The sequence below is a fragment of the Propioniciclava sp. LT294 genome (assembly GCF_059516005.1).
The window spans coordinates 225,433-280,141 of the sequence record NZ_JCAKNG010000003.1 but is presented as its reverse complement, the minus strand read 5'-3'; the positions used below and the strand labels follow the sequence as shown (position 1 = coordinate 280,141).

Annotated in this window: 57 protein-coding genes and 1 pseudogene (2 of these 58 running past the window's edge); 27 read left to right on the top strand and 31 right to left on the bottom strand. The window is 71.3% G+C overall.

Annotated elements, in window-relative coordinates:
- A protein-coding gene (locus tag AC5YDA_RS06185) for an ankyrin repeat domain-containing protein (protein WP_496190180.1) crosses the window boundary here: on the bottom strand, positions 1-130 show its 5' portion. It extends 251 nt beyond the left edge of the window; only the first 130 of its 381 coding nucleotides appear in the window; the start codon lies at positions 128-130; its stop codon lies off the left edge, out of view.
- A 30-nt stretch (positions 131-160) separates the two neighbouring features.
- Here AC5YDA_RS06185 and AC5YDA_RS06180 point away from each other — a divergent pair, with 30 nt between their 5' ends.
- Positions 161-1,168: a Gfo/Idh/MocA family protein gene (locus tag AC5YDA_RS06180; protein WP_496190179.1), complete on the top strand. Its 1,008-nt coding sequence runs from the start codon at positions 161-163 to the stop codon at positions 1,166-1,168.
- An 11-nt stretch (positions 1,169-1,179) separates the two neighbouring features.
- Here AC5YDA_RS06180 and AC5YDA_RS06175 read toward each other — a convergent pair whose 3' ends face one another.
- The 8 genes from AC5YDA_RS06175 to AC5YDA_RS06140 all read right to left on the bottom strand — a co-directional run bounded on the left by AC5YDA_RS06175 (position 1,180) and on the right by AC5YDA_RS06140 (position 10,574).
- The gene (locus tag AC5YDA_RS06175) at positions 1,180-2,205 is read right to left on the bottom strand and encodes a ketopantoate reductase family protein (protein WP_496190178.1); all 1,026 of its coding nucleotides are present in this window, start codon (positions 2,203-2,205) and stop codon (positions 1,180-1,182) included.
- Positions 2,206-2,242: 37 nt separating this feature from the next.
- Positions 2,243-3,463 (bottom strand): galactokinase family protein, encoded by a 1,221-nt coding sequence (locus tag AC5YDA_RS06170; protein WP_496190177.1) that lies wholly within the window; start codon positions 3,461-3,463, stop codon positions 2,243-2,245.
- 5 nt (positions 3,464-3,468) lie between these two features.
- Entirely contained in the window at positions 3,469-4,287 is an 819-nt protein-coding gene (locus AC5YDA_RS06165; protein WP_496190176.1) for a nucleotidyltransferase family protein, read from the bottom strand.
- A complete protein-coding gene (locus AC5YDA_RS06160) occupies positions 4,287-5,702 on the bottom strand; it encodes a phosphoglucomutase/phosphomannomutase family protein (RefSeq protein WP_496190175.1) in 1,416 nt (471 codons plus the stop codon). The genes AC5YDA_RS06165 and AC5YDA_RS06160 overlap by 1 nt, the downstream gene beginning before the upstream one ends.
- Positions 5,703-5,740: 38 nt before the next feature.
- Positions 5,741-6,640 carry a carbohydrate ABC transporter permease gene (locus AC5YDA_RS06155; protein ID WP_496190174.1) on the bottom strand — a complete coding sequence of 300 codons (900 nt, stop codon included), beginning with the start codon at positions 6,638-6,640 and terminating at the stop codon, positions 5,741-5,743.
- The gene (locus AC5YDA_RS06150; protein ID WP_496190173.1) at positions 6,640-7,548 is read right to left on the bottom strand and encodes a carbohydrate ABC transporter permease; all 909 of its coding nucleotides are present in this window, start codon (positions 7,546-7,548) and stop codon (positions 6,640-6,642) included. Before AC5YDA_RS06150 ends, AC5YDA_RS06155 begins: the two co-directional genes overlap by 1 nt.
- A gap of 76 nt (positions 7,549-7,624) precedes the next feature.
- The gene (locus AC5YDA_RS06145) at positions 7,625-8,908 is read right to left on the bottom strand and encodes an extracellular solute-binding protein (RefSeq protein ID WP_496190172.1); all 1,284 of its coding nucleotides are present in this window, start codon (positions 8,906-8,908) and stop codon (positions 7,625-7,627) included.
- A gap of 394 nt (positions 8,909-9,302) precedes the next feature.
- Positions 9,303-10,574: an ROK family transcriptional regulator gene (locus AC5YDA_RS06140; RefSeq protein WP_496190171.1), complete on the bottom strand. Its 1,272-nt coding sequence runs from the start codon at positions 10,572-10,574 to the stop codon at positions 9,303-9,305.
- A 196-nt stretch (positions 10,575-10,770) separates the two neighbouring features.
- Here AC5YDA_RS06140 and AC5YDA_RS06135 point away from each other — a divergent pair, with 196 nt between their 5' ends.
- Positions 10,771-11,514: a DUF3152 domain-containing protein gene (locus AC5YDA_RS06135; RefSeq protein ID WP_496190170.1), complete on the top strand. Its 744-nt coding sequence runs from the start codon at positions 10,771-10,773 to the stop codon at positions 11,512-11,514.
- A gap of 180 nt (positions 11,515-11,694) precedes the next feature.
- The gene (yaaA, locus tag AC5YDA_RS06130; protein ID WP_496190169.1) at positions 11,695-12,507 is read left to right on the top strand and encodes a peroxide stress protein YaaA; all 813 of its coding nucleotides are present in this window, start codon (positions 11,695-11,697) and stop codon (positions 12,505-12,507) included.
- A gap of 2 nt (positions 12,508-12,509) precedes the next feature.
- Here the strand turns inward: yaaA and AC5YDA_RS06125 are convergent, their stop codons facing one another.
- Entirely contained in the window at positions 12,510-13,067 is a 558-nt protein-coding gene (locus AC5YDA_RS06125; RefSeq protein ID WP_496190168.1) for a histidine phosphatase family protein, read from the bottom strand.
- A 45-nt stretch (positions 13,068-13,112) separates the two neighbouring features.
- Here AC5YDA_RS06125 and AC5YDA_RS06120 point away from each other — a divergent pair, with 45 nt between their 5' ends.
- A complete protein-coding gene (locus AC5YDA_RS06120; protein ID WP_496190167.1) occupies positions 13,113-13,643 on the top strand; it encodes a bifunctional adenosylcobinamide kinase/adenosylcobinamide-phosphate guanylyltransferase in 531 nt (176 codons plus the stop codon).
- Positions 13,644-13,908: 265 nt separating this feature from the next.
- On the opposite strand, the gene AC5YDA_RS06115 is transcribed toward AC5YDA_RS06120, so the two are convergent.
- Both AC5YDA_RS06115 and cobT read right to left on the bottom strand, forming a co-directional pair.
- On the bottom strand, positions 13,909-14,697 hold the full coding sequence (locus AC5YDA_RS06115; RefSeq protein WP_496190166.1) for an adenosylcobinamide-GDP ribazoletransferase: 789 nt from the start codon (positions 14,695-14,697) through the stop codon (positions 13,909-13,911).
- Positions 14,697-15,713, bottom strand: coding sequence for a nicotinate-nucleotide--dimethylbenzimidazole phosphoribosyltransferase (cobT, locus tag AC5YDA_RS06110; RefSeq protein ID WP_496190165.1), 1,017 nt, complete (start codon positions 15,711-15,713; stop codon positions 14,697-14,699). The genes AC5YDA_RS06115 and cobT overlap by 1 nt, the downstream gene beginning before the upstream one ends.
- 42 nt (positions 15,714-15,755) lie before the next feature.
- Between cobT and AC5YDA_RS06105 the strand changes: the two genes are divergently transcribed.
- Positions 15,756-16,388, top strand: coding sequence for an IMPACT family protein (locus AC5YDA_RS06105; RefSeq protein WP_496190164.1), 633 nt, complete (start codon positions 15,756-15,758; stop codon positions 16,386-16,388).
- Between the two features lie 42 nt (positions 16,389-16,430).
- Here AC5YDA_RS06105 and AC5YDA_RS06100 read toward each other — a convergent pair whose 3' ends face one another.
- The 4 genes from AC5YDA_RS06100 to AC5YDA_RS06085 form a co-directional block, all read right to left on the bottom strand.
- A complete protein-coding gene (locus AC5YDA_RS06100; RefSeq protein ID WP_496190163.1) occupies positions 16,431-16,808 on the bottom strand; it encodes a VOC family protein in 378 nt (125 codons plus the stop codon).
- A 340-nt stretch (positions 16,809-17,148) separates the two neighbouring features.
- Positions 17,149-18,867, bottom strand: a complete 1,719-nt coding sequence (locus tag AC5YDA_RS06095; RefSeq protein WP_496190162.1) for a glycoside hydrolase family 13 protein — start codon at positions 18,865-18,867, stop codon at positions 17,149-17,151.
- 76 nt (positions 18,868-18,943) lie between these two features.
- The gene (locus tag AC5YDA_RS06090) at positions 18,944-20,701 is read right to left on the bottom strand and encodes a sugar-binding domain-containing protein (RefSeq protein WP_496190161.1); all 1,758 of its coding nucleotides are present in this window, start codon (positions 20,699-20,701) and stop codon (positions 18,944-18,946) included.
- 25 nt (positions 20,702-20,726) lie between these two features.
- Positions 20,727-21,653, bottom strand: a complete 927-nt coding sequence (locus AC5YDA_RS06085) for a DMT family transporter (RefSeq protein ID WP_496190160.1) — start codon at positions 21,651-21,653, stop codon at positions 20,727-20,729.
- Positions 21,654-21,699: 46 nt separating this feature from the next.
- Between AC5YDA_RS06085 and AC5YDA_RS06080 the strand changes: the two genes are divergently transcribed.
- The 5 genes from AC5YDA_RS06080 to AC5YDA_RS06060 all read left to right on the top strand — a co-directional run bounded on the left by AC5YDA_RS06080 (position 21,700) and on the right by AC5YDA_RS06060 (position 25,220).
- The gene (locus AC5YDA_RS06080) at positions 21,700-22,041 is read left to right on the top strand and encodes a DUF2218 domain-containing protein (RefSeq protein ID WP_496190159.1); all 342 of its coding nucleotides are present in this window, start codon (positions 21,700-21,702) and stop codon (positions 22,039-22,041) included.
- 90 nt (positions 22,042-22,131) lie between these two features.
- Positions 22,132-22,458 (top strand): 4a-hydroxytetrahydrobiopterin dehydratase, encoded by a 327-nt coding sequence (locus tag AC5YDA_RS06075; RefSeq protein ID WP_496190158.1) that lies wholly within the window; start codon positions 22,132-22,134, stop codon positions 22,456-22,458.
- Positions 22,458-23,852, top strand: coding sequence for a class II fumarate hydratase (gene fumC / locus AC5YDA_RS06070; RefSeq protein ID WP_496190157.1), 1,395 nt, complete (start codon positions 22,458-22,460; stop codon positions 23,850-23,852). The genes AC5YDA_RS06075 and fumC overlap by 1 nt, the downstream gene beginning before the upstream one ends.
- An 81-nt stretch (positions 23,853-23,933) precedes the next feature.
- Positions 23,934-24,254, top strand: a complete 321-nt coding sequence (locus AC5YDA_RS06065) for an antitoxin (RefSeq protein WP_496190156.1) — start codon at positions 23,934-23,936, stop codon at positions 24,252-24,254.
- A gap of 105 nt (positions 24,255-24,359) precedes the next feature.
- Positions 24,360-25,220, top strand: a complete 861-nt coding sequence (locus tag AC5YDA_RS06060) for an exodeoxyribonuclease III (protein ID WP_496190155.1) — start codon at positions 24,360-24,362, stop codon at positions 25,218-25,220.
- Positions 25,221-25,328: 108 nt separating this feature from the next.
- Here AC5YDA_RS06060 and AC5YDA_RS06055 read toward each other — a convergent pair whose 3' ends face one another.
- Positions 25,329-25,640, bottom strand: coding sequence for a GNAT family N-acetyltransferase (locus tag AC5YDA_RS06055; protein ID WP_496190154.1), 312 nt, complete (start codon positions 25,638-25,640; stop codon positions 25,329-25,331).
- 239 nt (positions 25,641-25,879) lie between these two features.
- Here AC5YDA_RS06055 and AC5YDA_RS06050 point away from each other — a divergent pair, with 239 nt between their 5' ends.
- Positions 25,880-27,913, top strand: coding sequence for a glycoside-pentoside-hexuronide (GPH):cation symporter (locus tag AC5YDA_RS06050; protein WP_496190153.1), 2,034 nt, complete (start codon positions 25,880-25,882; stop codon positions 27,911-27,913).
- 10 nt (positions 27,914-27,923) lie between these two features.
- Here AC5YDA_RS06050 and AC5YDA_RS06045 read toward each other — a convergent pair whose 3' ends face one another.
- Together AC5YDA_RS06045 and AC5YDA_RS06040 are read right to left on the bottom strand one after the other, a co-directional pair.
- Positions 27,924-28,583, bottom strand: a complete 660-nt coding sequence (locus tag AC5YDA_RS06045) for a response regulator (RefSeq protein WP_496190152.1) — start codon at positions 28,581-28,583, stop codon at positions 27,924-27,926.
- Positions 28,580-29,746: a sensor histidine kinase gene (locus AC5YDA_RS06040; RefSeq protein WP_496190151.1), complete on the bottom strand. Its 1,167-nt coding sequence runs from the start codon at positions 29,744-29,746 to the stop codon at positions 28,580-28,582. The genes AC5YDA_RS06045 and AC5YDA_RS06040 overlap by 4 nt, the downstream gene beginning before the upstream one ends.
- A 143-nt stretch (positions 29,747-29,889) precedes the next feature.
- Here AC5YDA_RS06040 and AC5YDA_RS06035 point away from each other — a divergent pair, with 143 nt between their 5' ends.
- Together AC5YDA_RS06035 and AC5YDA_RS06030 are read left to right on the top strand one after the other, a co-directional pair.
- Complete coding sequence (locus AC5YDA_RS06035) at positions 29,890-30,288, top strand: SHOCT domain-containing protein (protein WP_496190150.1); 399 nt, start codon at positions 29,890-29,892, stop codon at positions 30,286-30,288.
- A 3-nt stretch (positions 30,289-30,291) separates the two neighbouring features.
- On the top strand, positions 30,292-30,519 hold the full coding sequence (locus AC5YDA_RS06030) for an SHOCT domain-containing protein (protein ID WP_496190149.1): 228 nt from the start codon (positions 30,292-30,294) through the stop codon (positions 30,517-30,519).
- A 153-nt stretch (positions 30,520-30,672) separates the two neighbouring features.
- On the opposite strand, the gene mgrA is transcribed toward AC5YDA_RS06030, so the two are convergent.
- Both mgrA and AC5YDA_RS06020 read right to left on the bottom strand, forming a co-directional pair.
- Positions 30,673-31,707 carry an L-glyceraldehyde 3-phosphate reductase gene (gene mgrA / locus AC5YDA_RS06025; protein WP_496190148.1) on the bottom strand — a complete coding sequence of 345 codons (1,035 nt, stop codon included), beginning with the start codon at positions 31,705-31,707 and terminating at the stop codon, positions 30,673-30,675.
- Positions 31,708-31,760: 53 nt separating this feature from the next.
- The gene (locus AC5YDA_RS06020; protein WP_496190147.1) at positions 31,761-32,186 is read right to left on the bottom strand and encodes a ChaB family protein; all 426 of its coding nucleotides are present in this window, start codon (positions 32,184-32,186) and stop codon (positions 31,761-31,763) included.
- A 58-nt stretch (positions 32,187-32,244) separates the two neighbouring features.
- Between AC5YDA_RS06020 and AC5YDA_RS06015 the strand changes: the two genes are divergently transcribed.
- Positions 32,245-33,237: an NAD(P)H-dependent flavin oxidoreductase gene (locus AC5YDA_RS06015; RefSeq protein WP_496190146.1), complete on the top strand. Its 993-nt coding sequence runs from the start codon at positions 32,245-32,247 to the stop codon at positions 33,235-33,237.
- Positions 33,234-34,376 carry a trans-sulfuration enzyme family protein gene (locus tag AC5YDA_RS06010; RefSeq protein ID WP_496190145.1) on the top strand — a complete coding sequence of 381 codons (1,143 nt, stop codon included), beginning with the start codon at positions 33,234-33,236 and terminating at the stop codon, positions 34,374-34,376. The genes AC5YDA_RS06015 and AC5YDA_RS06010 overlap by 4 nt, the downstream gene beginning before the upstream one ends.
- A 10-nt stretch (positions 34,377-34,386) precedes the next feature.
- Here the strand turns inward: AC5YDA_RS06010 and AC5YDA_RS06005 are convergent, their stop codons facing one another.
- Positions 34,387-35,673: a thymidine phosphorylase gene (locus AC5YDA_RS06005; protein WP_496190144.1), complete on the bottom strand. Its 1,287-nt coding sequence runs from the start codon at positions 35,671-35,673 to the stop codon at positions 34,387-34,389.
- Between the two features lie 57 nt (positions 35,674-35,730).
- On the opposite strand from AC5YDA_RS06005, the gene AC5YDA_RS06000 reads away from it, so the two are divergent.
- The gene (locus AC5YDA_RS06000; protein WP_496190143.1) at positions 35,731-36,717 is read left to right on the top strand and encodes a pirin family protein; all 987 of its coding nucleotides are present in this window, start codon (positions 35,731-35,733) and stop codon (positions 36,715-36,717) included.
- A 340-nt stretch (positions 36,718-37,057) separates the two neighbouring features.
- Here AC5YDA_RS06000 and AC5YDA_RS05995 read toward each other — a convergent pair whose 3' ends face one another.
- Positions 37,058-38,554, bottom strand: coding sequence for an ATP-dependent DNA ligase (locus AC5YDA_RS05995; protein ID WP_496192904.1), 1,497 nt, complete (start codon positions 38,552-38,554; stop codon positions 37,058-37,060).
- A gap of 2 nt (positions 38,555-38,556) precedes the next feature.
- Positions 38,557-38,763: a hypothetical protein gene (locus AC5YDA_RS05990; RefSeq protein ID WP_496192903.1), complete on the bottom strand. Its 207-nt coding sequence runs from the start codon at positions 38,761-38,763 to the stop codon at positions 38,557-38,559.
- Positions 38,764-38,909: 146 nt separating this feature from the next.
- Here AC5YDA_RS05990 and AC5YDA_RS05985 point away from each other — a divergent pair, with 146 nt between their 5' ends.
- Entirely contained in the window at positions 38,910-40,271 is a 1,362-nt protein-coding gene (locus AC5YDA_RS05985) for a peptidoglycan DD-metalloendopeptidase family protein (RefSeq protein ID WP_496192902.1), read from the top strand.
- Positions 40,272-40,290: 19 nt separating this feature from the next.
- Here the strand turns inward: AC5YDA_RS05985 and AC5YDA_RS05980 are convergent, their stop codons facing one another.
- Positions 40,291-42,516 carry a RecQ family ATP-dependent DNA helicase gene (locus tag AC5YDA_RS05980; RefSeq protein WP_496192901.1) on the bottom strand — a complete coding sequence of 742 codons (2,226 nt, stop codon included), beginning with the start codon at positions 42,514-42,516 and terminating at the stop codon, positions 40,291-40,293.
- A gap of 122 nt (positions 42,517-42,638) precedes the next feature.
- Here AC5YDA_RS05980 and AC5YDA_RS05975 point away from each other — a divergent pair, with 122 nt between their 5' ends.
- Both AC5YDA_RS05975 and AC5YDA_RS05970 read left to right on the top strand, forming a co-directional pair.
- The gene (locus AC5YDA_RS05975; protein ID WP_496192900.1) at positions 42,639-43,205 is read left to right on the top strand and encodes an NADPH-dependent FMN reductase; all 567 of its coding nucleotides are present in this window, start codon (positions 42,639-42,641) and stop codon (positions 43,203-43,205) included.
- 38 nt (positions 43,206-43,243) lie between these two features.
- On the top strand, positions 43,244-43,918 hold the full coding sequence (locus AC5YDA_RS05970) for a hypothetical protein (protein ID WP_496192899.1): 675 nt from the start codon (positions 43,244-43,246) through the stop codon (positions 43,916-43,918).
- A gap of 23 nt (positions 43,919-43,941) precedes the next feature.
- Here AC5YDA_RS05970 and AC5YDA_RS05965 read toward each other — a convergent pair whose 3' ends face one another.
- Positions 43,942-44,724 (bottom strand): tyrosine-protein phosphatase, encoded by a 783-nt coding sequence (locus tag AC5YDA_RS05965; RefSeq protein WP_496192898.1) that lies wholly within the window; start codon positions 44,722-44,724, stop codon positions 43,942-43,944.
- Positions 44,725-44,879: 155 nt separating this feature from the next.
- Here AC5YDA_RS05965 and AC5YDA_RS05960 point away from each other — a divergent pair, with 155 nt between their 5' ends.
- The 4 genes from AC5YDA_RS05960 (at position 44,880) to AC5YDA_RS05945 (ending at position 47,120) form a co-directional block, all read left to right on the top strand.
- Positions 44,880-45,368, top strand: a complete 489-nt coding sequence (locus AC5YDA_RS05960) for a bifunctional nuclease family protein (RefSeq protein WP_496192897.1) — start codon at positions 44,880-44,882, stop codon at positions 45,366-45,368.
- Positions 45,369-45,445: 77 nt separating this feature from the next.
- Positions 45,446-45,910: a hypothetical protein gene (locus AC5YDA_RS05955; RefSeq protein ID WP_496192896.1), complete on the top strand. Its 465-nt coding sequence runs from the start codon at positions 45,446-45,448 to the stop codon at positions 45,908-45,910.
- Between the two features lie 308 nt (positions 45,911-46,218).
- Entirely contained in the window at positions 46,219-46,695 is a 477-nt protein-coding gene (locus AC5YDA_RS05950; RefSeq protein ID WP_496192895.1) for a DUF4395 domain-containing protein, read from the top strand.
- The gene (locus tag AC5YDA_RS05945) at positions 46,695-47,120 is read left to right on the top strand and encodes a thioredoxin family protein (RefSeq protein WP_496192894.1); all 426 of its coding nucleotides are present in this window, start codon (positions 46,695-46,697) and stop codon (positions 47,118-47,120) included. Before AC5YDA_RS05950 ends, AC5YDA_RS05945 begins: the two co-directional genes overlap by 1 nt.
- Positions 47,121-47,153: 33 nt before the next feature.
- Here AC5YDA_RS05945 and AC5YDA_RS05940 read toward each other — a convergent pair whose 3' ends face one another.
- The 5 genes and pseudogenes from AC5YDA_RS05940 to AC5YDA_RS05920 all read right to left on the bottom strand — a co-directional run bounded on the left by AC5YDA_RS05940 (position 47,154) and on the right by AC5YDA_RS05920 (position 50,297).
- Positions 47,154-47,765, bottom strand: a complete 612-nt coding sequence (locus AC5YDA_RS05940; RefSeq protein WP_496192893.1) for an arsenate reductase ArsC — start codon at positions 47,763-47,765, stop codon at positions 47,154-47,156.
- A gap of 16 nt (positions 47,766-47,781) precedes the next feature.
- Positions 47,782-48,195, bottom strand: coding sequence for an arsenate reductase ArsC (locus AC5YDA_RS05935; RefSeq protein WP_496192910.1), 414 nt, complete (start codon positions 48,193-48,195; stop codon positions 47,782-47,784).
- A 177-nt stretch (positions 48,196-48,372) separates the two neighbouring features.
- Positions 48,373-48,633 (bottom strand): annotated as a pseudogene (locus AC5YDA_RS05930) (arsenate-mycothiol transferase ArsC); the annotation flags it as partial.
- 111 nt (positions 48,634-48,744) lie between these two features.
- Positions 48,745-49,830 carry an ACR3 family arsenite efflux transporter gene (gene arsB, locus AC5YDA_RS05925; RefSeq protein ID WP_496192892.1) on the bottom strand — a complete coding sequence of 362 codons (1,086 nt, stop codon included), beginning with the start codon at positions 49,828-49,830 and terminating at the stop codon, positions 48,745-48,747.
- Between the two features lie 98 nt (positions 49,831-49,928).
- Positions 49,929-50,297 (bottom strand): ArsR/SmtB family transcription factor, encoded by a 369-nt coding sequence (locus AC5YDA_RS05920; protein ID WP_496192891.1) that lies wholly within the window; start codon positions 50,295-50,297, stop codon positions 49,929-49,931.
- An 84-nt stretch (positions 50,298-50,381) separates the two neighbouring features.
- Between AC5YDA_RS05920 and AC5YDA_RS05915 the strand changes: the two genes are divergently transcribed.
- The 4 genes from AC5YDA_RS05915 to AC5YDA_RS05900 form a co-directional block, all read left to right on the top strand.
- On the top strand, positions 50,382-51,431 hold the full coding sequence (locus AC5YDA_RS05915; protein WP_496192890.1) for a permease: 1,050 nt from the start codon (positions 50,382-50,384) through the stop codon (positions 51,429-51,431).
- An 11-nt stretch (positions 51,432-51,442) separates the two neighbouring features.
- Positions 51,443-51,685, top strand: coding sequence for a thioredoxin family protein (locus AC5YDA_RS05910; protein WP_496192889.1), 243 nt, complete (start codon positions 51,443-51,445; stop codon positions 51,683-51,685).
- Positions 51,686-51,688: 3 nt separating this feature from the next.
- A complete protein-coding gene (locus AC5YDA_RS05905; RefSeq protein WP_496192888.1) occupies positions 51,689-54,505 on the top strand; it encodes a cation-translocating P-type ATPase in 2,817 nt (938 codons plus the stop codon).
- Positions 54,506-54,607: 102 nt separating this feature from the next.
- Positions 54,608-54,709, top strand: the 5' end (the start) of a protein-coding gene (locus tag AC5YDA_RS05900) for a S8 family serine peptidase (RefSeq protein WP_496192887.1). 2,109 nt of this gene lie beyond the right edge of the window; 102 of the gene's 2,211 nt are visible here — the first part of the coding sequence; its start codon is at positions 54,608-54,610; its stop codon lies beyond the right edge, outside the window.

Here is a 54,709-nt window from a genome sequence, read left to right as displayed (position 1 = left end):
CGTCGGTGAGGTCGACCGGTGCGCCCGCGTCCACGTAGGCGGCGAGGCGGTCGGTGTCGCCCAGACGGGCCAGGTCGAACAACCAGTTGGCCAGTGCGTGCGGGTCGGATCCGTCGGGAACCTCGGTCATGGCGACACCCTAACCGTGGTTGGATCAGGCATGGCCACTCTTCCCTCGCCCCGCACGCCCGATCCGGCCGAGGCGCCGCCGCTGCGGTGGGGCGTCCTCGCTCCCGGGAACATCGCCAACCCCTTCGTCGAGGGGCTGGGACGCTTCACGCGCCAGCGTATCGTGGCGGTGGGTTCCCGTTCGACGTACCGGGCACGGGCCTTCGCCGACCGGTGGGGCATCGAACGGGCCCACGCTTCGTACGAGGAGTTGGTGTCCGACCCCCAGGTCGACGCCGTCTACGTGGCCTCACCCCACTCGCACCACCGGGAGCACGCCCTGCTCGCCATCGCCGCCGGCAAGCACGTACTCGTCGAGAAGTCGTTCACGCGGACGGCCGTCGAGGCGCGCGAGGTCGTGGACGCCGCGCGGGCGGCGGGTGTTGCCTGCCTGGAGGCCATGTGGACGCGGTTCCTGCCGCGGACGGACATCGTCCGTCAGGTGGTGGCGAACGGGATGCTCGGTGAGCTCGAGACGTTCATCGCCGACCACGGGCAGTGGTTCGCGTTCGACCCGGCTTCGCGGCTCTTCGCCCCCGAGCTGGCGGGCGGCGCCCTGCTCGACCTGGGCGTCTACCCGGTCTCGTACGCGTCCCTCGTGCTCGGGACGCCGACGCGGGTGACGGCGCGGGGCACCCTGACCTCGACGGGCGTGGATCGGCAGGTGTCGGCGGTGCTCGAGTACGGCTCGGGGGCCACGGCGCTGGTGACGACCACCCTGGCGGCCAAGACCCCGGCCACGGCGTCCCTGAGCGGGAGCGAGGCCCGTCTGGAGTTGGACGGCGACTTCTACACGCCGGGTGTGGTGCGCCTGATCACGCGGGACGGTGACGTCGTGGAGTCGGATCGCCCCAGCATCGAGGGGCACCTGGGGCTGTGCTTCGAGGCTGCCCACCTGGCCCAGCTGGTTGCGGACGGTGCGACCGAGTCACCTCTCCTGCCGCTCGACGAGACCGTCACGATCATGACGACGCTCGACGAGATCCGAGCTCAGGTGTAGCCGCACGAGGGTCACCCCACGCGGGCGAGCAGCGCCTCGGGGTTCCTGCGGAAGGCCTCCACGTCCTCGGTGCCGTCGGTGAGGCCCTCGAGCACGGAGGTGAGCACCGCGTTGACCGGGGTCGGCACACCGACGGAGGCGCCGTGACGGACGACCGCACCGTGCAGGTACCCGACCTCGGAGTGGCCGCGCCCGCTGTGGAGGTCGATGTGCAGCGAGGGCATCTTGTGCCCGCGCGACCCGCCGAGCGCGCGGGTGAAGATCGGCCGGGTGAGCCATTGGGGGAGAGTCTCGACGGCCCAGGCGAGGGCGCGGACGGGGGTTCCCGGCAGGTCGACCGGGGCGTGGCCGAGCGCGCGCATCACGGCGACGCACTCACGCAGGGACGCGGTCTCGACGTTGAGCAGTCGGCGGTCGGAGAAGACATCGCAGACCGGCAGGTCGAGGATCGCCGACGTGGCGCTGCCCTGGAGGTTGGTGATCAGCTTCGACCACTTCATCGGGCCGGCGACGGGGTACGTCCGGGCACCCAGACGGGCGTCGTTGAGCGCTTCCACCAGCGACGCGGAGAGGGGGTGTCCCAGGGCGATGCCGACACCGCGGTGCTTCTCCTCCACCACATGGCCGATGCCCGGCTTGCCGATCGAGGTCGTGACCGTGCCCGCGATGACCTGGTCGGCGCCCAGCCGGGCGGCGATCGCGGGCTCGTTGTCCACCCCGTTCTGCAGCGACAGGACCGGGGGCACCGGACGTCCGGTGGCCATCAGGTGCTCGACGGCCTCGACCGTGTCGAAGGACTTCAGCGCGAAGACGAGGACGTCCCAGGGCCCTGCGTCCAGCGCGGCGCCGGCGTCGGTGAACAGGGCGACGTCCCGCACCTCGAGGCGACCGGAGGTCGACTCCACCACGAGGCCGTCGCGGCCGATCACCTCAGCGGGGGCGGGTTGCTCGATGAAGGCCACGCCGTGCCCGGCGGCGGCGAGCGATCCACCGATGTACGTACCGATCGCCCCGGCGCCGAGGAAGAGGAACTTCACGCCAGCAACCCTAGCCCCGCGGCCCCCCGGCGCGTGGTCACACCGACGGGACGCGCTGGGCCGCGGCCGCGGCGTCCGTCACGATGGCGGACGCCGCAGCCGCCTGATCCGGGAAGGCGCGGGAGTGGCGCTCCAGCCAGGCCGAGGCGAAGGGGCCGGCGTCCGAGCGGGGGACGAGCGCCCACACGCTCCCGCCGAACCCCGCGCCGAAGGCGGACGCCGCGACCGCACCCAGCTCGCGGGCGGTGGCCGCCAGCGCCGTGGTCTGGGGCACCTGGTTGCCCAGCAGCGTCTCGGCGAGGTGCTGGGAGTCGTCGGCGACGGCACCGAAGGCGGCGAGGTCGCCGGCGGCCAGCGCGTCCGCCGCGGCGGGCACGAGCACCTCGGACTCCTGGAGGAAGTGCTCGACGCGGTCGCCCAGCCCGGCCCGGGCGGCGATGCGCCTCAGGGCGGTCGGCGCGTCGGCCTCCCCCCGGGCCGCGGCCGCGAGGGAGCGGTCGGTGCGCCCGGTGTGCTCGTTCCAGGCGGCGAGGGCACCGGCCACGGCGTCCGAGGCGCGGTTGTAGAGCGCTTGGGCGGAGCCGGTCTTCTCCGCGCTCACGCCGCTCACCCCGATGACGAACACCAGGCCGGGCGGGAGCGCGACGTGGCGGTGGCGGGCGACGGGGTCGAAGCCGAACTGGCCGAGTCGGCCCGGTTCGGAGCAGAGCATGCCGGTGTGGTCCTCCGAACCACCGCGGGTGCCCACCCCGGCGCTGCCGGTGAGGCGGCCCACCGTGGTGCCGTTCTCCATGGCGGCCAGGTAGGTCGCCCAGCGCAGGCGGTCGTCGCCCAGTTCGGACGCCCACAGGTCGGTCTCCGGCAGGCCGGCCAGATCGGCCAGGGCCAGGGCAGCCGCGACGACGAGCGCCGAGGACGAACTCATCCCCGAGGCCAGCGGCAGGTCGGAGTCGACGGTCAGCTCGGCGGCGGGCAGGTCGCCGAAGTTGGCGCGCAGGCGCTGCCAGGCGGTGGCGACGTAGCGTCCCCAGTGGCCGGCGGGCAGGTGGGGGTCGGCGTCCGGGGGGAGGGCGACGACGCCGGGGAACGCGGCCGAGCGGGCGAGCAGCCGCGGCCCGCCGTGGGCGGCGAGGGGGCGAGCGACCGCGGTGACGGCCTGGGTCGCGGCGCAGACCAGCACGTTGCCCCCGGCGTAGTCGGTGTGCTTGCCGAGGACCTCGATGCGGCCGGGCACGCGCCAGGTCGCGGAAGGAACCACGGGACTCACAGCCGGACCCGGGCGCCGTCGAGCAGGGCCGCCACGGCGGCGACGTCGCCACGCGAGGACAGGTCGAGCACACCGGCGTCGGACGGCAGCACCTCGATGCGTTCCCCCCGGGCGACCAGGGCGCGCACGGCGTCCGTGATCTCGTACTCGCCGCGGGCCGACGGCTCGACCAGCCGGCAGGCCTCGAACACCGCGGGCGTGAAGACCCAGCAGTTCATGCTCACCGGGGCCCCGGCGAGGTCGAGGAGCTGCTCGGCCGTGGGCTTCTCGATGATGCCGGCGAGCCGGCCCTCGGCCACCTCGAGCACCGCGAACGCGGCGATCCGCTCGGCGGGGATGTTCGAGTTGGCCACCAGACCGGCCACCGAGAATCCGATCGTCGCGGACCCCTCGGCCCGCGCCAGTGCGGCCAGCGCCTCGGTCGGGTAGAGGTTGTCGCCGTTGATGACGACGACGGGATCCTCGCCGGCGAACCACTCCGCGGACAGCACCGCATCGGCCGTCCCGCGCGGCTCGTCCTGGATCGTGTAGAAGATCTCGAGGCGCTCCAGGTCGAGGGAGTCGTAGTGGTCGCGGATCGCCCGGTGCTCCGGCCCGATCACGAGGCACACCTGCGTCAGCCCGGCGTCGGCCAGCCGTGAGAGTGAGTGATCGAGGAACGGGCGCCCACCCAGCGGCATCATCGCCTTCGCCCCGGACGCCGCTGCGGCGGCCTGGTCGGGCGTCAGGGCGGCGTCCGCCGCGGCCTTCATGCGCGAGCCCAGGCCGCGCGCCATCACGACGGCCTTGCGGACGGGCCTGCGATCCCCCGCCATCACGCCAGCCCCAGGTGCGCGGAGATGCGCGCGGCCACCGACTCGGCCTCCTGCAGGTTCTCCATCTCGGCGAAGACCCGCAGGACGGGCTCCGTACCGGAGAACCGGATCGTCGCCCAGCCCCCATGGCTGAAGTAGACCTTGCAGCCGTCGGTCCAGCCGATGTGGTCGACCTCGAACCCGAAGTCGGGCAGGTCATGGTCGACGAACACGCGCTCCTGGAGCTCCTCGCGGCGCTCGGGGGTGAAGCCGTACGCGCGCTCCACCATCTCGAGCCGGCCGTAGCGTGCCTCGACGTCGGCCCACAGCTCGGACAGCTTCTTGCCCGAGGCGGCCACCATCTCGACCAGCAGAGACCCGGCGTAGATCCCGTCCTTGCCCGCGATGTGCCCCCGCACCGTCAACCCGCCCGACGACTCGCCGCCGATCACGGCGTCCGTCTCGGCCATCTTCGCCGAGATCCACTTGAAGCCGACCGGCACCTCGTGGCAGACCTCACCGTGCGCCGCCGCCACCCGGTCGAGCAGGTGGGTGGTGGACATGTTGCGGACCGCCGGACCCGTCCAGCCCTTGCGAGTCAGCAGGTACTCGTACAGCAGGACCAGGACCTGGTTGGGGTTCAGGTACGCGCCGGTGTCGTCGATGATGCCGAGCCGGTCGGCGTCGCCGTCGGTGGCGATCCCCAGGTCGGCACGGCGGTGCAGCACCTCCTGGGTGAGGCGCTGGAGGGTGCCCTCGCCCGGGGAGGGCATCCGCCCGCCGAACAGGGTGTCGTGGCGGTCGTTGATGACGTCGACCTGGCAGCGCGCCGTCATCAGGATCGTCTGCAGCGACGTCTGGGCCACCCCGAACATCGGGTCCAGCACGATGTGCAGGTGGCGGTGCCGGATCGCCTCCATGTCGAGCTTGTCGATGATGGCGTCGAGGTACCAGTTCATCGAGGTCTGCGGGGTGATGGCGCCGGACGCCAGCGCGTCCGCGAACCGCACGGCCCGGACGTCGGCGTCCGACAGCGTGTTGATGTGCGCGCCGAGGCTGTCGGTGACCTCGGCCTCGGCATCCCGGCCGCCCTCGGTGAAGACCTTGATGCCGTTGTAGATCGCCGGGTTGTGGGACGCCGTCACGGCGATGCCGTAGGCGCAGCCCAGGTTCTCGACGGTCCACATGAACATCGGCGTGGGCGCGGGACGGTTGACCAGCGTGACGGGGACGCCGTTGCCGGCGAACACCTCGCACGCCCACTCGGCGGCCTCCTGGGAGAGGAAGCGGCGGTCGTAGCCGACCACGACACCCCGGTCGGCGACCCCCTCCGCGTGCATGCGGTCGCACAGGCCCTGGACGAGCAGCCGGACATTGGCCTTGGTGAAGCCGTCCCCGATGATGGCGCGCCAACCACCGGTGCCGAACTGGATCACGAGATCTGCCTTTCGCTGGGACGTGGATGCGGGTGGTGCTACTTGACCGAGCCGGCGGTGAGGCCGCCGATCAGACGCTTCTCGATGAACGCGAACAGGATGATCACGGGCACGATCGCGATCAGGGCGGTGGTGAACAGGTACTGCCAGTCGCGGATGTACAGGCCCAGGTAGCGCGGCATGGCCACGGTCAGGGGCTGCAGGGACGGGTCCTGGACCAGGACGAAGGCGGCGGCGTACTCGTTCCAGGTGTTGACGAACACGAAGATGATCGCCGTCACGATGCCGGGCCACACGAGCGGCAGGGCGATGCGGAACAGAGCCTGCACGCGCCCGACGCCGTCGATGAGCGCGGCCTCGTCGATCTCCTTGGGCACCGAGGAGAAGAAGGCCTGCATGATCCAGATCGCGAAGCTGAGGTTGAACGCGCCGTTGATCAGGATCAGGGCGACCCAGACCATGTGGCCCTTCCACCCCACGAACTCCTGGTAGAGGCCGATGGCCAGCACGGTCGGCTGCAGCATCTGCGTGACGAGGACGACCAGCAGGAACGCCAGGCGTCCCGGGAACCGGAACCGCGCCACGTAGTAGGCGGCCGGGGTCGCGACGAGCAACACCAGCAGGGTGGCGCCGAACGCGATGACGGTCGTGGCCACCAGGGCGCCGCCCGGGGCGACGTTGGACGCCCACACGGCCAGGTAGTTCCCCCACTCGGGGGTCTGGGGCAGGTACTCCGGCGGAATCTTCTGCACGTCGATGCGGGTCTTCAGCGACGTGAGGAACATCAGCAGGTACGGGAACGAGAAGAACACCACGATGGCGATCGCGCCGACCGCGACGCCCAAGGGGTTCGGACGCTTGTGGATGCCCCCGCGGTAGGAGGGACCTCGGGGGGGCCGGGCGGGGACCGTCCGGGCCGTGGCGGCGGTGACGGTCATCAGGAGACCTCCTTGGTGGGCTGCACCACGACGAGGTAGATGGCGATGATCACGAGGCAGAACGCGAAGTTCACCAGCGACAGCGCACTCGCGACGCCGGGGCCCAGCTGGGCCTTGTACTCGAAGATCAGGGTGGTCGTCGTGTGGCCGGTGTTGTAGCCGGGCGTCTCGTTGAGGATCTTCAGGATCGGCAGCGAGTTGAAGACGTTGATGATGTTGATGAGGGTCGCGACCGCGATGGAGGGCCGCAGCATCGGGAACACGATGCTCCAGTAGCGCTGCACCGAGCCTGCGCCGTCGACGTGCGCGGCCTCGAGCACGTCCTCGGGGATCGACTGCAGGCCGGCGAGGATCGTGTACGTGGTGAAGGGCAGCGACACGTAGATCGCCACGAAGACGGCGGCCCAGAAGGCCAGCGTCGGGTCCTTGGTGAAGCCGATCGCCCGGTCGAGGATGCCGGTGTCGACGAGCAGCCGGTTGAACAGGCCGACGTCGGTCTGCAGGCCGTAGTTGAAGATCGTGGTGGTCATGACGACCGAGGACGCCCACGGCAGGATGATCACCAGGCGCAACAGCTTGCGGAACCGGAAGTCCTTGTTCAGGAACTGGGCCAGCAGCAGGGACAGCACCAGGGTGATGAGCACCACGACCACGACCCAGACCACCGTGTTGACCCAGATCCGGGCCATGGGCACGGTGGGGAAGGTGAAGGCGCCCGCGGGGCCGATGAAGTTGTCGAGGCCGGCGGGGCCGCGCTCGATGCCGTAGGAGTTGTACTTGCGGAAGGCCGTCCAGACCATCAGGCCGGCCGGGTAGATGACCACGGCCGCGACGAGGATCAGGGTGGGCAGGAGCCACGGCAGGGCCATCAGCGCTTCCCGGCGCGATCGGCGCGCGGTGGGCTTCATCGTTCCTCCTGGGCGGGTGTGTGTTCAGGCAAGGGGGTGCCTCCCGGGCGGGAGGCACCCCCGATCGTGGTGTCGATCAGCCCTGGGCGTCGAGCTGAGCCTGGATCTTGCCCAGGACCGACTCGGGGGTGTCGTTCGCCACGGTGCCCGCAGTGCCCTGGAGGGCCTTCTGGAGGGCGTCCCACGACGGGTTGCCGACGGGCAGGAACTTCACGTAGGACAGCGCCTCGTAGAACTTGCCGTTCGCGGTGTCGGACTTGCTGCCGGCCTCGATCTGCGACTTGGTCACGGGCAGGAGCTGCGTGCCCTTGTACCAACCCTCGTACTGCGCGTCGCTGTAGAGGATGTCGAGGAGCTGCTTGGTGGCCTCCTTGCGGTTCGCGTCGCCGTTGTCGAACGCGAGGATGAAGTCGGTCACACCGAGGGCGACGGGGGTGCCGGCCTTCGACGGGATCGGCGCGAGCTCATACTTGATGCCGGCCTCACGGGCGTCCTTGGCCAGGCCCGAGTGGACGAGGAGCATGCCGAGCTTGCCGTTCTGGAACAGGGCGCCGGCCTGCGCACGGTTGGTCGCGCCCGGGTCGGGCTGGGTGACGCCGGCGTCGATGAGCTTCTTCATCTCGGCGAAGGCCTCGGTGGCCTGCGGCGTGTTCGCGACGAGCTTGTCGCCCTGGCTCCAGTCACCGCCGGCGCCCCAGAGCCACAGCGAGGACTCGACCTGCGCCTCCTCCTGGCCCAGCGGCATGCCGTAGCCGTAGATGTCGGCGCCGAGGTCGCTGACCTTCTTGGCGGCGTCGGCCAGCTCGGCCCACGTCTTCGGCGCGCCGGAGACGCCGGCACGGGCGAAGAGGTCGGTGTTGTAGGCGAGCATGCGCGAGGTCGCGATGTCGGGGGCGGCCCACTGCTTGCCGTCGGTGCCCAGGCCGTTCTTCAGCAGCGCCGGCTCAATGGCGGCGATGGTCTCCGGGCTCAGGACCTCTTCGATCGGGTAGAGCAGGCCGGCGTCGGCGGCACCCGCGAAGGCGTTGTCGTTGAGGATGTCGGGGTAGTCCTTGGCCTGGATGCGCGCCTGCACCTTCGCGCTGAAGTCGTCCCACGCCTCGATGGTGAGGTCGACCTTCACGTTGGGCTGCTTCTTGTTGAACTCGGCGATGACCGCCTCCCAGTCCGCCTTCGAGGAGTCGGCGTAGGAGGGCGCGAGGATCTTGATGGTGGTCGCGGGGAGCTGGCCCGCCGGCGCCTGGGCTGCGGACGTCGAACCGCCGGGTGCCGGGGCTGAGGTGCCGCCGGTGGAGCAGGCCGTCAGCGTGAGGGCGGCAGCCGCCCCGAGCGCCAGGAGGCCCTGGGTGAGTCGTGCCATGTGTGGTGCCTTTCTCGTCGTTGAGACTGGGTGTCCTGCGATCCGGTCGCATTAGTTCAGACTCTTGACGAAAGACTCTACGAGGGAAATGCGTTCCTGTCGAGACGTCCGACGTCGGAGAAGGTTGCGGTTTGTTCACAAAGCGAACGGATCGGTCCCGGGTCGGGCTGGGTGCGGGCCTGCCGTCGGTCCGGTCGGCGTCGCGCCAACTGTGCGCGTGTGTCGGGAGGCCTCGGGCTGGACGTTCCGGAGGTGCCCGAACGACTCCGCCGCCCGCGAGTCGAAGGTGGCGGTTGCGCGCAGCCGGAGGGACTGGACGCCCCGGCGGTGGGATCGGACGGACCTACCGTAAGTTCGGACAATGCACGAAATATTGGCCGTTCGCCGTGTGGGGTCAAACCCCTCCACTCGCCACCGTCGGGTCGGTGAAGACGTCCTCGAGGGCGAGCAGGGCCCCGCCCCTCGCGGTGGAGATGAGACCCAACTCCGACGTGATGAGCACGACCGAGCTGCCCTCGTCGAGCCGGCGCTGGGCCAGGGCGGCCTGCACCGGGGGCAGGATGAACTCGCCGAAGAAGGCGTAGTAACCGCCCAGCACGATCATCCTGGGGTTGAGCACGTCGACGAGGATGCCCACTCCCAGCGCCAGGCGCTCGGTGATGGTCGCCAGGGCCGCCAGCGTCCGCTCGTCGCCGGCGCGTGCGCGGTCGGCCAGGGTGAGCAGGCGGTCCTCAAGGGCGCGCTTGGGGTTGTGCAGGCTGTCGCCCGGGTCGGCGGCCAGTCGCAGGAAGGCGGACAGGCCGACGATCGTCTCCCAGCAGCCCCGGCGCCCGCAGCTGCACGGCGTCAGGGTCGGGTCCAGCGGCAGGTGGCCCACCTCCCCGGAGAAGCCCGAGTAGCCACGGACGAGGCGCCCGTCCGCGACGATGCCGGCGCCGACGCCGACCTCGCCCGACAGGTAGAGCAGGTCGAGGATGCCGTGGGCGGCCACGCGGTCGAACTCGGCCAGGGCGGCGAGCTTCGCGTCGTTCTCCAGGCGGATCGGCGGGGTGTCCGGCCCGAGGCGTCGGGCGAGCTCGGTCACCAGTGGCACGGCGCGCCAGCCGAGGTTGGGTGCGAAGCGCAGGGTCCCGGTCTCGTAGTCGATGATCCCGGGCGCGGCGACGGTGATGCCGACGACATGGGTGCCTGCGGCGCGCAGCGAGTCGACGGCCCGGGTGAGGTGGGTGGCCGCGCGGTCGAGGACGACCTCGAGGTCGAGGTTGGCCACGTCCAGCGGCGTGACGGACTCGCGCACGACGGTGCCGGCCAGCGTGACGGCGGTCAGGGCGGCGTAGTCGACGCTGAGCTCGAGCCCGATACCGGTGACGTTCGCGCCATCGAGGGTGACGGTCTGGCCGGGGCGCCCGACCGACCCGCCCCGGACGAGCTCGCCCTCCCGCACCAGGCCGCGGGCGGCGAGGTCGGCGATCAGGCTGGACGTGGTGGCCTTCGAGAGCCCCGTCTCGCTGGCGAGCTGGGCACGTGAGCGGCCCCCGTGGCCGCGCAGGTGGCGCAGCAGCAGGCCCATGTTCGCGGCGCGCATCTCCGCCTGGGCGACCCGGCCGCCCAAGGGGCTGCCCGGCGAAGGCGGCGCGGCGGGACGCTTCAGCGGCTGCTTGGCCACACGCCCCCTCCTCTCGTCGCCCCAAGTCTGGCACGGGTTTGGGGCTGTGACGTCAACCAAGTTAGTACGGACAATATACGAATAAATGGTGCCGGAGGTTCGAAACCGTCCAGCGGTACGGGCGAGCGGGCCTGGCCTCGGGTGCGGTCACGTGAGGCGCCGGGGAAACGCCGGTGCCGTCGCCTAGGGTGAAGGGGTGACCGAGACCAGACGCCCCGGCGGGGCCGCCCAGGCGGGCCCACGGGCGTCGCGGGTCTGGTGGCTGGCGTTCGTGGTGATCCTCGCGGTGCTCGGCATGCTGTGGGGCTGGATGAGCCAGCGCCCGCCCGAGGCGTACGCGCCGCTGCCCTCCGCGGGCTCGCAGACGCCCACGATCCCCCAGATCGCGCGTCAGCAGGTGTGGATCTCCGACACCAAGGCGTCCGGGGTGTACCTGTCGAACACCATCGCGCTCGAGCCGGCGGTCACTGCCCCCGATGTGATCCCCTACAGCGTGCAGGTGGAGGACACCACGGGACTCGACGCCGACGAGGTCGCCCGCGAGGTGCAGGCCACCTTGGACGACGAACGGGGCTGGGTGGGATACGGCAAGCGCACGTTCCGCCTCGTGAGCGATACCGCTGCGGCGAAGCTGACCATCTACGTCACGTCGCCGGAGACCGCCAATGACCTGTGCAAGCCGGCCGACGTGGCGTCGAAGTGGAACTGCCACGTGGGGGACAGGGTGGTGCTGAACGCGGACCGCTGGAAGTACATGACCCCCACGTACGACGACCTCGGCGCCTACCGCTCCTACGCGGTCAACCATGAGGTCGGACACTTCCTCGGCCTGGGGCACGTGGGCTGCCCGAAGACGGGCGGGCCCGCTCCGGTCATGATGCAGCAGGGCATCGAGCTGGCCAGCTGCACCCCCAACGCCTGGCCGCGCGACGCGGATTGAGCCGGGTGCCTGGGCGTAGCGCCATCTGGACCACATGGCCCCCGACTCCTGCCGCGCGGAACCTTTCTGACAAGGTGAGATGCGAAACGAATGGCGCACATCCGAACCAGATGTGGTCCAGAGGGCGCTACCTCGGGTGAACGGCATGGCAGCCGCCGCGAGACCGGCTACCCTCGGGGCGTGATCACGCTGCTGTCCCCGGCGAAGTCGCTGGACTACGAGACCAAGCCCGCCACGCGCAAGCACACCGAGCCGCGGCTGCTCGAGGAGTCGCAACAACTCATCGCCGTGCTCCGCACACGGTCGGTGGCCGACCTGGCCTCCCTCATGCACATCTCGGACGAACTCGCCGCGCTGAACGCCCTGCGGTACGCCGAGTTCTCAGTGCCGTTCACGGCGAAGAACGCGAAGCAGGCCGTGCTGGCGTTCGACGGGGACGTCTACCAGGGCATGGCGGCGTCCGAGCGGTTCGACGAGCGGGACTTCACCGAGGCGCAGAAGACCGTGCGGATCCTCTCGGGGCTGTACGGCGTCCTGCGTCCGCTCGACCTGATCCAGCCGTACCGGCTCGAGATGGGCACCAGGCTGAGGACCGAGCGCGGCCCCACCCTGTACGCGTGGTGGGGGGACCGCATCTCCGAGGTGCTCAGGCGCGACCTGGCGGAGTCGCCGGGCGCCGCTGTCGTGGTCAACCTGGCCTCGGACGAGTACGTCAGGTCCGTCCGTCCGGACGTGCTCGGGGCGCGCATCATCTCGCCGCGCTTCGAGGACACCGACGCCCGCGGCGTCCGCAAGGTGGTGTCCTTCTACGCCAAGCGCGCCCGCGGGGAGATGGCGGGCTGGATGGTGCGCAACCGCGTCCGCACGGCCGGGGCCCTGGCACGCTTCGACGAGGCGGGTTACCGGTACGACGAGGGGGCCTCCACGCCGGACCTGCCGGTGTTCGTGCGCTCCTTCGAGGAGCGTCCTGTGGCGGGGGCCGGCCGCGACTGACGTCAGTCGGCCAGTACGGGCCCGTTGACGATTCCTCCGTTGGGCAGGTCGAACCATTCGATGTCGCGTGCACCGCGCCCCTGCAGCAGGGACATCCCGATCTGGATCACATGCCCGTGCGTCACCAGGACGACCGGGCCGGGATGGGCCGCCTCGATCCGGGCGAAGGTCTCCAGCAGGCGGGTGTGGACGTCCGCAACCGACTCTCCGTTGCCCCAGCGCACCTCGTTGATGTGGGCCGAGCCCGGGCTGGATGCGGTCAACTCCGAGAACAACTGGCCCTCCATCGACCCGAAGCTCTGCTCGCGCAGCCCGGGCTCGGACCACAGGGGCAGGTTCAGGACGCCGGCGATGATGCGCGCGGTCGCGAGGGTGCGCTGCAGGTCTGAGGCGATGACGGCGGTGAGGCCCTTGCGTGCGGCCAGGAGGACGGCGGCCCCCTCGGACTGGGTGTGTCCGAGCGGGGTGAGGGGGCTGTCGAGGTGGCCCACCACGCGGCCCTGCGCGTTGGCCACGCACTGACCGTGCCGGACGAAGGTGAAGCGAGGGGTCGGGGTCACCCTCCCCAACCTAGTGGGCGTCCGGAGGGGGCTAGGGTGCCTTCCGTGAGTCGAGTCTTGGTCACGGGCGGCGTGCGTTCTGGTAAGTCCGGGTATGCGGAGGGGCTGTTGCGCGTCCTCGACGGCGTGACCTATGTGACGCCCGGTTATCCCGCTGATCCGGCCCTCGACCCCGAGTGGGCCGCCCGCGTCGCCCGGCACCGCCTCGTCAGGCAACCGAGTTGGGTGACGGTCGAGACCGTCGATGTCGCCGAGGCGATCCGCGTGACCTCGGGGCCCGTGCTGGTCGACTGCATCGGCACCTGGCTGACCCGCCAATTGGACGCCGTGGGTTGGGACACCCCGCGTCCCGAGGCCTCCCTGCTGATGGAGCGCCGGACGGCCGAGCTCGCGGCCGCCGTGGGGGGCCACCCCGGACCGATCGTGCTGGTCACCAACGAGGTCGGCTGGGGTGTCGTGCCGGAACACCCCTCCGGGCGGCTCTTCTCCGACCTGCTCGGCCGGGCGAACCAGGCCTTGGGCAGGGTGGTCGACGACGTGGTCCTGGTGGTCGCGGGCCGAGCGCTGCACCTGTAGCGCCGAGGGGCTGCCGGAGAGCCGCCGAGGGCCTGTTGGAAAGCTGCCGAGGGCCTGTCGGTCACCCCAACTCCCGCCAGGCGGGTGCGGATCACGAGGCGGACGCGGTGGTCCGGCAGGGGCTGGTTCGGGGTGAAGTGCAACGCGCTCTTGGTGCGGCTGAAACCCGCGATGTCGTCTTCGAGCATGCCGAGGGTAGGTCCAAAGCGAGCCCTCGGTAGGTCCAAAGCGAGCCCTCGGCAGGGAACAGGGGAGCCCTCGGCGCTCAGCGGATGGCGAGACCCAGCAGGATCCCCAAGGCCATCAACTCGACCATCGCGCCCAGGACGTCCCCGGTGATACCACCCAGTTTCCGGACGGCCAGGGCCAGCACGCTGCCCGAGAGGAAGGTGCCGGCGACCAGGCCCCACGCCCAGGCGTTGCGGTCCACGCCGGGTCCGAGCCAACCGGCCAGTCCGTCCGTGACCAGCATCCCCACGAGGAACAGCGCCACGGTCAGGAGGGCCCCGAGCCAACGCGGCACCGACCGGGCCACCCCCGTCCCCAGCCCGTCGGTGCGCGCGGCCGGCACCGCCCGGGAACAAGCGTGGGTGAGGGCGAGGCGTCCGACCGCGAGGGCCAGCCCGGCCAGCACCCAGCCCCCCGGCCGGATCAACAGGTCACCGATCAGCACCCCCTGCAGTCCATAGACCAACACCACCGCGAGCACGCCCATCGGGCCGACGTCCCCGCGCCGCATGATCTCCAGGGCCGCCTCGCGCGGACGCCCCGAACCCAGCCCGTCCGCCGTGTCGGCGAGCCCGTCGGCGTGGATCGCCCTGGTGGCCACAGCGAGCGAGGCGACCACCACCAGCCCCGCAGCAGCCGCCGGTACCTCCAGCAGGGCAAGACCCCACCCGAGCGCCGCGCATGCCAGCGTCACCGGCAGGACCACGAGCCACCCGATCGACATGGCCACGCCGGCCACGGCAGCGTTGACGTTCTTCGGCGGTGGCCCCGGGATCGCGGTCAGCGTCCCCCAGGCCAGCCGCAGCCCCTCGAGCAGGATGCGCATCAGAGGTCCGACAGCGACGCGACCTCGCGCAGGGCCGCCACGGCTGCGTGCAGGACGCCCACCGCCAGCACGGCTCCCGAGCCCTCGCCCAGCCGCATGCCCAGGTCGAGGATCGGCGACAGCCCCAGGTGGGTCTGGGCGAGTTCGCAGGCGGGCTCGGTCGAGCGGTGCCCGGCGACCATCCAGTGCCGTGCGCCCGGGAACACCTCATCGGCGAGCAGCGCCTCGGCGCTCGCGATCAAGCCGTCCACCACGACCGGGACGCCTCGGCGAACCGCGCCGCCGATGAAGCCCGCGGCCGCGGCGATGTCCGCCGAGCCGAGAGCGGCCAGGCGCTGGCGGGGGTCGACCGCTCGGTCTCCGATGCGGTCCAGGGCCTCATCGATGACCTCGATCTTCCGGGCCAGGCCGGCGTCGTCGAGGCCGGTGCCGCGGCCGGCCACATCGGCGCCGCGCAGGTCCAGGGACGCCGCCACCAGTGCCGCGGCGGGTGTGGTGTTGCCGATGCCCAGATCGCCGGCGATGAGCAGTTGGGCCCCCTCGGCGATCGCCTCGGCGGCGATCGTGTCGCCGGCCAGCAGGGCGGCGCCCAGTTCCTCCGCGGTCAGCGCGTCCTCGCGGTGGATCGCCCGGGCCGGCCCGATGCGGAAGCGGGCCACCTCGTCGGGCACGCCGCGCAGTGACCGGACGCCCAGGTCGTACACCTCGACCTTCACCCCGGCCGAGCGGGCCAGGGCGTTCACACCGGCCTTCCCGGCGAGGATCCCGTGCACCATCGCGGGCGTCACCTCGACCGGGTAGGCCGAAACGCCGGCGTCCGCCACGGCGTGGTCGCCCGCGAAGATGACCACGCGGACATCCCTCAGGGGACGCGGCGGGCACTCACCTTGGCAGGCGGCCACCCAGGCGGCCAGTTCCTCGAGGCGGCCGAGGGCGCCCTTCGGCTTGGCCTGGGCGTCGGACAGCGCCAGCGCCTCGGCGTGGACGGTGGGACTTGGAGGAGCGATCGCGTTCATCGCATGCCATCCTCGCACGGGCCGCGTGGAAGGATGGCTTCTGTGACCCTCTTGCTCCCGCGCGGCTACTCGGCCGAGTCGGAGCTCGAGATCAGGCGGTCCCGGTTCATCACGCGCCTCGCGCGCGTCGACAGCGAGGACGCCGCCCGCGCCGTCATCGCATCCGTGCGCACGACGTACCCGGACGCGCGGCACCACTGCACCGCCTTCATCATCCACGTGCCGGACGCCCAGCCGATCGAGCGGTCCTCCGACGACGGCGAGCCGGCAGGCACCGCGGGCATGCCGATGCTCGAGGTGCTCCGCGGATCGGGCTTGTCCAACGTGGTCGCCGTGGTCACGCGGTACTTCGGCGGCGTCCTGCTCGGCACCGGCGGCCTCGTCCGGGCCTACTCCGACTCGGTCACCGCCGCCGTGTCCGGGACGCCGCGGGTGCGGCCGGTCGTCCGCCGGCTCGTCGGGCTCGAGGTGGACGCCGCCGAGGCGGGACGCGTCCAAGGAGCCCTCATGAACCGCGGCGTGGACGTCGTGGACGCCGACTGGGGTGGCGCGTCCGTCCTGCTCACCCTGTCCGTCGACGACCCCGGAGCCGCCCTGCCGCTCGTGCGTGAGGTGGCCCAGTCCGACGTCGACCTGGTGCCGTTGGGGGAGCAGGTCCACGAGGTGCCGGCCTGAGAAGCGCCCCTGGCGAGCGCTGCCGCGGCCCGCTGCCCGGGGTCAGTCCTCGGCGAGGTCGCCGCCGGTCTGGCCCTCGAACAGTCCGATGGCGTTGCCGTCCGGATCGTTGAACGCGGCGTACCAACTGGTGGGATCGATGCTCGTCTTCGGCATCGTGACGGTGCCGCCGTTGACCTCGACCTTGGCCAGGACGTCGTCGATCGAGTCCACCTCGACATAGGAGCGCGGCTGCGTGAAGCCCTCGCTCCGGTGGGCGAGTCCGCCGCCGCTGATCTTGTTCGGGGCCTGCCACATGGGGTAGCCCTCGAAGCCCGGGACCTCGGCGATGTGCCAGCCGAACAGGTCGCTGTAGAACGCGGACGCCTTCTCGAGGTCGGCGACCGGGATGTCGATGTGCGTGATGTCACCGTGGGCCATGGCTTCTCCTTGGTGGGGTTGCCCACGACGCTAGACGGATCCGGATGGCGCGTACAGGGGGACGGTGGACAGGTTTCCTGGCCCTTGGCCCCTTGGTGAGGCTCCCTGGTGTGGCCCCTTGGTGAGGCTCCCGGCGCGCCGACACTCAGACTTGCCACTCCTGCCCCCGTGGCGGCACGGGGCTAGGAGTGACAAGTCTGAGTGTCGGCGCCCACCGCCGACGCAGGTGTGGCAAGTCTGAGTGTCGAGGACCCCCTCAGGCCCCCGCGCCCTCAGCGGCCCCCACGGCAGCGGTCCAGACGGCCCCGGCGGCGCCGGACTGCCGGTTGAGCGCCGGCGGTCAGACCGCCAGCCAGGCCGTGGCGTCGGACGGGAGCCGGCCGTCGACCAGGTCGACCGAGCTCAGCAGCACCTCGCCGGCCGGCAGGTCCACCGGGTCGTCACCGAAGTTGACGACCACGACCGTCGAGTTCCCGCGCGTGAACGCGAGCACGTCTCCGCCGTCCGCCTCGTGGGGAGCGGAGGCCTCGCTGCGGAAGTCGGCGCGCTCGTGTCGCAGCCGCAACGCCGTCCGGTAGAGGGTCAGCATCGATCCCGGGTCGCCGTCCTGCTTCTCGGCCGTCAACTCACCCCACGATGAGGGCTGGGGGAGCCACGGCGAGGCGTCCACGCCGAAGCCGAACGGGGCGACCCCGCCGGACCACGGCAGCGGGACGCGGCAACCGTCCCGGCCACGGACCTTGTGTCCTGAGCGCTCCCAGGTCGGGTCCTGCAGCAGGGCCTCGGGGAGGTCCTCGACCTCCTCGAGGCCGAGTTCCTCCCCCTGGTAGATGTAGGCCGAACCCGGCAGGCCCAGTTCCAGGAGGGCCGCCGCCCGGGCGCGGCGCCGTCCCAGTTCCAGGTCGGTCGGCATCGCGTGCAGCTTGGCACCGAGTTCGATCGGATCCCCGGCCGGCTCGAGGCGGTGCTCCACGGCGTAGTTGACGCCCGTGACGGGCTTGCCGTAGCGGGTCGCCACCCGGACGTTGTCGTGGTTGCCGAGCACCCACGTCGCGGGTGCCCCGACCGACTCGTGTGCCGGGATGGTCTTCGCGATCACCGCGCGCTGGGAGTCCGCGGACCACTCCGAGAGGAGGGCGTCGAAGTTGAACGTGGTGTGCAGGCGATCCTGGCGGACGTACTCCACGAGCCGTTCGATCGGGTCGAGGTACGCCTCGGCGACGAAGATGCGCGCGCCCAGGTCGGTGTCGGCGTAGGTGTCGGCGATGGCGCGCCAGCGGCGGTGGATGGTACCGAGGTCGGTGTGGTCCCAGTGCGGGGCGCCGACCTCCTTGAGGTTGCTGCCCATCCCGGTGTGGGGGTTGATGATGTGGTCGGGCAGGGCGGGATCCTTGGCCATCGAGTCCGCCACGTCGATGCGGAAGCCGTCGATGCCGCGGTCGAACCAGAACCGCAGGACCTCGTCGAACATCGCCGCGACCTCGGGGTTGGCCCAGTTCCAGTCCGGCTGCGAGACGTCGAACAGGTGGAGGTACCACTGGCCCGGGGTGCCGTCCGGGTTGGTGGTGCGGGTCCACGCCCGACCGCCGAAGATGGACGCCCAGTTGTTCGGGGGGAGTTCGCCACCGGCACCGCGGCCGTCACGGAAGATGTACCGCTCGCGTTCCGGCGAGCCCGGGGCGGCGGCCAGTGCCTCCTTGAACCACGGGTGCTCCCAGCTGGAGTGGTTCGGCACCAGGTCGATCAGCACCCGGATGCCGTGCTCGTGGGCGCGCGCGATGAACTCGTCGGCGTCGGCGAGGGTGCCGAAGTCGGGGTTGATGTCGCAGTAGTCGGCCACGTCGTACCCGCCGTCCAGCAGCGGCGACGGGTACCACGGGCTCACCCACACGGCGTCGACGCCGAGGTCGGCCAGGTAGGGGAGCTTCTCGGTGATGCCGCGCACGTCGCCGGTGCCGTCGTTGTCGGCGTCCGCGAACGAGCGCGGGTACACCTGGTACACCACCGCGTGGCGCCACCAGTCGGAATCAAGGAAGTGCGGGTTCGGCGTAGGGCTCATGGAGCACTAGCCAACCGGCTGCCCACCGGTGTGGTCAAGGGGTGGTGACCAATTTTTGTCGAAATAGAGAAAACCGTTACCCGGAGGCCGTCACAGCCGCCCTCAAGTCCTCGATCGGAACCTTCGGCGTCCGATCCGGCCAGGCCAGCCCGTTCTGTTCCTGGCGGCAGTCCGTGAGCTGGGTCCAGCAGAATCCGGCCAGCCCCGATCGCGACCCGACGGGGGCCACCAGCGCGCGCACGCGTTCCAGCAACGCCTCGGCGTCGGCGACCTCGCCGTACCCCCACGAGTCGCTCCCGCGCCGGAGCGACACCCCGCCGAACTCGCTGACCACCACCGGCGCCCCCGCGAGCAGGGGGTCGATCAGCACCACCTTGCCGCCGGGGCGCTCGCCTGCGAGGGTGGCGCGCACGGCGTCCGGCGTGCCGTAGCGGGAGCCGAGCAGGTCGGGGTCGTGCGTGTAGTCGTGGACGCCGACGAGGTCGCCGGCCACGTTCTCCCAGCCGTCGTTGCCGATGGCCAGGCGCGTCGGGTCGAGCGACTTGGCCAGCCAGTACGCGCCACGGACCGCCGCCTGCTGGGATGCCGAGGTCGCGACCTCGCCCACGCCCCAGCTCTCGTTGTAGGGCACCCATGCCACGACGCTGGGATGGTTGCGGTCGCGCTCGATGAGGGCGGTGAGCGTCGCCGTGACCTCGGCGGTCGACCGCGGCGAGTGCACGTACGCCGCCGGGACGTCCGCCCACACCATCAACCCCACCTCGTCGCACGCGCGCAGGAAGCGCGGGTCGGCGCTGACCTGGTGCATGCGCAGTCCGTTGAACCCCATCCCCTTGATCAGGGCGGCCTCGGCGACCAGCGCGTCCAGCGACGGGGCGGTGAAGAGGGTGTCGGGCCAGAAGGCCTGCTCCAGGACGAGCCGGGAGAAGACGGTGACGCCGTTCAGTTCGACCACGCCCGCGCGGACGTCGACCGTGCGCAGGCCGGTGTAGCCGGACACCTCGTCGAGCACCACGTCGCCGCGCAGCAGCCGGAGCCTGACGTCGATGAGCACCGGTGCGTCCGGAGTCCAGTACAGCCACGGGGTGTCGGCGCTCGCCGCGCGACCGAGCCGGGCGTACACCTCCACCGGGGACGCCGTCGCTTCGGCGCGGACCGTCCCCAGCTCCAGCCCCTGGCAGGCGAAGGACGCCTCGACGACCAGATCGTCCGTCTCGTCCCAGCCGGCCAGGCGGACGAGTCCGTGCAGGTGGCCGGCGAGGTCCAGGGTGGTCCACGCCGCCGAGGCCATGCGGACGGCCGGGGCCACTTCGAGCCACACCGACCGCCAGATGCCCGACGACCGGTCGTACCAGATCATGTGCGGCTCGTCATGCCAGTCCTGCTTGCCGCGCAGCTGTTCCACGTCGCGGGTCAGGTCGGTCGCCGCGACGACGACCTCGTGCTCGGGGCCGTCGGCCAGCGCGTCCGTGATGTCGAAGACGAACGGCGTGTAGCCGCCGGTGTGCTCACCGACGAGTCGTCCGTCCACCCAGACGCGTGCGTGGTGGTCCACCGCCTCGAAGTGCAGCAGGACGCGCTCGTCCGCGGCGTGGTCGACGGTGAAGGTCCGTCGGTAGCGTGGGTGGTCACAGCGGGACTCGGAGATGCCCGAGGCGGACGACTCGGGCGGGAAGGGCACCTGGATCGTGCGGTCCCAGGCCTGGTCGGCGGGCGTGTCCTGGGCCCGTCCGCTGCTGAACCGCCATGGCCCGTCGAGGGAGTGCCACGCGGCGCGCGCGAAGGTGGGGCGTGGGTGGTTCGCAGGGGGGCGGGCGGGGGTGTCGGCGTTCATCGGTACCTGCTCTCGGTCCTCTACCTCAGGGATGCAGTTCCGGCTCCATCGTGTCACGGGTGGCGCGAATTCCGCTGCCGAGCGTCGACATCAGCACCGCGGTCAGCAGCAAGCCGGCGCCGACGGCGGCCGGCCCGGTCAGCCACTCGCCGACGACCAGCGCTGCGAGCACCGTGGCGGTGAGGGGCTCCAGCAGGGCGACCAGCGAGCCGGTCGTGCCGCTCTGGGTGCGCAGCCCGCGGAGGTAGGAGAGGTAGGCGACCGCCGACGGAACCAGGCCGAGCGCCAGCACGAGCAGGACCGCCGGCGGGGTGGGCGTGAAGCCGATGGGTCCGAATGCGGACGCGATGGACAGGACGGCGATCCCGCCCAGGACGAACGCCGCACCGGTGCCGGTGGCATCGTCGAAATCCGGATCGGGGTTCGCACCCATGATGCTGATCGCGGCGAACGACGCGCCCGCCACGCAGGCCAGCCCCGAGCCGATCGCCGCGTCGGTGAGGGTGATCCCCTCCGGTGGTGAACCCGCCAGCAGCGCCAGCCCGATCAGGGCCGCGGCCAGGGCGAGCCCGAGGCGTCCGGTCAGGCGGGTGCGCCCGGTCATGGCTTCGATCGCGAGCACGAGGACCGGTGTCGACCCGATGGTGACGAGGGCGGCGACCGCGATCCCCACGAAACCGATCGCCGAGAAGAAGGCCATCTGGTAGACGCTCGTGGCCAGGCCGAGGCCGGCGACGCGGACCCAGCCGGACCGCTGCCGCGGGAGGCGGAAGCGGCGCGTGAGGAGGGTGAACGCGAGGATCAGCAACCCGCCGACCAGGATGCGGTGGCCGCCCGCCGACAGCAGCGGCAGCCCCGACTCGGCGCGCAGCAGGACGCCGAGGGTGCCTGACGTCCCCCAGGCCAGGCCGGCGAGCACGAGCCAGCCGAGTCCCGTCCTGTGCGTTGTCACGCGGGGAATCCTCGCACGACACGCACGCCTGCGTAGGCTGGCGTCCGTGACCGACCTCACCAGCACCGCCGCCGTCGCCACGGACCGCCCCGGACGGTACGCCAAGCAACTCGCCTCGCACTTCCGGAAGAAGATCCCCACCACGTGGGAGGACGAGTCCGGTGAAGGGTTCCTCGACTTCCCGGGTGGGCGGGCGACGCTCGCCGCGGGCGACGGCGTCCTGTTCGTCGCCCTGGTCTGCGAGGACGCCGAGGCCCGCGACCGCCTCGAGTCGGTGGTGGGACGCCACCTCGTCCGGTTCGGCGCCAAGGACGAACTCGTCTGCACGTGGGAGCGCACCGACGGCACGACGGGCTCCGAGCAGCGCAACACCGGTGACGAGGAGTGACATGGCGCTGCGGTGGCACTCCGTCGTCGAGCAGCCGCGACCGCTGACGAACCCCTTGGTTCTACGGATGTCCGGGGCGAGGATGGGGCCATGAGTGATTCCATCACCGCTGACGAGTTCAACAGCGCCGAGGGCCTGCGCGACTGGCGGGTCGCCGACGAGGTCGCCAGCGCCCGGTTCCACACGGGTTCCTTCGCCACGGGCGTCGAGTTCGTGGTCGCGATCGGGCGGGACGCCGACGCCGCCAACCACCACCCCGATGTCGACCTGCGCTACGACCACGTCGACGTCTCCCTGACCTCCCACGACGTGGGCGGTCTGAGCCGGCGCGACATCGCGCTGGCCCGCAAGATCAGCGCCGCGGCGAGGCACCTGGGCGCCGTCGCCGACCCCGACCGTGAAGGAGAGGACGCCTGATGCGTATCGAGCGAGACAGCATGGGCACCGTCGAGGTGCCGGACGACGCCTACTGGGGCGCGCAGACGCAGCGCTCCATCGGCAACTTCGACATCGGTCGTGACACCTTCGTGTGGGGTCGCGCCATGGTGCGTGCCCTCGGGGTCCTGAAGAAGGCGGCGGCCCAGGCCAACGGCGACCTGGGTGAGCTGCCGGGCGACGTGGCCGACCTCATCGTCCGGGCGGCGGACGAGGTGATCGCGGGCGACCTGGACGAGCACTTCCCACTCGTGGTGTTCCAGACCGGGTCCGGCACCCAGTCGAACATGAACGCCAACGAGGTCATCTCCAACCGCGCCATCGAGATGGCCGGCGGGGTCAGGGGTTCCAAGGACCCGGTCCACCCCAACGACCACGTCAACCGCGGTCAGTCGAGCAACGACACGTTCCCCACCGCGATGCACGTCGCGGTGGTGAGCGAACTGAACGGGCGCCTCTGGGCGCCGGTCGAACGGCTGCGTGACGTACTGGCGGCCAAGGCGTCCCGGTTCGCCGACGTCGTCATGGTGGGGCGCACCCACCTGCAGGACGCCACCCCGGTCACGCTCGGCCAGGTCATCGGCGGCTGGGTCGCCCAGATCGACTTCGCGCTGGAGGGTGTGCGCGCCGCCGACCGGCGTGCCCGCGACCTCGCGATCGGGGGCACCGCCGTGGGTACGGGCCTCAACGCCCACCCCGACTTCGGACGCCTCACCGCCGAGCGGATCAGCGCCGAGACGGGCCTGGAGTTCCGGCAGGCCGACAACCTGTTCGCGGCGCTCTCGGCGCACGACTCGCTGGTCGAGGTGTCGGCGTCCCTGCGCACCTTGGCGGGGGCACTGATGAAGATCGCCAACGACGTCCGCTGGTACGCCTCCGGGCCGCGCAACGGCATCGGCGAGTTGACGATCCCCGAGAACGAGCCGGGGTCGTCGATCATGCCGGGCAAGGTCAATCCGACGCAGTCCGAGGCCGTGACCATGGTCGTCGCCCGCGTGTTCGGCAATGACGCCACCGCCGCCTTCGCGGGCAGCCAGGGCAACTTCCAGCTCAACGTGTTCAAGCCCGTCATGGCACACGCGGTGTTGGAGTCGATCCGGCTGCTGGCCGACGCGGCGGCGTCCTTCACCGACCACTGCATCGTCGGCCTGGAGCCCAACCGCGAGCGGATCGAGGCGAACCTGTCCTCGAACCTGATGCTGGTGACGGCCCTCAACCGCCACATCGGCTACGACGCGGCGGCCGCCATCGCCAAGGAGGCCCACAAGAGCGGCTCCACGCTTCGGGAGGCGGCGATCCGCTCGGGCAAGCTGACCGGCGAGGAGTTCGACGCGTGGGTCGTCCCGGTGGACATGACCCATCCGTCGGCCGGCTGACCGCGATCTTCCCCCTTTCCCACGGGCGACGGTCGTCGCTACCGTGAACCCGGTACGAGTGTCCCCATCAGGAGGTAAGTCATGACCGACCAGCCGCAGCAGTTCAACGCCGGTGAGTACGTCGACAAGGCCAAGGGCTACGCGCAGCAGAACCCGGAGCAGGCGCGCAGCTTCATCGACAAGATCGAGGACTTCGTCGACGAGAGGACCGGAGGCCAGTACTCCGCCCAGGTCGACCAGGCGGGCGACTGGGTCGAGGGCCAACTCGGCCTGCCGAACAACACCAACAACCCGTTGCCGACCGAACCGCGGGTGGATCCGGAGGCCCCGACCGACCCGATGATCCCGACGCAGGAGCCGACGTTCCCCACCACGGATCCCGAGGCGCCGCCCACGGCCTGATCGTCGCCGGGCCAGCACTCGCCCGCACTCCTCGAGGGGTGCGGGCGAGTTCTGTGCCCGGGCGTGGTGGAACCGCCCGTCCCCGGGCGCGCTAGCCTCGGGGTGGTGAGGATCGCCACGTGGAACGTCAACTCCGTCAAGCAGCGCATCCCGCGACTGCTGCCCTGGCTGGAGCAGCGGCGTCCGGACGTGGTGTGCCTGCAGGAGACCAAGCTGTCGGACGAGGCCTTCGCCGCCCTGCTCGCCGAGCCCCTCGCCGAGCGCGGCTACACCTTCGCCCACCACGGCCAGGGCCAGTGGAACGGTGTCGCCCTGCTCTCGAGGGTCGGCATCGACGACGTCGAGCGCGGCTTCGCCGGGCAACCCGTCTACGCGGACAGGGCCGAGGCGCGGGCGATCAGCGCCGTGTGCGGCGGCGTCCGCGTGCATTCGCTCTACGTGCCGAACGGCCGCGAGGTGGCGTCCGACCACTACGCCTACAAGCTCGCCTGGCTGGACGCCCTGCGTGCGGCCGTGGCGGACGGCCCGGCGGACGCGGCACTGTGCGGCGACATGAACATCGCCCCGTCGGACGCCGACGTCTTCGACCCGTCCGCCTACGTCGGGCACACGCACGTGACCCCGCCCGAGCGGGACGCCCTCGGGGCCTTCGGACTCGTGGACGTCCTGCGTGAACGCTGGCCGAACGAGCGCGTCTTCTCCTACTGGGACTACCGCGCCGGCATGTTCCACCAGGACCTCGGCATGCGCATCGACCTCGTCCTCGCCTCGGCGTCCGTCGCGGCCCGCGCGCGGGCCGCCTGGGTCGACCGTGAGGCGCGCAAGGGCAAGCTGCCGTCCGACCACGCGCCCGTGATCGTCGACCTCGACGAGGCCCCGGACGGGGACGTCGGCCCCGTCGTCCCGCCGCCCTCGCGCCCGGCGACCCGCACGAAGGTCACGCTGCCCCAGGGGTCGCGCGACTGACGATGCGGCCGGCTCCGAGATCGCCGACGACTGGGACACCCTCGGGATGCGCGGCACCCAGTCGAACCCCGCGAAGCTGGTCCGCTCACCGAGCCCGGTCGGAACTGATCAGGGGACCGGCTCGCCGGCCCGCGGGCGGTAGATCAGGTCGGCGTAGTCGGGATGGCGTTCGATCCACCCGTCGACGAAGGGGCACAGCGGCAGCACGCGCATGCCTTGGGCGCGGGCGTGGTCGAGCGTGGTGCGGACGAGCAGGCTCCCCAGGCCGATGCCCTCGTACCGCACCCTCACCTCGGTGTGGTGGAACACGATGATCTGGGACGTCTGCTCGTAGGTGGTCCACCCCAGCACCTTGCGCCCGTCGCGCACCTCGAACCGGCGACGCTCGGGATTGTCGACCACGGTGTAGTCGGCGTCCATGGGCTCATTATCGCTGCCCGGTGGCTCCTCCGCGAGGGCTGGCCGTCGCCCTCGACGCCGACCTGCAGGTGGACGGTCATCCGCTCGGGAGCGAGCGTCCGGTCATGACCCCCCACCACGGTGATCTGCATGACAATTCCCAACAGGTTCGACGGCAACATTGGCGATTCGGCCTCCGACCATCGATCGTCGCCCTACCGTCGACATCAGCCGTTGAAGTTTCGATGAAGGGGAGTGGCATGACCACCGCAACGTTGGACAAGGGGCCCAAGGGCACGCTGGGGAACGGAAGGGTCGTTTCCTACGCGCTGGGCGATGTGGCCAACAACCTCGCGTTCCAGATGACCTCGATGTTCCTGATGGTCTACATGACCGACATCGTGGGGCTCTCCGCCGCGGCGGCCGGCACGATCTACGCCGTCACGAAGGTCTGGGCCGGTGTCGCCGACCTGATCGCCGGCAACACCGTCGACAAGGCCAACACGCGCTGGGGCCGTCTACGCCCCTGGCTGCTGTGGGGCTCGACGCCGCTGGCGATCATGCTGGTCCTGTTGTTCAGCACCCCGGCCGGCCTGACCCCGACCCAGGCGTTCGTCTGGATCCTCCTGTTCGACGCCGCCTTCCAGCTGGCCTACTCGTTCGTCAACATCCCGTACGGCTCCCTGTCCGCGGCCATGACGCAGAACTCGCTCGACCGCTCGCGCCTCTCGGGCGCCCGTTCCATCGGTTCGGCCATCACCGGCGTCGCGTTGTCCGCCATCATCTCGCCCCAGTTCCAGGGCATCCAGGAACTGCCGATGGAAGAGGTGCGGCTCAAGTTCACGATCACCTGCGTCATCCTCGGCGTCCTGGCGGTCCTCCTCTACCTCGTGTGCTTCCTCAACACCCGTGAGGTCGTGCCGAGGACGCCCGGCAAGAGCAAGTTCTCCACCACCATGAAGATGGTCGGCCGGAACAAGCCCCTGCTCGTCCTCTGCATCGGGGCGTTCTTCCTGCTGGGCGCCATGTTCACCATGAACGCCGTGGCGATGTACTACACGCGTTCCGTCCTGGGCAATGCCGGCTACTTCACCTTCCTGATGCTCGCCCAGACGGTCGGCACGATCCTCGCGGCGTCCTTCGTGCCCGCCATCACCGTCAAGCTGGGCAAGCGGCTCGGCTACATCGTCATGGCGTTCGTGGCCGTCGTCGCATACGTCGTGATCGCCCTGGTCCCGACCGGCGGCCTGGTGATGGCGATCGTCGGGTGGTTCATCCTCGGCGTCGGCGTCGGCGGCACCAACGCCCTGATGTTCTCGATGCAGGCCGACACCGTCGACTACGGCGAGTGGAAGACCGGCACGCGTTCCGAGGGTGGCGCGTACTCGATCCTGTCCTTCGTCCGGAAGTCCGGCCAGGGCCTGGGCGGTGCGCTCGGTGGTCCGATCATCGGCGCCTTCGGGTACTCCGCCGCGATCAAGCTGGGTGACCCCGGCTTCGAGCACATGGTCACCGGCCTTCGCGTGGCCACCGGCTGGGTGCCCGCGATCCTGGGCATCATCGCCGCCCTGATCCTGTTCGCCTACCCCCTGTCGGAGAAGCAGCACGCCCACCTCGTCGGCGAACTCAACGAACGCAGGTCGGCCGCCGCGGGCGTCCCGGGAGCCGGGACCCCGGCCGCCGCCACCGGTCCCGTGGTCACGCTCTTCGAGCAGTACGGCTGCGGCGCGGACGCCATCGGACGCAAGGTCGCCGAGCGCCTCGGCGTCCCGTACACCGGCCAGCGCCTCAGTTCCGCCGACCTGGAGGCCGCCCCGGAGTACGACGAAAAGGTCGAGGGCACGTGGGATCGCTTCCTGCGCAGCGTGGCCGGCCGTGGCATCTCCGACGCCGACCTCAACATCGGTGCCGACCAGCGGGCCGACCGCAACCTCGCTGCCGAGAACGCCATCGAGGTCACGCAAGCCGTCGCCCATGGCGGGGTCATCCTCGGCCGGAACGCGACGGTGGTCCTCGCCCAGCACCCCGGCGCGCTCCACGTCCGCCTGACGGCTCCGGCGGGGGTGCGGGTCGGCCGCGCCGCCGAGTTCGATGCGATCTCGGAGGAGGTCGCCGAGCGCCGGAGCGAGTCCGAGGACCGGTTGCGTGGGGAGATGTCGAAGCGCCTGTACGGCTGGGATCCGAACAACGACGAGGCTTACGACCTGGTCATCAACACCGGCCGGTACTCGATCGACGAGGCCGTGGACATGATCGTCCGCGCCCACGACGTCAGAGCCGGAGGCAGGGGCTGATCCCGGCGCGTCAGACGAGCCCGGACCGGTAGGCGATCACCACGAGCTGTGCCCGATCCCGGGCGCCCAGCTTGAGCAGGATGTGGCTCACGTGCGTCCGGGCCGTGGCCTTGCTGATGAACAGGCGCTCGGCCAGTTCGTCGTTGTTGAGGCCCTGGGCCACGAGTTCGAGCACCTCGCGTTCCCGTTCGGTCAGGTCATCCAGGCGTGGGTGGCGCTGGGGGCTCGGCGAGCGGCGCTGCTGGGTGAACGTCGAGATGACCGTCCGCGTCACGGTGGGGGAGAGCAGGCTGTCGCCGCCGGCGGCGGCCCGGATCGCGCGCAGGATGTCGTCGGGATCGGCGTCCTTGATCAGGAATCCCGAGGCGCCGGCCTCGAGCGAGGCGAAGACGTACTCGTCCAGCTCGAAGGTGGTCAGCATGACGACGTGGGTGCCGGCCAGCGCGGGGTCGGACACGATGGCGCGCAGGGCACTCAGCCCGTCGGTGCCGGGCATCCGGATGTCCATGAGGACGACGTCGGGGGCCAGCTCCCGCGCCTGTTCGATCGCCTCGCCGCCGTCGGACGCCTCGCCCACGACGACCATCCCGGGCTCCGAGGTCACCAGGGCGCGCAGGCCCATACGGACCAGCGGCTGATCGTCGGCGAGCAACACCCGGATGTCGTTCATCGTCCTCCTCCGGGAAGCCACGCCGCCACCACGAAACCGGACGCCGTGGGGCCGGCCTCCAGCGTGCCACCCAGGGCATCCACCCGCTCGCGCATGCCGCGCAGCCCGCCGCCCTCGGTGATCTGCGCCGGTGGCGCCCCGTCGTCGGTGACCTTGAGCCAGAGGCCCGGTCCATCGCGTCCGATCGTCACGGTGACCGCCCGTCCGGGTGCGTGGCGGACGGCGTTGGTGAGGGCCTCCTGGACGATCCGGTAGGCCGCCGCCTCGGTGGCGGCGCCGAGGCCCGCGGCGTCCGGCAAGGGGGCGAGGTCGACGCGGACGCCACCCGCGCGCACCTCCTCCACCAGCTGGGGGATCGTCGACAGCGACGGGGTGGGGGCGAGCGGGGTCTCGTCGCCGCGGAAGACGCCGAGGGTGCGGCGGAGCTCGGTCAGGGCGTCCTTGGACGAGGAGCGGATCGCCTCCAGCGAGACACGGGCCTGGGCGGGGTCGGCGTCCATCACCCGGAGCGCGACGGCGGACTGCAGGGAGATCATCGAGAGCGAGTGCCCCACGACGTCGTGGATCTCCCGCGCCAGGCGCAACCGCTCGTCGGACGCCGCGCGCTCGATCGCCTCAGCGCGCTCGTGCTCGCGGACGGCGTGGCGGTCCCGGGCGAGGGCGAACAGCAGCGTCGGGACCAGGACCCAGAGGAACTGCGACGCGATGGAGGTCCACATGCGCCAGTCGGTCACGCCGAGGGCGGGTGCGTCCCACCACGTGGCCCACAACGCGAGCAGGATCAGGGCGAGCCAGGGGGCGGTGCGCGCGGTCCCGCGGTGGCGCAGGAACCCGATCGACAGGATGAGTGCGGGCAGGAAGCCGGCGATGGAGGGGCCGTCGAGGGCGCCGTAGGCGACCAGGCCGGCCATGCCGACGAGGAAGCCGGTGAGGGGACGCCGTGGCAGCAGCACGATGCCGGCGCACACGACGAGGATCGCCACCCAGACCGGGAGGTCGAGGGGGGAGGAGGGCGGCGGGGGAGCGGTCACCGGACCCATGCGGCCCGGTCCCATCATCGCGCCGTCGTCCATGTGGGTCGTGAACCATCCGGCGCGCCACCCGAACACCAGGGCGCCGCCGGCGACGAGCGTCGCCACGGCGGTGCGCACGCGGGTGTCCATGCGGGGAAGGCTACGTGGCCCGGGCGTGCGATGCATCGGTCCCGGTGCCGAGGCGGACGTACGCACGGTGACGTACGCGGGCGCACAGCCGGGTCATCGCCGGGGCCGATGAAAGAGACAGCCCGGACGCGTTGGATGAAGACATGTTCAACACATTCGTTCCTCTCGACATGGGCGGTCACCTCGGCCAGATGGGTCACTGGGGGTTCGGCCCGGTGATGATGCTGCCGGGGCTCCTCCTGGCGCTCCTCGCCGTCGTCGTCATCATCAGCCTGCTCAAGCACGGCCGCGTCGGCCCCGTTCGCTGGGATCCGCGTCACCAGGGCGGGCCCGGATCCGCCGGGCAGGGCCAGGACGGGCCCGGCCGTCGCCCCGGTCCACCGTGGGCCGAGGGGCCGTGGGGCCGTGGCCCGTGGGCCCAACCCTCGCCGGAGGAAGCAGCCCTCGCCACCCTCGCCGACCGACTCGCCAAGGGCGAGATCTCGCCCGAGGAGTACCTCGAGCGGTCCACCGCGCTGCGCGGCGGGCGTCAGGAGGGCTGAGCCATGATGTGGCTGGTGGTCCTCGCCGTCTTCCTCGTGATCCTGGCCGGGCGCGGACGCATCGGTCCGTTCCTCTGGGATCCGCGCCACCGGACGGCGCTCACCGGCGGTGCCCCGCGGGTGGCGTCCGGTTTCGACGACGCCGAGCGGATCCTCGCCCAGCGTTACGCCGACGGTGAACTGAGCACCGACGAGTACTACGAGCGACTGAGCCTGCTGCGGGCGCGCTGAACGCTCCGCCGGGTGGGGTTGGTGGTGGTGCCGGTGGTGGTGCCGGTGGTGGTGCCGACACTCAACAAAGTCTCATCCGCGAAGGAAAAAAACCCTCTCGATTGTGACCTTGTTGAGTGTCGGCGCGCCGGGGGGCACCCCGCCCCACCCCGATCAGGAAACCGACTGGCGGGCGGTCCTCCACAGGTCGATGCCGCCGTCCACCGCGTGCTCGTCGATCGCCGCGAGTTCGTCGTCGCTGAAGGCCAGGTTCTCCAGGGCCCCGAGGTTGTCGAGCACCTGCTCCGTCCGGGACGCCCCGATCAGCACCGACGTCACCCGCTCGTCCCGCAGCGCCCAGGCCAGGGCCATCTGGGCCAGCGACTGGCCGCGCCCGGCCGCGATGTCGTTCAGCGCGCGGATGTGGCCGAGTGCCTCATCGCCCAGGAGCTTCCGGCCCAGTGACTTGCGCTGGGCGGCCCGGGACCCCGCCGGGATCCCCTCGAGGTAGCGGTCGGTCAGCATGCCCTGGGCCAGCGGCGAGAACGCGATGCAGCCGGCGCCGACGTCGGACAGGGTGTCGAGCAGTCCCTCGGTCTCGATCCAGCGGTTGAGCATCGAATAGCTCGGCTGGTGGATCAGCAGCGGCGTGCCCAGGTCGGCCAGGATGCGCGCGGCCTCGGCGGTCAACTCCGGGGAGTAGGACGAGATCCCCACGTACAGCGCCCGCCCCGTCCGGACGATGTGGTCGAGCGCGCCCATGGTCTCCTCGAGGGGCGTGTTCGGGTCGGGGCGGTGGTGGTAGAAGATGTCGACGTAGTCCAGCCCCATGCGCTTCAGCGACTGGTCGCACGACGCGATGAGGTACTTCCGCGACCCGCCCACACCGCCGTACGGACCCGGCCACATGTCCCAGCCGGCCTTGCTCGAGATGACCAGCTCGTCACGCAGGCCGGGGAACGACTCACGCAGGTGGCGTCCGAAGTTCTGCTCGGCCGAGCCGTAGGGCGGCCCGTAGTTGTTGGCCAGGTCGAAGTGGGTGACCCCGTGGTCGAACGCGGTGGTCAGCATGTCCCGCTGGCGCTCGAACGGGACGTCGTCGCCGAAGTTGTGCCACAGGCCCAGGCTCACCGCGGGCAGGCGCAGACCGGAGCGCCCGATCTGGCGGTACTTCATGGTGTCATAGCGGTCATCGGACGGTGTGTACATGGGTCCTCCTCCTGATCCTGTCCCCATCCTTCCACCGCGAGGCCCTCGGCGCGTCAGTCCCTGCGAGCCTCTCGGGTCGCCTTCTCGTTGGCCCGCTGCAACGCGTCGACGAGCTCGGCCTTCGTCATCCGGGAGCGGCCCTTCACGTCCAGTCCGCGGGCCAGCTCCAGCAGGTGTTCCTTGGTGGCGTGGGCATCCACGCCGCCGGCGCTCTCGCCGCCGGACGGGCCGCCGCGCTCGGCTCGCTCGTCGGAGGGTCCGGGTTCGTCCTTGGCCTCCCAGCGGTCCCCGACCTTCTCGTACGAGTGCTTGACGGACGCCCAGGCCGTCCGCTGGGCGCGCTCCTCGTCGCCGTCGTACTGCTCGATCGCCGCGTCGTAGGTGTGTGCGTACGCGCGTTGGGCCTTGTCGGATGAACGTTCGAGGGTCGAGGGGAGCTCGGACTTCTTCGCCGAGCCATCGCGATTCGTCTTCGGCATGGTTCCTCCTGTGTCCCTGACATTACGCTGGCACCGATCATCTGAGGAGGGAGGGGCGATGGTGCGCGGGCTGGAGGAGAGCATCGCCCTCCCGGGGCGGCCGGCGTCCTCTCCCTTCGGCGGCGCCGCCCTGCCCGCCCCGTTCACGGGCCTCCGGCTGCCCGTCGTGGCCGCGCCCATGTTCCTGGTCTCCACGCCCGACCTCGTCGTCGCCTGCTGCCGGGCCGGAATCGTCGGGTCGTTCCCGGCGCTGAACCTCCGCACCACCGAGGCACTCGACGGCTGGCTCACCACCATCACCGACCGACTGGCCCCCGACGACGCGCCGTACGCGGTCAACCTGATCGTCCACTCGTCCAACACGCGCGTCCGCGACGACCTCGCCGTGCTCGCCCGCCACCGCGTCCCCGTCGTCATCACGTCGCTCGGCGCGGCGTCCGAGGTGGTGGACGCCGTGCACGGCTGGGGTGGCATCGTCCTCCATGACGTCACCAACGCCCAGCACGCACGCAAGGCCGCCGCGGCCGGGGTCGATGGGCTCATCCTGGTCTCGGCCGGTGCCGGCGGACACGCGGGGGACACCAACCCGTTCGCCCTGGTGGCGTCCGTCCGGCCGTGGTTCGAGGGGGTGCTCCTGCTGGCCGGGGCGATCTCTTCGGGCGCGGACGTGCTGGCGGCCCGCGCGATGGGCGCCGACCTGGCCTATGTCGGCACGCGCTTCATCGCGACGGCGGAGTCCGGGGCGAGCGACGCGTACAAGACGATGATCGTCGACGCGCAGGTGCGCGACATCGTCCACACCGCGTCGGTGAGCACGATCCCCGCGAACTTCCTGCGCGCGTCGCTCGCCGCCGCCGGCCTCGACCCGGACGTCCCGCCCGGGCCCGTCGACCTCGGGCACGTCACCAACCCGAGCGAGTCGGACGCCAAGGCGTGGCGCGACATCTGGTCCGCCGGCCATGGGGTGGTCGCCATCGACGACGTGCCCGCCGTCGCGGACCTCGTCGACCGCCTGGAAGCCGAATACCGTCAAGCGAAGGAACGACTGTGACCCAGCACCATCGACTCGCTCCCGAGACCCTGGCCGTCGCCCTCGGGCGACCGCCGCGGACCCCGGGAGCCGGCGTGAACCCGCCGGTCGAGCTGACCAGCACCCACGTCACACCGGGCGACTTCGCCGAGGGCATCCCCATCTACGGGCGCTACGACAACGCCACGTGGGCCGCCCTGGAGGAGGTCGTCGGCGCCCTGGAGGGGGCACCGGGCGGGGCCGTCGCGTTCGCGTCCGGCATGGCGGCCGGCGCGGCGCTCTTCTCGCTCGTCCCGCGCGGTGCGCGCGTCGTGATGGGCGAGACCAGCTACAACGCCATGCTCGCCCTGGCCCGGCAACTGGACGCCGCCGGAGACCTCGCGCTGACCCTCGTCGACGTCGCCGACACGGACGCGGTGCGTGCGGCCCTGCCCGGGGCCGGCTGGCTGATGCTGGAGTCACCGACGAACCCGCTGCTCGAGGTCGCCGACCTGCCGGCGCTGATCGAGGCCGCGAAGGCGGAGGGCGTTCGCGTCGGGGTGGACAACACCTTCGCCACGCCGCTGTTGCAGAACCCGCTCACGGTGGGTGCCGACGTGGTCATGCACTCGGCCACCAAGTACCTCGCTGGGCACTCCGACGTGCTGCTGGGGGTCCTCGTCACCGCGGACGCCGATCTGCGGGCGGGCATCGTCGACCATCGGACCCTCCTGGGCGCGATCCCCGGGCCCTTCGAGGCCTGGCTGGCGCTGCGCGGGGTGCGCACCCTCGGCGTCCGGCTCGCCCGGCAGCAGGAGACGGCCGCCGAGATCGCACGGCGGCTGGCGGTGCACCCGGCGGTGGAGCGGGTGCGCTACCCGGGGTTGCCCGAGGATCCAGGGCACCAGGTCGCCGCCCGGACGATGCGCGGGTTCGGCGCGATGGTCGCGTTCGAGCCCGTGGGGGGCCGGGAGGCGGCGACGGCCGTGACCCAGCGCGTCCGGCTGTGGACGCCGGCGACCAGCCTGGGTGGCGTCGAGTCGCTGATCGAGCGGCGCCGGCGCATCGCGTCCGAGCCACGGACGGTGCCCGAGGGACTGCTGCGGCTCTCCGTGGGCCTGGAGGACGTCGAGGACCTCTGGGACGACCTCGCCGCAGCCCTGGAGGGCGGGCGGGCCTGAGGGCCCTGCGTCAGGCGATCCGGTCGATCACGATCGGCCCGCGCTCGACGGCCGTCCCGGCGGGGGCCCAGGTCAGGGTGCCCGCGAGCGCCTCGATCGCGCGGTCGAACTTGGCCTCGTCCGAGGTGTGCAGGGTCATCACCGGGTCGCCGGCCCGGACGGCGTCGCCGGGCTTGGCGTGCAACAGGACGCCCGCAGCGAAATCGACCGGGTCCTCCTTGCGGGCCCGTCCGGCACCGAGGCGCCAGGCGGCGACGGCGACGCCGAGGGCGTCCATGTCCGCCAGGACGCCGTCGGCGTCCGCGGTGATCGTGTGGGTGTGCGCCGCGACCGGGAGGTCGGCGTCCGGGTCGCCCCCCTGGGCGGCGACCATGCGGTTCCAGACGTCCATGGCGCGGCCGTCGGACAGGGCGGCCTCGACGTCGGCGTCCGGCCGGCCGGCGGCGGTGAGCATCTCGCGGGCCAGGGCCACGGTGAGTTCGATGATGTCGGCGGGGCCACCGCCGGCCAGCACCTCGACCGACTCGCGCACCTCGAGCGCGTTGCCGACCGCCAGTCCCAGCGGCACGGACATGTCGGTGAGCAGGGCCACCGTCGTCAGGCCCGCGTCGTTGCCGAGGTCCACCATGGTGCGGGCCAGTTCGCGTGCCTTCGCCTCGTCGCGCATGAAGGCGCCCGCGCCGGTCTTCACGTCGAGGACGAGCGCGCCGGTTCCCTCCGCGATCTTCTTGCTCATGATCGACGACGCGATCAGGGGGATCGACTCCACGGTCGCCGTGGTGTCCCGCAGCGCGTAGAGCTTCTTGTCCGCGGGGGCCAGGCCCGAGCCGGCCGCGCAGATCACGCCGCCGACCTCGCGCAGGATCGCCATCATCTCGTCGTTGGAGAGGCTCGCCCGCCAGCCGGGGATCGACTCCATCTTGTCCAACGTCCCGCCGGTGTGGCCCAGCCCTCGACCCGACAACTGCGGCACCCGGACGCCGAAGCTCGCCACCAGCGGCACCAGGGGCAGCGTGATCTTGTCGCCCACCCCGCCGGTGGAGTGCTTGTCGGCGGTCGCGCCGAGCACCGAGAAGTCGAGGCGCTCGCCCGACGCGATCATGGCGTTGGTCCAGCGGGAGATCTCCTCGCGGTCCATCCCGTTGAGGAAGATCGCCATCGCCAGCGCCGACATCTGCTCGTCGGCGACCACGCCGCGGGTGTAGGCGTCGACGACCCAGTCGATCTGGGCGTCGCTCAGCCGTCCGGAGTCGCGCTTGGTGCGGATCACGTCGACGGCATCGAAGGGTTCAAGCATGGGCGCCAGCCTAGGGGGACGCGGCCTACGCTGGGGGAACGAGCGAGGAGGAGTGCCATGAGCAACACCGAGGTCGATCCGCAGGTGCGCATCTGCGAGCACGGCGAACGGCATCCGGCCGGACGGGTCGACACCTACCCGCCCAAGGACGTCCCTCTCGGTGGGGCGGATGCGCTGCGCGTCCGGCGCACGCTGCCGAACATGAGCCGGTCCTTCGTGGGGGCGTGGTGCTTCGTGGATCACTATGGGCCCGAGGAGGGCGCGTGCATGGATGTGCCGCCCCACCCGCACACCTCCCTGCAGACGGTGTCCTGGCTGTTCAGTGGCGAGATCGAGCACCGCGACTCCGGTGGCGTCCACGCGATGGTGCGTCCCGGCGAGGTGAACCTCATGACGTCCGGCCACGGCATCGCCCACTCCGAGGTGTCCACCCGGAGCAGGGCGGCCCTGCACGGCGTCCAGCTGTGGGTCGTGCTGCCGGAGGAGTCCGCCGACCTGACCCGCGAGTTCCAGCACTTCGTGCCCGAGGTGCACGAGGTCGCCCCCGGCGTCCGGGCGCGCACCTTCATCGGCAGCCTCGAGGACCAGGGCTCGCCGATCCACACCGAGACGGCGCTCCTCGGCTCCGAACTCGTGATCGAGGCCGGTGCCACGTGGGAGGGGGCCGTCGACCCCGGCTTCGAGCACGGCATCCTCGTCGACACCGGTCACGTCGACTTCGACGGGGTCCGTCTCGACAACGCGGTGCTCGGCGTCCGTGACGCCGGCCTGGACCACCTGCGCCTCCACAACCCGACCGACGCCCCGGCCCGGGTCATGCTGCTGGGTGGGGAGCCGTTCGACGAGGGCATCGTCATGTGGTGGAACTTCATCGGCCGGACGCACGACGACATCCTGCGGCTGCGCCAGGAGTGGAACGACGCCCCGGACGACCGCTTCGGCCGTGTGGCCGGCTACCGGGGCTCCGTCGACCGGTTGAAGGCGCCGGTGCTCCCTCCGGACCTGCGCCTCAAGCGCCGGTTCCGCCGCGGCCGGGAGGCCTGAGCCGCCACGCCGGGACGGCGATCCGCAGGTCACAGGTCGATAAAGAATTGGCCGCTGTCGCGGGTGGCGCTCAGATGTGCCCGGACGCGACACGCCCTGCCAGAGCGGTTTCCGGGGGTTGGGGCCGGATCGGCGGAGGGCCGGTTTCTCGTCCTTTTGGAGGAGGGGAGGCGTGCCCCTGTCCAGATGTCCCCGGGTTGTCCGATCCTGTGGAAGTGACAGGATGAGGACGTCACCCCACCCCGGCGACAGTGGTTTTCCCCCAGGAATGACACATCAACTGCGTGCGGCCCGCTCAACGGCGGGCCGCACGGCCATTCCGGGGGCGGCTCCCGCGGGATCAGCGAGCGAGTGATCGCACGGTCTGAAGGCTGTCGGCCTCGGCTGCGGGCTTGTCGTCGCGGTAGCGCAGGACCCGCGCGAAACGGAGTGCCACGCCGCCGGGGTAACGCGTCGAACGCTGCAATCCGTCGAACGCGACCTCCACGACCTGTTCGGGCCGGACGTGGACGACGTGGCCCTCCCGGTGGGTCTCCAACGCGAGGAATCGCTCGGTCTGCCAGGCGAGCATCTCGTCCGTCATGCCCTTGAACGTCTTCCCGAGCATCACCCAGCCGCCCGTGTCGGGGTCGCGGGCCGCCAGGTGGATGTTCGACAGCCAGCCCCGCCGGCGTCCCGACCCCCACTCGACGGCCAACACCACCAGGTCGAGGGTGTGCACGGGCTTGACCTTCACCCAGGCCGAGCCGCGGCGACCGGCCTCGTAGGGGGCGTCGAGATCCTTGACCACGACCCCTTCGTGGCCCTGGGCCAGCACGTGCTCGGTGAAGGCCTCGGCGACGGCGGCCCGGTCGGTCACCGTGCGCTGGATCATGTGCCGAACGGGGACCCGCTCCGCGAGTCGGGCGATCCGTTCGGTGAGCGGCAGGTCCAACAGCGGCTCGCCGTCGAGGAGGAGCGCGTCGAAGAAGGTCGGTGTCAGGCCGCCGGCCGCGCCGGACGCCGTGTCCTGGAACAGGCGTGGACGCCCCTCGCGGTCGAGCGCGAGTGCCTCACCATCGGCGACCAGCGTGTCGGCGTCGATGGAGCGCACCACCTCCACGATCTCGGGGAAGCGGGTGGTGACGTCGTCCAGCGAGCGGCTGTAGAGGCGCACCTCGTCGCCGCGCTTGTGGACCTGGAGGCGGATGCCGTCCAGTTTCGCCTCCACCGCGACCGGACGCCCGGGGGCCGCCTTGTCCAGCGCGTCCGTGACCGTGGGGGCGGACGCGGCCAGCATCGGCAGCACGGGCGTGAACACCTGCACCCGGAAGGCGGCGAGGCCCTCCTCGCCACGGGACCGCGCCGTCGCGGCCACCCCCGGAATGGATCCGGCCAGCATGGCGGCCCGCCGCACCACCGGCAGGGGGACGCCGGAGGCGTGGGCCACCGCGTCCACCAGCAGCCCGGCGAGGGCGCCCTGCCGCAGGGCGCCCGTCAGGAGGCCGGCCAGGTATCGCTGCTCACGCTCGGTCGCGCGGCCGAGCAGGGCGCCGAGGGCGGCACTGCGCGCCCCCTGGGATCCCGGACCCTCGAGCGTCCCGAGGTGCGCCAGGGCGGCGTCCACCTCCAGCACTGTCAGGGTCGGCTCGGACGCCGGCGTCGGCGGCTCGGCCAGGGACCGCCGGCCGACGCCGGTGCGCCGCTGGCGGATCGACCCCCCGAGGTAGGTCGCTGCGACCTCCACCTCGTCGGCACCGGCCCGTCCCAGCGCCTCGGCGAGGATCGCCACCTTCTGGGACCGAGCCCGTGTCGCCGCGACGCGTTCGGACGCCTCGGCCAACTCGTCCAGCAGCATGCTCAGAGTTCGGGGGCGCCGTCGGCGTCCTCCTCGCGGACCTTCGGCTTGCGCTCATCGGACGGACGGGACAGGGGGCTCACGTCGGCGTGGGAGGGAATCTGGGTGTCGGCGACGTCGCCGCCCGCCACACGCGGGGCGTAGTCGCCGGCGGCCGAACCGGTCAGGTTGCGGCGCAGTTCGTCGAGCGGGCCAGTGGGATCGGACATGGGGCTCCTCCGTTCGGGCGTTCCCTCCATCTTGCCTCGATCGGATCACCTTGTGAATGCGGACATCTTCGGCGTGCCCACCGCCGGTCGGACGGGTCACGCGCCTAGCCTCGGAATCGCCACTCCGATCCGTAAGGGGACCGAACGTGCGACAGGTGTCTTCCTCCGCCTGCTCCACGGCTCCGGGCCGGCGCGCCGTCCGCGCGCTCGTCACCGGAGCCGCCAGCATCGCCCTCGCGCTGGGTGTGATGGTGCCGGCGAGCGCCGACCAGCTGTCCGACCGCCATGCCCAGATCGTCAGAGACCTCGAGCAGAGCCGCGCCGCCATCGACGAGCACAGCTCCGCGCTGGCCGACGCCACCGCGGCACTCGAGGCGTCGCAACGCCAGCTCGACGAGGCACGCGCCGCGCTCGAGGCCACGCGCGTCGAACTCGCCGAGGCGCAGCGTCTGGATGGCGAGTTGGCCAGGGAGTTGCGTCTCCAGCAGGAGTTGCTCCGCCGGGCGAGGGCGGCCACGGGGGAGGCGCGCGAGCGCGTCGCCGCCCAGCAGAGGCTGATCAGCAAGGCCGCCCGCGAGGCCTACCAGCGGCAGAGCAAGTTGACCGGCATCGCCGTCGTGCTGGGTGGGCGCGACCCCAACGACATGGCACAGCGCCTCCAGTGGGACACCACGATCTTCGACACCACGGCCCAGCGGCTCTCGGAACTCGAGGTGCTCAAGCGTCGCCTCGAGGCCGCCGAGGCCGCCCAGGCGGCCCTCGAGGCGACGGTGGCGGCGGACAAGAAGCGCAGCGAGGAGAACGTCGAGCGGATCACGCGCCTCGAGACGGACGCGGTCACGCAGGAGGCTGACGTGGCTGCGCTCGTGGCCCGCAACGACCAGTACCGGGCCGAGGCCCAGTCCGCGCTGGACGCCGACAACGCCGAGTACCAGGCGCTCCTGGAGGAGGAGACGAAGATCCAGGGCGAGCTCGCCGCGCGCGCCGCCGAACAGCTCGCCCGCGGGGCCTCCCGCGAGGACATCGCCCGGCTGGTGGCCAGGGGCGTGGTGTCACGGAATCCCCGCACGTATCCGCTGGCCGACAACGGACCTCAGATGATCCTGAGCCCGCAGGGCTTCATCCGCCCGGTGCTGGCCCGGCCCGGGTCGCCCTTCGGGCCGCGGTTCCACCCGATCCTGAAGTACTGGCGGCTGCACAACGGCAACGACTGGGGTGCGGCCTGCGGTGTTCCCCTGTACGCCGCGCAGTCGGGCACCGTGGCGAAGGCCGGCCGCCAAGGCGGGTTCGGCAACTACGTCGTCATCGACCACGGGGTGATCGGTGGCAAGTCCATCATGACCGGGTACGCGCACCAGTCGCGGATGGCCGTCCGGGCTGGCCAACGGGTCGAGATGGGCCAGTTGATCGGGTACGTCGGCACCACCGGGCTGTCGACCGGGTGCCACCTGCACCTCCAGGTCTACGAGAACGGGACGCCGGTGGATCCCCTGCGTTACATCCCCTGACCGCGGCCCCTGCCCTCCGTCAGCCGACGGACGCCAGCGCGAGGGGGAGGACGGCGTCCGCTCCCGCCCTGCGCAGCAGGCGGCCGGCGATCGTCATCGTCCAGCGCGAGTCGACCAGGTCGTCCACCAGCAGCACCGGCCCGGTCAGGGCGGCGAGGCGTTCAGCCAGGGCGGACGGCACGCGGAAGCGGCCCCAGACGTCGCGCACCCGGTAGGCCGAGTTCGTCGACCCCCGCAGGGGCTCTGCCGTCGGTGACAGCTCCAGCGGACCGAGGACCTCGAGGCGTCCCGCAGCGGCGATGCCGGTCGCCAGCGACGCGACCAACCGGGGACGCCCCACGCTCGGCACCCAGGCCACCGCCACCGGGCGCTCGGCCCAGCCCCAACCGGCGAGCACCCGGACCACCGCGCGACCGAGCTCGGCCGGCACCTCGGAATCGACGGGCAGGCCATCGGTGTCGGCCGCGAACAGGTCCCTCAACCGGCCGCCCCATCCCAGGTCCGTGAGCCGCGCCACGACCCGTCCCTCCAGCACCTGCTCGGCGGGTGGGATCCTACCCCTGACCGGCTGCCCCTCGGCCAGGACGCCCAACGTGTCCAGACCCGTCGGCCACTGGGCCCGCGGAGCGACCGCGACGCCGACGTGGTCGAGCGTGTCCCGCGCCCTCTCCAGGACGGGCACCGTCACCTCCGTGGGGTACCACGGCGGGGTGCACAGGTCGCAGCGACCACACGCCGCGGTGTGTGGATCGTCCAGCGCCCCCGTCAGGAAGGCCATGCGGCAGGTCTGGGCCGGGTTCGCGGTCGCACCGTCCGCCGGACCGGACAGCCGCTCGTAGGCGAGCATGGCCTCCTGTTCCGCGACCCGCGCGGCGGCCACGCGCCCGTAGCGCTCGGCGTCGTAGGACCACGGCGCCCCGGTCGTCACCCAGCCGCCCTGCACGTACTCCACCGCCCCGTCGACGGCCAACACCTTCAGCAACAGCTCCAGGGGACTGCGCCGGATGTCCACCCGCGCCTCGAGTGCGGCCAGCGACAGGGGCCCGGCGGCCGCGCCCAGCGCGCCGAGCACGGCGTCCGCCTTGGCCTGGGTCGGCATGGCGTTGGTGGCGAACCAGTGCCAGATCTCGCGATCCTCCGTGCCCGGCAGCAGCAGGACGTCGGCCCGGGCGGGCTGCCCGTCCCGCGTCTGCGCCAGAGCCCGGCCGGCGCGCCCGACCTGCTGGTAGTACGCCACGGGGGACGAGGGCGCCCCCAGGTGCACGACGAAGCCCAGGTCGGGCTTGTCGAACCCCATGCCCAGGGCCGAGGTGGCGACCAGCGCCTTCACCTCGTTCCGCTTCAGGGCATCCTCCGCGGCCTCCCGCTCGGCGGTGTCGGTCCGTCCGGTGTAGGGCAGGACCCGGTGGCCCGCCTTGACGAGCAGGGCCGCCGCGTCCTCCGCGGCGGAGACGGTCAAGCAGTAGACGATCCCGCTGCCGGGCAGCGAGTCGAGGTGCTCGGCCAGCCAGGCGAGGCGGCGAGCGGGCGTCCCCAGATCGAGCACGCCGAGCCGCAGGGAATCACGTGCCAGCGCACCGCGCAGCGTGAAGACCTCGTGGCCGCCGGCGGCCATCTGCTCGGCCACGTCCGCCACGACCCGCTCGTTGGCGGTCGCGGTGGTGGCCAGCACCGGCACGGACTCCGGCAGCTCGGCGATCAGGTCACGGATACGCCGGTAGTCGGGCCGGAAGTCGTGGCCCCAGTCGCTGATGCAGTGCGCCTCGTCGATCACCAGCAGGCCGCACCGCTCGACCAGCGTCGGCAATTGCTCCGATCGGAATCGTGGATTCACCAGGCGTTCCGGCGACACGAACAACACGTCGACGTCGTCGTCGGCCAGGTGCTGCTCGATCGAACGCCACTCGGTCACGTTCGCCGAGTTGATGGCCGCCGCGCGGACGCCGGCGCGCTCGGCCGCGGCGACCTGATCGCGCATCAGCGCCAGCAGCGGGGACACGATGAGCGCAGGACCTGCGCCGGCGCGGCGTTGCAGCAGTGCGGCGATGAAGTAGACCGCGGACTTGCCCCAACCCGTCCGTTGCACGACCAGCGCCCGCTCGTGCCGGGCCACCAGCGCTTCGATCGCCTCGAACTGGCCGGGGTGGAACGCCGCGTCCGGCCGGCCGGTGAGCTGCTGGAGGACGGCCAGGGCCCGCTCCTTCAGGATCGCCGGTGTGGTGGGTTCCGGGGTGGTCCGCGTCATGGGTCCACCGTCGCACACCCGGCCGACATTCTCGGCGGGCCCTACCGCGAACGGGCATCCGGCCCTACGTTGAGTGTGCGGGGCAGCCGTGGTCCAACCCAGTTCGAGGGAGATGAGTGAGCATGACCTACCGTGTCGGATACTTCGTGGGGAGCCTGTCCAGTCAGTCGATCAACCGCGTCCTGTCGAAGGCGGTCATCGCCGTCGCCCCGGAGGACCTCGAGTTCTTCGAGATTCCCATCGGTGACCTGCCCCTGTACAACCGCGACCTCGACGACGACTTCCCGGCCGAGGCCACCGCGCTCAAGGAGGCGATCGCCCGCGCACACGCCATCCTGTTCGTCACACCGGAGTACAACCGGTCCATCCCCGGCGCGCTGAAGAACGCGATCGACTGGGCGTCCCGCCCGTGGGGCCAGAACTCCTTCGACCACATGCCCACCGCCGTCATCGGCGCATCCCCGGGGGCTCTCGGCACGGTGCTGGCCCAGCACAGCCTGCGCGCGGTCCTGAGCTTCCTCAACACCCGTCACCTGACCGCCCCGGAGGCCTACATCTCATTCCACGCGGACCACTACGACGAGGACGGCAACCCGACCGATGACCGGACCCGCGAGTTCCTGGCCGCGTTCATGGCCGAGTTCCGCGACCACATCGAGCGCGTGTTGACGGTGCTGCCCCGCCACTGAATCCCACACGGAAGGCTGGGGCCGGAGCGAGGAGGAGCATGGCCAGGGAGCAACAACGCGCCACGACGGCGGGGCCGCGTTCCTACGCGCCCGGCTGGTGGATCGTGATGGTCACCCTGGGCGGCATGCTCAGCCTCTTCGCTCCGGCATTCGGGTTCATGGTCGCGCGCCAGCTCGAGATGCCGCCGTGGGTCGCCTACCCGCTGATCGCGCTGGCCGGGGGGCTGATGGGTCTCGTGGTCGGCGTGGCCCAGGCGGGGGCCCTCGACCGCACCGTCCTCGCGGTGCCGCGGGCGGGGTGGACGCTCCTCACCGCAGTGGGAGCAATGGTCGCGTGGGCGCTCGGCATGCTGCCGGCCACGGTGGATGCGCTCGGGGACCCGCTGAACCTCGACTCGCGGCGGATCCATGCCGCGGTCATCGTGGGGCTGGTCGCCCTGGTGCTCGCCGTGCCGGTCCTCCAGTGGCTGCTGTTGCGCCGGGTCGTCCGCCACGCCTGGCGTTGGATCCCCATCACGGTCGTGGCCGGGGCGTTGAGCCTGGCTGCGGCCCGGTGGGGACTCCTGCTCCAAGGTGGGCGCACCTCCAGCGACCTCGTCCCCGCCCTGGTCGTCGTGACGGTGTTGGCGTTCACCTTCGCGCTGGTCACCGGAGCGGGCCTGGGTTGGCTGGCGCGCTCAGCTGTCACGGGACGCGGCCGACGCGCTCGCTGAGGGAAGCGGGCGCCGACGGCGTGTCAGCGGGTCAACAGGTGGTGCGCGAGCCGTTCGTCGTCGTCGGCCGACCAGCCGAAGTCGCGCAGGAGCGGCCGGACGCCGCCCAACTCGGCCAAGTGGCTCAGCACCATCAGCATCGATTCCGGCCGCGCCGCCAGGTGGGCCTCGTCGATGTCGCTGGCCTCGGTGGAGTAGGTCGGGTCGGCCCACAGGCGCTGGACGACGCCGGTCATCGCGCCCGTGGACAGGGCGTAGTCGGCGGCCACGTCCTCGGGGGTGACACCGACCAGGGTCAGCGCGAGCGCCACCAGCAACCCGGTCCGGTCCTTGCCGACCGCGCAGTGCACCAGTGCCGCACCGCGGGCGTTGGCCACCGCCCGCAGCGCCTCCACCACCGAATCCGGGCGGTCGGACAGGAAGCCCAGGTAGCTGTCGGCGGTCTCGTCGCCGGTCAGCTCCTCCAGGCGCGGTGAGACCCAGGGCAGTGCCCGGTCGAGGATGCCGGCGTCGTCGTCCTCGGCCTCGCGGAAGAAGCTGTGGTGGTGGTACCGGACGCGCGGAAGGGATCGCAGGGGCGAGGGGGATCCCGCCACCTCGAAGTCCGTGCGCAGGTCCACGACGTCGGTCAGGCCGGCTTCGACCAACAGGTGCAGGGCGGACGAGGGCAGGCCCGTGTGGTTCTCGCTCCGCCACAGCCGGCCGTGCGCGATGCGTCGGCCGCTGGCCGTCGCCGTCCCGCCGAGGTCCCGCAGGTTGAGCAGGCCGGGCACGCGCAGGGGGTGGAGGGGGTCTGGGCCAGTCATGCCGGACACCGTAACGCCGCGTGGTTGCCGGACGGCGCCCCCGACGTTTCCGGACGGTGAACGATCCTCCCCCCGTCGCGGGGCCGGAGCCGGAGGTCCTTCGCCCGTCGATTAGCATGGACGGCATCGATCGTCGATTCGGAGGGGGTACCCCCGTGATCCAGGTGAACGTCGCGATGATGGCCGTCGATGCCGAGGGCGGCCCGGTCCTGTTGCTCAAGCCGGTCGACGCGGATGCGCATCCGGGTGTCCTGCTGCCGATCTGGATCGGGCCGATGGAGACGGCCGCGATCATCATCGCCACAGGAAACGCGGAGGCCCCCGAGCGCCCCCTCACCTACGACCTCATCGTCAGCCTGCTCTCGGCCTGTGACGCCACGGTGGAGCGCATCGAGGTGACCAGCCTCGTGGAGGGCACGTTCCACGCCACCATCACGTTGCAGACCCCGGCAGGCGTCCAGCTCGTGGACGCCCGCCCGTCGGACTCGATGGCGCTCGCCCTGCGGGTCGGTGCGCCGATGTTCGTCGCGGACGAGGTGATGTCCGCCGCCGCGATCCCGGACATCACCCAGGACACGGGGCAGACCCTCGCCCAGTTCAGCGAGTTCATCCAGCACGTCGATCCCGAGGACTTCCGCAACTGAGGGCCGCGGGGGCGGCGGCGCCGAGCCGGACCCCTCCGGGGCTATTGCCGAGCGGTGCCGAGGTGCACAGTGGTGCCATGAGCCATTCCTTCGCCGGAACCTGCGCCTTCCGCCTGATGCCCTACGACGAGCTGGTGGAGGAGCCCTCGGCCCTCCTCCTCGACGAGGTGGGGCCGACCCAGGTGCTGCTGCGTTACACGTGGACCCATCCCGAGGACGGTCCCCAGCACGGCGTCCTGCTGATCGGCGGTCCTGAGGAGGACGCCACGGCGGTGACCGCGGCGTTGGCCGATTCGTGGCACCAGAAGCCCGGGCTGATGTCGCTGACGGGCGACCGGCTCGGCGACTCCGTCGTGCTGTCGTCCCAGTACGCCGGCGACTGGGGCTGGGAGGTCACCGTCGCGGGGATCGAGGGCGACGAGCCCACGATGACCATGCGCAACGTGGTGCCGGTCTCGGCACTCGCGACGCTCCCCGCGGACGGTCCGCACGTCGAGGCGGGCCCGTACGACGTCATGGTGGCGCGTTGGCGGCGCACCTGACCCGCACCCGGGAGACCCGCACCGCAGGGCTTGCGCAGCTCGAAGTGGGGCGCTCGTCCACGTCCGAGTCCCGCGGTTGCCACCGAAAGGTGGGCACCGCGTGGACACGAAGGACACCCTCGTGTCACCCTGAGTCCATGACCGCCGCTCGCGCCCTCGCTCCCGCCCGGGAGTCCCTGCGCCTGCGCGCATGTTGTTGTCGCTGTTGTCGTTGACGTTTTTTTCCGACACCGACCCGACAACCCTCCCGATCGCGCCGCGCCGCCCAGGCCCGCGTCGGGCACACCACTCTTGACGAAGGACCCACCATGTCGTCCACCTCTTCGCCCCTGCGCCAACCGTTGATCGACCCACGCGGCCCACGCTTCGGCGCGCTCATCACGTCCATCCTCCTCGCCCTGGCCCTCGTGCTGTACGGGTCGGCGCCCACGGCGTCCGTCGTGCTGCTCGGTGTCCAGACGCTCGCGTTCGCCGCGGGCTCGCTGGTGGGGCCCCGGGCCCAGCCGTGGGGGTGGGTGTTCAAGACGTTCGTCCGGCCGCGGTTGGCTCCGCCGGCCGAGCTCGAGGACCCCCGCCCGCCGCGCTTCGCGCAGACCGTCGGTCTCGGCTTCGCCCTGCTCGCGCTGGTCGGGGTCGCGCTCTCCGTGGCGCCCCTGTTCCACGTGGCCGTCGGGTTCGCCCTGGTGGCCGCCCTGTTGAACGCGGTGTTCGACTTCTGCCTCGGTTGCGAGCTCTACCTGCTCGGACGCCGCGTCCTCACCCGTTCATCCGTGACGGGGGCCTGATGGACGCCGGCGTCTGGGTCGCGCTCGCCGCGGCCGTGGTGGCCCTCGCGTTCGGCCTCCACCGCAGGCTGACCGACGGTCGAGCCCGCGCGGTGCAGTCCGAGGGGGAGCCCCACCTGGTGAACCGCCTCGGCATCACGCCGGGACAGGCGGCCACGTTCGTCCAGTTCTCCTCGCCGGTCTGCGCGCCGTGCCGCACGGCGCACCGCCTGCTCTCCGACGTGGTGGCCGACGACGACGCGCTGGCCCACGTCGAGGTGGACGCCGAATCCCACCTCGACCTGGTCGGTGAGCTCGGCATCATGCGGACGCCCACCGTCCTGCTCCTGGACGCAGACGGCGGCGTCCGTCACCGTTTCGTCGGGGTGCCGCGGCGCGACGAGGTCCGGCAGGCGCTGGCGGGGCTGGCTCTCCCCGCTGCGTGACGTGCCGGCGCCCAGGTCGTGGGCGCCTGGCGCCTACTGGTCGAGGACCTGCCGGAGCAGCTTCGTGATGCGCTCCTGGAGTTGGTCGCGGATGTCCCGAACGACCTCGATGGGTTGTCCGGAGGGGTCGGGCACGTCCCAGTCCTCGTAGATCCTGCCGGGGAAGTAGGGGCAGGTGTCGCCGCAGCCCATGGTGATGACGACGTCGGCAGCCTTGACCACCGTGTCGCTCAGGGGCTTGGGGTAGGCGGTGGTGAGGGCGATGCCCCGCTCGGCCAGCACCTTCACCGCCAGCGGGTTGATCTCGTCGACCGGCTGCGATCCGGCCGAACGGACGTGCACACGGCGCGCAGACAGGTGTTCGGCCAGAGCGGCGGCCATCTGCGAGCGGCCGGCGTTGTGGACGCACACGAAGAGGATCTCGGGAACCTTCTTGGCCACCCGCCCCTCGGCCTGGGCCCGGGCCATGAGCTGTTCGCGGGCATGCCGGGCCACGAGCACGGGCAGAAAGGTCTGGACGGTGGCGCGGGGTTCGAGCAGTTCCCGCGCGGCCTGGACGGCCTGGCCGACCTCTTCGGAGGTGAAGACACCCGTGTAGGCGTAGGCGAGGTCGTCGACGAGCTGGGCGGTGGCGTTCTGGTCCATGACCGGTGCCCCCGGGTCAGCGGGCCGTGTCGGCGGGGACCGGCTGCACCGGGACGCCGAGCTCGGTCAGCAGGTCGGTCACGCGGCGCTTGATGTCGTCGCGGATGGGGCGCACGGCGTCCACGCCCTGACCGGCGGGGTCGGCGAGTGCCCAGTCGAGGTAGGTCTTGCCGGGGTAGAACGGGCAGGCGTCCCCGCAGCCCATGGTGATGACCACGTCGGAGGCCTGCACCGCCTGCGGGGTGAGGATCTTCGGCTTCTCCGCCGAGATGTCGATGCCCTCTTCGAGGAGGGCCTCGCGGACGGCGGGGTTGATCGAGTCGGCAGGCGCCGAGCCTGCCGAGCGCACCTCGACCTCACCGCCGGAGAGGTGGTGGGCGTAGGCGGCCGCCATCTGGGAGCGGCCGGCGTTGTGCACGCAGACGAACATGACCGAGGGGCGCTGCTCGACACCGAGCTCGGAGGCGAGCGTCGCCACGCGGGCGTCGATGTCGTCGCGGATGAGGTTCATCCGCTGGGTGCCCTCGATGCCGCGGAGGCCGGGCTCGTCGGTCTCCCAGCGTTCGATGGTGGCCTTCATGCCCTCGACCGGCTCGACCTGGGCGTCCGCGCCGAGGATGACGACCCGGTCGGCGGTGCGGAGCAGGTCACGGTCGATGCCCTTGGGGGTGGCGTCGGCCATGCTGGCACCGACCTCGGCCACGGACGCCGCGGACTCGGCGTTGACGCCGGCCTCGGCCGGCTTGGGCCGGGTGCCGGCGGAGTGGATGGTGAGGGCGTCCCCGACCCGGCGGCGCAGCAGCGCCTCGGCCATCTGGGACTTGCCCGCGTTCGAGACGCAGATGAACAGGACGGACGGCTTGGTCATGGGCTGGTGCTCCTCGGTTCGTCGGTGCTTTGGTGCGTTGCTGCGTTGCATTTCCGGGTGGCAGGGACCCCCTTGGGGTGGGGGTTCCTCCACCCGGAAATGCGCTCGGGGTCAGCGGACGGGGACTGTCGGGTCGTGCGGGAACAGCCTCGGCGCCAACCAGAGGCTGACGTAGACGAGCGCCACCAGGATCGGGACCTCGATGAGCGGGCCGACGACCCCGGCGAGTGCCTGGCCGGAGGTGACCCCGAAGGTGCCGATGGCGACGGCGATGGCCAGCTCGAAGTTGTTGCCCGCGGCGGTGAAGGCGACCGTGGTGGAGTGCGCGTAGTCGAGGCCGGCCGCGCGGGAGGCGAGGAGGGAGCCGAGCCACATGATCGTGAAGTAGGCCAGCAGCGGCAGGGCGATGCGGGCGACGTCGAGCGGGTTGGAGGTGATGGCCTCGCCCTGGAGGGCGAACAGCAGGACGATCGTGAAGAGCAGGCCGTAGAGGGCCCACGGGCCGATCTTCGGCAGGAAGACCCCTTCGTACCACGTCCGCCCCTTGGCCCGCTCGCCGAGCACGCGGGTCAGGAAGCCGGCCAGCAACGGGATGCCCAGGAAGACCACCACGGACCAGAAGATCGCCCAGAGCGAGAAGTCTGCCGAGGTCGTGGGCAGGCCGAGCCACCCCGGTAGCACCTGCAGGTAGAACCAGCCCAGCGCCGAGAAGGCGATGACCTGGAACACCGAGTTGATCGCCACCAGCACGGCGGCGGATTCGCGGTCGCCGCAGGCGAGGTCGTTCCAGATCAACACCATCGCGATGCAGCGGGCCAGCCCGACGATGATCAGGCCGGTGCGGTACTCGGGCAGGTCGGGCAGCAGCAGCCAGGCCAGCGCGAACATGAGCGCCGGGCCGGCGATCCAGTTCAGCGCCAGCGACAGGGCCATCAGCTTCTTGTCGCCGGTGACCTTGTGGGTCTCGTCGTAGCGGACCTTCGCCAGCACGGGGTACATCATCACCAGCAGGCCGATGGCGATCGGCAGGGACACCGAGCCGATCTTCACGGCGTCCAGCGCTGCGTTCAGCCCGGGCACGAACCGGCCCAGGAGCAGGCCGGCCGCCATGGCGCCGACGATCCAGACCGGCAGGAAGCGGTCCAGGAAGGACATCTGGCCGGCCACGGTCTCGGGGCGGGCGTGGGTGGTCGTCATGGCGCCTCTCAGATCGACGATTGTCGATATGAAGCATGCCGGACGAAGTGACGGGGGTCAATCCGGTCTCACTCGGTGAGCCGACCCCCGGGTGTGGCTCAGGCGGAACGCGGGGCGTCCAGCAGGTCCATCAGTTGCCCGATCTCGCCCCGGATGCTCTCGCGCGCGATCGTGTAGTGGGCCCAGCGGCCACGGCGCTCCCGGGTGAGCAGCCCGGCCTCGACGAGCCTGGTCAGGTGGTGGCTCATCGTCGGCTGACCGATGCCCAGCGCGTCCGGCAGGGTGCACGCGCAGGCCGTGCCGCCGGGGGCGGCAGCGATGTAGTGCATGAGGCGCAGTCGGACGGGGTCGGCGAGGGCCTTCAGGACGGACGCATGGGCCTGTGCCCGGGCCTCGGGGATCAACGTCACCGACTCGCCCGTGATGCACTCGGTGACGTCCAGGGTGATGAGATGGTCGGACGTCATGGGGACACTCTAATCCCTCATCGACACACATCGATGCATGCCGAGCACTAGGATCGACGATCATCGATGTTGATGGGTGGAGCCATGCGTGATGCCACGAAGACCGGGGTCCGCCCCGAGCCGGCCCTGTTCGCCAAGGTGGCCGGCCTGGCCGTGGTGTGGGTGGCCGCCCACCTGCTGAACGAGTGGGTGTGGACGTGGTTGCTGCGGGACGTGCTGGGCCGCGACCTGGCCTCGCCGCTGTGGGGGGCGCTGCACTTCTTCGTCTACGACACCCTCAAGATCCTGCTGCTGCTCTCCGGGCTGATGTTCCTGATCGGGCTGATGCGAGCCAGCCTCGACGTCGAGCGGGCGCGCGACTTCCTCCAGGGGCGCGGTCTGGTTCTCGGGCTCGTCCTGGCCGTCGTCCTCGGCGTCGTCACGCCGTTCTGCTCCTGCTCGTCCGTGCCGCTGTTCATGGGCTTCGTCGCGGCCGGCGTCCCCCTGTCCATCACGCTGACGTTCCTGATCGCGTCGCCGCTGGTCAGCGAACTCGCCGCGATCATGATCGCCGCGCACTTCGGTGTGGAGGTCGCCGCGGCGTACGTCGTGGCCGGCTCACTGGTGGCCCTGGGCATCGGCTTCGTCCTGTCGCGCTTCCGGCTCGAGCGGTGGGTGGAGCCGGTGGTGCACACCAGCCGGATGGCCCAACTCCGCGCGGGAGGGCGCGTCCCCACCTGGGCCGAACGCGTGGAGGCCGCCGGAGAGGAGGTGCGCGACATCTTCTCCAGGGTCTGGGCGTGGGTCGTGGTCGGGGTGTCGATCGGTGCTGTCATCCACGGGTGGGTGCCCGCGGATTTCTTCTCCTCCTTCGCCGGCGCCGACAACCCCTTCGCCGTGCCGTTGGTGACGGTCGCGGCCGCACCCCTCTACGTGAACGGGGGAGGTGTCGTGCCGATCGGTGAGGCGCTCTGGTCCAAGGGCCTCCCGCTGGGCACGGTCATGGCGTTCATGATGTCGGCCATCGCCCTGTCCATCCCCGAGGCCGTCCTGTTGCGCCGTGTCCTGAAGCCGCCCCTCCTGGCCATCTACTTCGCCTCGGTCACCGCCGGCATCATCCTCATCGGCCACCTGTTCAACATCCTGTTCGCCTGAGGGGAGACATCATGCACATCAAGATCCTCGGCCCCGGTTGCCGCAACTGCGCGACGCTGGAGGCCCGCACGAGGGAGGCCGTGGCCCAGCTGGGTGTCGACGCCACCATCGAGAAGGTCACCGACTACGCCGCCATCGCGGGCTACGGGGTCATGAAGACGCCCGGCCTCGTCGTCGACGAGCAGGTGGTCGTGTCCGGACGGGTTCCCACGGTGGCCCAGATCGCACACCTCGTGGGCGACCACGGGGCCTGACCCGTGGACCCCAGTCTCGAGACCGCGGAGGAGGTGGCCGCCCGCCTCCGGGTGGATCCGGCCACCGGCCTTCGTGCCGACGAGGTCGACCGACGCAGGCGCGAGTGCGGGCCGAACGAACTGCGCGGCAAGCCGCCGGTACCCGCGTGGCGCCGGTTCCTCGCGCAGTTCGCGGATCCGCTGATCTACCTGCTGTTGGCGGCGATCGCCATCTCCATGGTGGCGTGGTACGCCGAGGGCGCCGCCGGTGTCCCCGTGGACGCCCTCGTCATCACGATCATCGTGGTGGCGAACGCGATCATCGGGTTCGTCCAGGAGAGCAGGGCCGAGAGCGCCGTCGCCGCGCTGGCCGACATGACCGCCGCGCACTCCACCGTCCTGCGGGACGGCGAGCTGATGGACGTGGCGTCCGCCGACCTCGTGCCCGGCGACATCCTCGTCCTCAACGAGGGGGACGCCGTGGGCGCGGACGGCCGCCTCCTGGCCGCCACCTCGCTGCAGGTGCAGGAGGCGTCACTCACCGGTGAGTCCGTGGCCAGCGAGAAGGACGCCGCGGTCCTGCCCGGGGCCGCCGGCATCGGTGACCGCCGCAACATGGTGTTCAAGGGCACCGCCGTCGCCCGCGGGGTCGGGCGTGCGGTCATCACCTCCACCGGCATGTCCACCGAGATGGGCCGCATCGCGACGCTGCTCGACGAGACCGAGGAGACCCCCACCCCGCTGCAGGTGGAGATCGCGCAGATCTCGAGGATGCTCGGTGGCCTGGTCATCGGCATCACCGTCGTGGTCATGGCCGCGCTCGCGATCCTCAACGGTGTCTCGTCCCTGTTGGACGCCGTCGACATCCTGCTGATGGGCGTCTCGCTCGCCGTGGCGGCCGTCCCCGAGGGCCTCCCGGCGATCCTCTCGCTGGTGCTCGCGATCGGCGTCCAGTCGATGGCCGGGCGCAACGCCGTGATGAAGGACCTCCACTCCGTGGAGACGCTGGGGTCGGTGTCGACCATCTGTTCGGACAAGACCGGCACCCTGACCAAGAACGAGATGACGCTGCGCGAGGTCGTCACGGCGTCCGGACGCGTCACCCTCACCGGCACGGGCTATGAGCCGGTCGGTGAGGCGACCTTCACCGGTGACCAGGGCAGGGCCGCCTTCGAGGCGAGGCGCGTCCTGACGGCCGGGGCGGTCGCCAGCAACGCGCAGGTGTCCGACTCATCCGGCACCTGGCGGGCGACGGGCGACCCCACCGAGGCGGCTTTCCTCGTGGCCCAGCACAAGATCGAGGGGGTGGCGGGCCGCGTGGGGTCGTGGCGGCGTGCGGGTGAGGTGCCGTTCAGTTCCGAGCGCAAGATGATGTCCGTGCTCGGCCACCGCGACGACGAGGGCATCGACCGGGTCTTCACCAAGGGTGCCCCCGACATCCTGCTGGAGCGGTGCACGCACGAGCAGGTGGGGGAGGGTGTCCGGGCCCTGACCCCGGAGCGCCGCGTCGAACTGATGGACGCCATCGAGGACCTCAGCCGCGAGGGCTACCGCACGCTCGGCGTCGCCTGGCGTGAGGCCGAGGACGTCGACCTGGCGGCCTTCGACGAGGGGGCCGAGCGCGACCTGGTCTTCGTCGGCACCGCCGCGATCATCGACCCGCCGCGTCCCGAGGCGGCCGACGCCATCAAGGAGGCGCACCGGGCCGGCATCCGCACGGTGATGATCACCGGTGACCACCCGGTCACCGCCACCCGCATCGCCGGCGACCTCGGCATCACCGCGGACGAGGGCTCGTCCTCGACCGCCCTGACGGGTCCGGAGCTGGATGCACTGGACGCCACGGGACTGACCGAGGCCACCCGTCGGACCCGGGTGTACGCCCGCGTCGCTCCCGAGAACAAGCTGAAGATCGTCGACGCACTCCAGAAGGACGGTCACATCGTGGCCATGACCGGTGACGGAGTGAACGACGCCCCGGCGCTCAAGTTCGCCGACATCGGCATCGCGATGGGCATCACCGGCACCGAGGTGACCAAGGAAGCCGGCGAGATGATCCTGGGGGACGACAACTACGCCACGATCGTGGCGGCCGTTCGCCAGGGACGCGTGATCTTCGACAACATCAAGAAGTTCTTGCGCTATCTGCTCAGTTCCAACATGGGCGAGGTGTCGACGGTGTTCCTCGGCGTCGTCTTCGGTGGCTTCATCGGGCTCGCGGACCAGGGAAACCCCGCGGCGACGGTCGTGCCGTTGCTCGCGACGCAGATCCTGTGGATCAACCTCGTCACCGACTCCGGGCCGGCGCTCGCCATGGGCGTGGATCCCGAGATCGACGACGTGATGGCCCGCAAACCCCGCAAGAAGGACGACCGCATCCTCGATCGCGCGATGTGGTGGCAGATCATCTCGGTCGGCGGCTTCATGGGCCTGGTCAACATGCTCGTGTACGACCTCTCCCTGCCGGGCGGTCTCGTGGGCGGCCTCGAACACCTCAGCCCTGACGGCCTGCAGCTGGACGTCGCCCGGACGACGGTGTTCACCTCGCTGGTGTTCATGCAGCTGTTCAACGCCCTGAACTCCCGCTCGGAGCGGTCCAGCGCGTTCGACCACCTGTTCTCCAACAAGTGGCTGTGGTTGTCGCTGCTCTTCGGCGTGGTCTCGCAGTTCCTCGTCGTGGAGGTTCCACTGCTGCAGAGCGCCTTCGGCACCGTCTCGTTGGATCTCGACCACTGGCTCCTGGCCGTGGGGGCCGGAGCATCGATTCTGGTGATGCAGGAGCTCGTGAAGGCCGTGAAGCGGGCACGGAAACAGCACCGGTTCGAGAGTCACCCGAGGTGACGGAGAGTTTTTCACTTCAACTTGGCCTAGGCAGGGGTGGATTTGCTGCTTATGGTGCTTTCAAGGCAGGCGTGTGCAGCGCCCTCAGTGTGGAGGATCACCGTGAAGAAACTCGCCCTCGGCCGCCGCTTCGCGGCGGTCTCTGCCGTGACCGCGCTCGCAGTCACCGGAATGAGCGGGGCACCGGCGTTCGCCGGTCCCGGC

Coding starts and splice junctions, on each gene's coding strand:
- AC5YDA_RS06100 (WP_496190163.1), bottom strand. CDS start 16,808: ATGGCCCACGGTGACATCACGCACATCGACATCCCGGTCGCCGACCTC.
- AC5YDA_RS06155 (WP_496190174.1), bottom strand. CDS start 6,640: ATGACCGTCACCGCCGCCACGGCCCGGACGGTCCCCGCCCGGCCCCCC.
- AC5YDA_RS05980 (WP_496192901.1), bottom strand. CDS start 42,516: ATGACGCGGACCACCCCGGAACCCACCACACCGGCGATCCTGAAGGAG.
- AC5YDA_RS05920 (WP_496192891.1), bottom strand. CDS start 50,297: ATGACGTCCGACCATCTCATCACCCTGGACGTCACCGAGTGCATCACG.
- mgrA (WP_496190148.1), bottom strand. CDS start 31,707: ATGTACACACCGTCCGATGACCGCTATGACACCATGAAGTACCGCCAG.
- AC5YDA_RS06050 (WP_496190153.1), top strand. CDS start 25,880: ATGACCACCGCAACGTTGGACAAGGGGCCCAAGGGCACGCTGGGGAAC.
- AC5YDA_RS05990 (WP_496192903.1), bottom strand. CDS start 38,763: ATGTCCGATCCCACTGGCCCGCTCGACGAACTGCGCCGCAACCTGACC.
- AC5YDA_RS06180 (WP_496190179.1), top strand. CDS start 161: ATGGCCACTCTTCCCTCGCCCCGCACGCCCGATCCGGCCGAGGCGCCG.
- AC5YDA_RS06115 (WP_496190166.1), bottom strand. CDS start 14,697: ATGCGCATCCTGCTCGAGGGGCTGCGGCTGGCCTGGGGGACGCTGACC.
- AC5YDA_RS05945 (WP_496192894.1), top strand. CDS start 46,695: ATGGACGCCGGCGTCTGGGTCGCGCTCGCCGCGGCCGTGGTGGCCCTC.
- AC5YDA_RS06045 (WP_496190152.1), bottom strand. CDS start 28,583: ATGAACGACATCCGGGTGTTGCTCGCCGACGATCAGCCGCTGGTCCGT.
- AC5YDA_RS06075 (WP_496190158.1), top strand. CDS start 22,132: ATGAGTGATTCCATCACCGCTGACGAGTTCAACAGCGCCGAGGGCCTG.
- AC5YDA_RS06000 (WP_496190143.1), top strand. CDS start 35,731: ATGAGCAACACCGAGGTCGATCCGCAGGTGCGCATCTGCGAGCACGGC.
- AC5YDA_RS06095 (WP_496190162.1), bottom strand. CDS start 18,867: ATGAGCCCTACGCCGAACCCGCACTTCCTTGATTCCGACTGGTGGCGC.
- AC5YDA_RS05915 (WP_496192890.1), top strand. CDS start 50,382: ATGCGTGATGCCACGAAGACCGGGGTCCGCCCCGAGCCGGCCCTGTTC.
- AC5YDA_RS05910 (WP_496192889.1), top strand. CDS start 51,443: ATGCACATCAAGATCCTCGGCCCCGGTTGCCGCAACTGCGCGACGCTG.
- AC5YDA_RS06020 (WP_496190147.1), bottom strand. CDS start 32,186: ATGCCGAAGACGAATCGCGATGGCTCGGCGAAGAAGTCCGAGCTCCCC.
- AC5YDA_RS06150 (WP_496190173.1), bottom strand. CDS start 7,548: ATGAAGCCCACCGCGCGCCGATCGCGCCGGGAAGCGCTGATGGCCCTG.
- AC5YDA_RS06040 (WP_496190151.1), bottom strand. CDS start 29,746: ATGGACACCCGCGTGCGCACCGCCGTGGCGACGCTCGTCGCCGGCGGC.
- AC5YDA_RS06145 (WP_496190172.1), bottom strand. CDS start 8,908: ATGGCACGACTCACCCAGGGCCTCCTGGCGCTCGGGGCGGCTGCCGCC.
- fumC (WP_496190157.1), top strand. CDS start 22,458: ATGCGTATCGAGCGAGACAGCATGGGCACCGTCGAGGTGCCGGACGAC.
- AC5YDA_RS06035 (WP_496190150.1), top strand. CDS start 29,890: ATGTTCAACACATTCGTTCCTCTCGACATGGGCGGTCACCTCGGCCAG.
- AC5YDA_RS06055 (WP_496190154.1), bottom strand. CDS start 25,640: ATGGACGCCGACTACACCGTGGTCGACAATCCCGAGCGTCGCCGGTTC.
- AC5YDA_RS05970 (WP_496192899.1), top strand. CDS start 43,244: ATGGCCAGGGAGCAACAACGCGCCACGACGGCGGGGCCGCGTTCCTAC.
- AC5YDA_RS06015 (WP_496190146.1), top strand. CDS start 32,245: ATGGTGCGCGGGCTGGAGGAGAGCATCGCCCTCCCGGGGCGGCCGGCG.
- AC5YDA_RS06030 (WP_496190149.1), top strand. CDS start 30,292: ATGATGTGGCTGGTGGTCCTCGCCGTCTTCCTCGTGATCCTGGCCGGG.
- AC5YDA_RS05975 (WP_496192900.1), top strand. CDS start 42,639: ATGACCTACCGTGTCGGATACTTCGTGGGGAGCCTGTCCAGTCAGTCG.
- AC5YDA_RS05940 (WP_496192893.1), bottom strand. CDS start 47,765: ATGGACCAGAACGCCACCGCCCAGCTCGTCGACGACCTCGCCTACGCC.
- AC5YDA_RS06165 (WP_496190176.1), bottom strand. CDS start 4,287: ATGGCGGGGGATCGCAGGCCCGTCCGCAAGGCCGTCGTGATGGCGCGC.
- AC5YDA_RS05935 (WP_496192910.1), bottom strand. CDS start 48,195: ATGTTCGTCTGCGTGCACAACGCCGGCCGCTCCCAGATGGCGGCCGCC.
- AC5YDA_RS05950 (WP_496192895.1), top strand. CDS start 46,219: ATGTCGTCCACCTCTTCGCCCCTGCGCCAACCGTTGATCGACCCACGC.
- cobT (WP_496190165.1), bottom strand. CDS start 15,713: ATGAACGCGATCGCTCCTCCAAGTCCCACCGTCCACGCCGAGGCGCTG.
- AC5YDA_RS06090 (WP_496190161.1), bottom strand. CDS start 20,701: ATGAACGCCGACACCCCCGCCCGCCCCCCTGCGAACCACCCACGCCCC.
- AC5YDA_RS05955 (WP_496192896.1), top strand. CDS start 45,446: ATGAGCCATTCCTTCGCCGGAACCTGCGCCTTCCGCCTGATGCCCTAC.
- AC5YDA_RS06005 (WP_496190144.1), bottom strand. CDS start 35,673: ATGCTTGAACCCTTCGATGCCGTCGACGTGATCCGCACCAAGCGCGAC.
- arsB (WP_496192892.1), bottom strand. CDS start 49,830: ATGACGACCACCCACGCCCGCCCCGAGACCGTGGCCGGCCAGATGTCC.
- AC5YDA_RS05995 (WP_496192904.1), bottom strand. CDS start 38,554: ATGCTGCTGGACGAGTTGGCCGAGGCGTCCGAACGCGTCGCGGCGACA.
- AC5YDA_RS05965 (WP_496192898.1), bottom strand. CDS start 44,724: ATGACTGGCCCAGACCCCCTCCACCCCCTGCGCGTGCCCGGCCTGCTC.
- AC5YDA_RS06065 (WP_496190156.1), top strand. CDS start 23,934: ATGACCGACCAGCCGCAGCAGTTCAACGCCGGTGAGTACGTCGACAAG.